The sequence below is a fragment of the Collinsella sp. LCP19S3_D5 genome, assembly GCF_052121415.1.
GTDB lineage: Bacteria > Actinomycetota > Coriobacteriia > Coriobacteriales > Coriobacteriaceae > Collinsella.
On record NZ_JBQKEH010000011.1, the window covers coordinates 1 to 55969 of the forward strand.

The window sequence follows — 55969 nt, forward strand, 5'->3', positions numbered from 1 at the left end:
TCCGATCTCCCGGGGCCGGCCGATCCGGCCCTCAGGGTATCGGGTTCCCACATTCATCCGCACATGTACGGATGAATGTGGGAGGTGTTCGGATAAAGTTGATAATCAAGGGTATTATTGCGATTCCATTTGAGCCCTTGGAGCTTGTTGAAATGGGATCGGGATTCGCATAAGATTGAAGCAGATGGCGCCCGTTGCCGCGGGTTGGCCAACTCCGAAACACGTTTATGGCGTGAGAAGTGGCCGTCTTCGCATTACGCGGGGCGGCTATTTTTTTGAGTACAAGATTAGATAGTTAGACAAATATCTAAATATCGAGTATAGTGTGCGCGTCGAACGAAATACTGAGAGGAGGTCCTATGCCGGGAGAGGGTTTTAAAGCGCTGGCCGATCCTACGCGGCGGCGCATTTTGGAACTACTACGCGAGGGCGACCGCACGGCTGGGGAGCTTGCCGAGCATTTTGACATCAGCAAGCCGTCGTTGAGCCATCATTTGGCGACGCTCAAAAACGCCGGGTTGGTGACCGATGAACGTCATGGCCAAAACATCGTTTACAGCTTAAACACCACCGTCATGCAGGACTTGATCGGTTGGTTTATGGGCTTTACAAACACTGAAGGTGATAAGGATGAATAACGAAAACAAGGGCATTCACGCCACGGGGGTATCGCCACGCGTGTGGATCGCGCTGGTCGCTCTGTGCGTCGCCAATATCGTAGCGCACCTTATGGTGATGCCGAGCTTGCCTGCGCAGATTCCCACGCACTGGGGCGCGAACGGCGTTGACGGTTGGGGTCCCAGCTGGATGGCCTCCGCGCACGGCGTGCTGCCCCTGGTGCTTCTCGCAATGTTCTACGTGGTGCCGCGCATCGATCCCAAAGGTGAGGCATATCGAACCTCGGGCAAGTTCTATCAGGGCTTCGTAATCACCTTCACCTTGTTCATGTGCGCCATAAGCTGGCTGGGAGAGCTTACGGTCTGGGGCGTGGTGCCGGCGGTCGGTTCGGTCAACGTGCTGATTTCCGGTGCTGTCGGTTTGCTGTTCATTGGCGTAGGCAACTACTTGCCGCGTGTGAAGCAGAACTATACGCTCGGTATCAAGACGCCCTGGGCGCTTGCCGATCCCGAGAACTGGCGCCGTACGCAGCGCTTTGGCGGTGCGTGCTTTATGGTGCTGGGTGTTGGTCTGATTGTGATGGGCGTTGCGGGTAGCGTGCTTTCGAGTGAAGTTGTCGCCGCGGTGATTGCGGTGCTGGCGTTTGGTTCGGTCGGAGTCGTCTACGTCTACTCGTATCTGCTGTGGCGCAAATCGCAGCGAGCCGCTCGTTAAGGTTGCGGAAAACTAGCGTACGCAGTTCATAGTATGTTCCGGGGGACTTTTCCCAGGTAGTATTAGGGGGTATGGGCAACCGTGCCCCTTTTTCGTTACGTTTTAGAGCTGGTTTTCTCATCTCGTTTCCACTAAAGCGAAACAAGAATAGGGAAACAGCAGGTAGAAAGGATAAAACAGGCAAATGGCAGAGTTTATCTACCAGATGTATCAGGCTCGCAAAGCTCATGGCGACAAGGTGATCCTTGACGATGTGACCCTGAGCTTCTATCCCGGTGCCAAGATCGGCGTCGTGGGCCCTAACGGTATGGGCAAGTCGACCCTGCTCAAGATCATGGCCGGCATCGAGGAAGTCTCCAACGGCGATGCCAGACTTACCCCCGGCTACACCGTGGGTATCCTGCAGCAGGAGCCGCCGCTCGACGACGACAAGACCGTCATCGAGAACGTGCGCATGGCATTTGGCGACATGATCGCCAAGGTCGATCGCTTCAATAAGATCGGCGAGGAGATGTGCGACCCGGACTGCGACATGGATGCCCTCATGGCCGAGATGGGCAAGCTCCAGGACGAGATCGACGCCGCCGATGGCTGGGATATCGATTCCAAACTCGGCCAGGCTATGGATGCCCTGCAGCTGCCCGATTCCGACATGCCGGTCAACGTGCTTTCCGGCGGCGAGCGCCGTCGCGTGGCCCTGTGCAAGCTGCTGCTCGAAGCTCCCGACCTGCTGCTGCTCGATGAGCCCACCAACCACCTGGACGCCGAGTCGATCCTGTGGCTCGAGCACTTCCTGCACAACTACCAGGGCGCGGTGCTAGCCGTCACACACGATCGCTACTTCCTGGATAACGTTGCCGAGTGGATCTGCGAGGTCGACCGCGGCCACCTTTATCCCTACAAGGGCAACTACTCCACGTATCTGGAGACCAAGGCCGCGCGTATCGAGGCTCAGGGCAACCGCGACGCCAAGCTCGCCAAGCGCATGGAGGCCGAGCTCGAGTGGGTGCGCTCCAGCCCCAAGGCCCGTCAGGCCAAGAACAAGGCCCGTCTGGCTCGTTATGAGGAGATGGAGGCCGAGGCCCGCGCAAGCCAGAAGCTCGACTGGACCGACATCCGCATCCCTGTGGGCCCGCGTTTGGGCAACAAGGTGCTCGAGGCCCATCACCTGCACAAGGAGTTCGACGGTCGCGTGCTCATCGACGACCTATCGTTCACCCTGCCGCGCAACGGCATCGTGGGCGTCATCGGCCCCAACGGTGTGGGCAAGACCACGCTGTTCAAGACCATCGTGGGCCTGGAGCCGCTGACTTCGGGCGAGCTCGAGGTGGGCGAGACCGTCAAGATCTCCTATGTCGATCAGAACCGTTCTGGCATCGACCCCGATAAGAACCTGTGGGAGGTCGTCTCGGATGGCCTGGACCACATGATGGTCGGCGAGACCGAGGTCCCCAGCCGCGCGTACGTGGCGAGCTTTGGCTTTAAGGGCCAGGACCAGCAGAAGCGCGCTGGCGTACTATCCGGTGGCGAGCGCAACCGTCTGAACCTGGCGCTCACGCTCAAGCAGGGCGGCAACCTGCTGCTCCTCGACGAGCCCACGAACGACCTCGACGTCGAGACGCTGTCCTCGCTCGAAGCGGCGCTGCTCGAGTTCCCGGGCTGCTCGGTGGTCATTAGCCACGACCGTATGTTTCTGGACCGCGTCGCCACGCACATTCTGGCGTGGGAGGGCACCGACGAGAATCCGGGCAACTGGTATTGGTTTGAGGGCAACTTTGAGGCCTATCAGGCCAACCGCATCGAGCGCCTGGGCGAGGACGCAGCCCAGCCGCATCGTATTCACCGCAAGCTGACGCGTGACTAATTTGTTACGCGGTTTTACCAAACCGCGTAACTGCTCGACGCTGCGCGGGCCGCAAGCACCCCATCTTGCCGTTCAAACCGTCGCTCGCGTACCGAAGTACGCGTCGCTCCTCTTTCACGGCAACCTGGGGCACTTGCGGCCCGCTCGCTGTTGGTTACGCAACATCAACAAATAAAAACGGCTCAAATCCTGATTTGGATTTGAGCCGTTTGTCGTTACTGCTCGGGTTCTTCGACTTTATCGATGGTCCAGGTGGCTCCGAGGCCGCCGGTGGTGTTGCGGCGGATGCGCACGGTGACTTCGTGGCGCTCGCCGGCCTGCGTGTAGCGCAGGGGGAAGCTTGCGCGGTTTCGCGCGGCCTCGATGGTACCGCGCTCGCGGGCGATCCAGTAGTACTCGCCGACGATGCCGAGCGTGTCGGCGCCGTAGGGGAGATAGGTCGACAGCTGGTGCAGAAGCGGGCCGGGGCAGAAGACCTCGGTTGCGAAATCGACGGGGAAGTCCTTGGGGATGGTGGGTGCTGCAGGTGCGGGGGTTGGGGCCGCTGCGGGTGCCGAAGCCGGTGCAGGTGCGGGAATTTGCTCGCAAGCAGAGGTGGGCACGGACTCGATGACGGGTGCGGGCTCCGGCGTCGCTTCCGGCTCGATCGTGGAATCTGCGGGCTCCACAGTGACGGGCGCGTCTGCAGCTGCGGTTCCAACCTCAACCTGAGTCGCGTTCTCGTTCTCGACGCTCGACTTTGCCTCGATGGGCGTGGATGCCATGGTGGTGATGCCGGCGTTGGCGTTCTCGGGGTCATAGACGACCGTGAGCGAGATGGCGGGCTGCGGCGTCTCGGGCTCTGGCGTCGACTCGGTAGCGTCTTGATCGTCGGGCTCGTCGGACTGATCGTCCTCGGCCTCGTCGCCAAAAACATCGCTGTTTTGGAACGCAGGCGTCTCGGGTTGGTTGGCGGCTTCTTCGGTTGTCGACTTGGGAGCCTCCTCGAGCTCCGCAGTGGCTTCCTGCTCTGATATGACTTCGGGATCGGTCGTGGCGGCGATTTCGGTTTCGGCTTCTGCCGTTACCTCAATAGCGACTTCGATCTCTGTCTCGGGCTCGGGTTCCGGTACGGCTTCAACCATGGCTTCTGGCTCGGGACGCTTAACATGCTTGGGGCGCACGGCCTTGAGGTCCTTCTCGCCGCGCTTTTTCTTCTTGTAGGACTGCTTGGCTCCCTTGGCAGCCTTGGGCTTGTCCTCGCCTTTGGCAAGGGCGGCATCCCATGCCTCGTTGGCGATGACGGTGGCATACAGACGGCCGCCCTTAAAGACGGTCAGCTTAATGCAGTCGTCGAGCTCCTCGAGCAGCTCGCGCGTGGACTCGAAGCCCAGGTCATAAGCGGTCATGTCACCAGCGGCGAGCGCCTCCTCGACCTGCGTCATAAACGTTTGCTTGCCGCACCCAATCGCATCGCGCAGCAGGCGATACAGATAGATGTGGTTGCCCAGCGATAGTGTGGGCTTAACTATTGTCTTGCTCATGGCAAATCTCCTCTATACACACCAAAGCATCTTACCATCGCACGTGGTTTGGCATTGCGGCACCTGAGACAAACGGGCGCGAATCGCTGCCGATTCGCGCCCGTTGTCTAGGTTGCCTATCTGGGGATACAGCTCCTAGTTGCCCGATGCCGTACCCTGGTTTGAGCTGTCAGATGCCGTACCAGATGCGGTGCCGCTCGAGCTGCTATTGTTGCCGCTGTCGGTTGTGTCCGTTCCCGACATGTTGCCGCTCGTCTGGTCGCTCGTGCTCGGTTGAGAGCCGTCGGTCGTTTGGCTTGAGTCAGTCGTGCCGGATTGCGTACCGCTGTTGTTCACAGAGGAATCGGCGCTCTGCGATTGATCGGGGGTGTTCGAGGACGAGTCGGTGGATGCGGAGGTGTCCTGCGAGTCATCCTGCTGGCTTTGCGATTGATCTGAGCTATCCGCATCGTGCTCGGTTGTGCGCGACGAAAGGATTGACTCGGGACGCTCGCCCAGACCCTCACCGGCGGTGGTGATAAGGATGGCGCCAGCGCAGGCGATGACCGCGACGATGGCGATGGCGATCGAGAAGACGATGACCTTCTTTTGCGTCTGGCTGCGCTCTGCCGCCGCCTTGGCACGCAGGCTGTTGGGGGCGACGCGCGCCGTGGTCGCGCGCCCCGCAACCTGGCGCATCTCCTGCGTAGTCGCGGCGCCGCCCAGGTGCTCCTCGGCATTAAGGTCAACGGGCTCATAGGCGCCGGCAGGGTAGTCGACGGCGGCGTGCGTGCCTTTGAGGGCGTTGGCGCTGGCAGAGATAAAGTGGCGGTAGACCTGCGAGGACACAACGGTGATGACCGAGCTCACGGCGGCACCGATCACCGATCCGGCGATGCCGATCTTGGAAGCAAGTGCGACGCTCGTGGCGGCAGCTGCGGCGCCGGCGATGATTTGGGGAATGGAAATGTCGTCGAACAGGCCCTTTTTGGGCGCGATGGCCATGGTCTGTCCGATGGAATGGTTTTCGTGAACGCCGTTGTTGAGCGATGCCGGCGTCATGACGCGCGTGCGCGGCGCGTCGGTGTACTTGGTTGTCATACGGGGCCCTCCCGGTGTAAATCTGCTTCGTTTCGTGTAGCCATCAGGGTACCCACCAGATGTGAATCGTACGTGACATTTAACAGATACCATCAACTCATCAATAGCTCACCAAATTGGTGGGATGCGGTTACACCCGGCGGTTGAACTACAATAGGGCTTGCTAATTGTTGTGAATGGCGTCTACGCACGGGAGCATTCTTATGAATCTTCACCTTTCTCAGTCTGATGGCTTTTTGCGTGTGGCGGCGGCCTCGCCGCGGATTCGCGTGGCCGATGTCGAGGGCAATGCCGAGGTTGCGCTGGCGGCTGTTCGCGAGGCGGTCGAGCGCGGTGTCCGTGCTCTGGTGCTGCCCGAGCTTAATCTGACTGGCTATACCGCGGCTGATCTGTTCCATAACCGCACATTACTGCATACCTGCGAGACTGCACTGGCACATATTCTCGATGAAACCCGCGAGCTGCCGATTGTCTTTACCATCGGTCTTCCCGTTGCGGTGGCCGAGAATATCTACAACTGTGCCGCCGTGTGCTGCGCGGGCGAGCTTTTGGGCCTCACGGCCAAGAAGTATCTGCCCAACTATGGCGAGTTCTATGAGCGCCGTTGGTTTGCTCCGGCGCCCGCCGATCCCGTGTGGGTTGAGTTTGCCGGTCAGGGTCCGGTTCCGCTGGGTTCGGGGCTTGTCTACCGCTGCTGTGATGGGGACGCCGAGGATATGGTGCTGGGCGTTGAGGTCTGCGAGGATCTGTGGGTGCCGGCGCCCCCTTCGACCGAGATGGCGCTTGCCGGTGCGACAGTGATCCTCAATCCGTCGGCCTCGGACGAGATTATCGGTAAGGCAGACTATCGCCGCAGCCTTATCTCTAACCAAAGCGCGCGCCTGTACTGCGCCTATGCCTACGCGGACGCGAGCGAGGGCGAGTCCACGACCGACATGGTCTTTGCAGGGGAGAACCTCGTCTACGAAAACGGTTCGAAGCTCGCCGCCACGAAGCTCCTCACCTGCGATATGGCGGTGGCCGACGTTGACCTCGACCGTCTGGTTGCCGAGCGCCGTCGTTCGACCACGTGGACGCGCGCGGATGATGCGCCGGAGGCCACGATTGTTGAGTTTTCGTTTGAGGGCATGCTGGCCGAAGAACCTGTCCTGCGTGATGCGCTTGACATCGACCGTGTCTTCCCCCGCGCGCCCTTTGTGCCGGCCGACCATGGTGACCTGGCCGGGCGCTGCGAGACGATCCTCAATCTGCAGACTGCCGGCCTCAAGACTCGCCTTGCCCATACGGGTACCAAGGCTGCAGTCATCGGTCTTTCGGGCGGCCTGGATTCCACGCTGGCACTGCTTGTGACCGTGCGTGCCTTCGATGCATTGGGGCTGCCGCGCACGGGTATCACGGCGGTTTCCATGCCCGGCTTTGGCACGACACATCGCACCAAGTCGAATGCCGAGTCGCTCGCTCGCGACCTGGGTGTGAGCTTCCGCGAGGTTTCGATCCACGCGGCTGTGGAGCAGCACTTCAAGGACATTGAGCACGACCCGGCAGTTCAGGACGTGACCTACGAGAATAGTCAGGCCCGCGAGCGTACGCAGATTCTGATGGATCTGGCCAACCAGGCTGGCGGTTTTGTTATCGGCACGGGCGACCTGTCAGAGCTGGCGCTCGGCTGGGCTACCTATAACGGCGACCACATGAGCATGTACGCCGTCAACGCGAGCGTGCCCAAGACGCTTGTGCGCCATCTGGTGCGTTATGCCGCTGATGTCTTTGGTGGGCGTATTGCCGAGGTCTTGCTCGATATCCTCGATACGCCGGTGTCCCCCGAGCTTCTGCCGCCCACGGGCGACGGTGAGATTGCGCAGAAGACCGAGGATTTGGTGGGCCCGTACGAGCTGCACGATTACTTCCTCTATTACCTGCTGCGTTTTGGCTTTGAGCCGGGCAAGATCTACCGTATGGCGCTCAAGAGCTTTGAGGGTGTCTATGACGCCAAGACCGTCCACACGTGGTTGCGTACGTTCTATCGTCGCTTCTTTGCCCAGCAGTTTAAGCGCAGCTGTCTGCCCGATGGTCCCAAGGTGGGCTCGGTGACGCTCAGCCCGCGCGGCGATTGGCGTATGCCGAGTGACGCCAGCTCGCGTCTGTGGCTTGCGCGGATCGACGCGCTCAATCCAATTGACTAAGGTTGGCTAAATTGAACCAATACGGGGGTTGCAAGCGTTACACTTTTGCAATCTGATGGCCCGTATCGCGCGGCGCTCTTGTCGGAGCGCCGTATTTTTTATATCGAAAGGTGGCACCATGCAGGCATCGCAGCGTCTCGACCGCTTTGGCGCGGAGGTCTTCGCCTCGCTCAACAACAAACTTCTTGCGCTGAAGGCTCAGGGCAAGACCATTTACAACATGAGCGTGGGCACGCCCGACTTTAAGCCGTACGACCACGTGGTCGACGCGCTCACGCAGGCCGCCCAAAATCCCGAGATGTGGAAGTATTCCCTGCGCGACCTGCCCGAGCTTAAGCAGGCCGTGTGCGATTACTATGAGCGTCGCTTTGGCGTTTCGGGCATTACGCCGTCCATGGTGCAGTCGTGCAACGGCACGCAGGAGGGCGTGGGTCATTTGGGCCTGGCCCTGCTCGATCCGGGTGACACCATTCTGGTTCCCGATCCGTGCTATCCGGTCTTTGAGGCGGGCGCGAAGATCGCCGATGCCAAGCTCGAGTACTATCCGCTGGTGGCGGAGCACAATTACCTGCCCTATGTGGCGGGCATCGATCCCGAGGTGGCCGATCGTGCCAAGTACATGATCGTGTCGTTGCCCGCCAACCCGGTGGGCTCGGTGGGCACGCCCGAGGTCTACGAGGAGATCATCGCCTTCGCCCGCGAGCACGACCTGCTGATCGTCCATGACAACGCGTACTCCGACATCGTGTTTGACGGCGAGCCCGGCGGCAGTTTCTTGCAGTATCCCGGCGCGCTCGAGGTGGGCGTGGAATTCTTCTCGCTTTCCAAGTCGTTTAACGTCACCGGTGCGCGCATCGGCTTTTTGGTCGGCCGTGAGGATGTGGTCTCTGCCTTTGCCAAGCTGCGCAGCCAGATCGACTTTGGCATGTTCTTCCCGATTCAGAAGGCCGCCATCGCCTGCCTCAATGGTCCGCGCGATGAGGTCGAGGCGCAACGTCTGAAGTACCAGGAGCGCCGCGATGCCCTGTGCGACGGTCTTGAGGACCTGGGCTGGGAGCGTCCCAACGCGCATGGCTCTATGTTTGTGTGGGCCAAGCTTCCCGGTGGCCGCACCGATTCCATGGCGTTTTGCGAGGAGCTTATGGAGAAGGCCGGCGTTGTGGTGACGCCGGGCGCGAGCTTTGGCCCTTCGGGCGAGGGGCACGTGCGCATGGCGCTGGTCCTGCCGCCCGATCAGATCGCTTTGGCTGTCGAGGCCATCCGCGAGGCGGGCCTGTATTAGAAGACTATTTGGGCTCGTCAATAGCTCGAAACCGATTTCGTGCAGTTATTTTACGAATCCTGCAAACAATTTCGGTAAACGGTCGATTTTTGGCTGCGTATAGGAGCATAATCAAAGTCCCGATTGGATGCATTGGGATTACGTCAAGCCGCTCGGGTCGTTCCCGGGCGGCTTGTTTGTGGAGAGAGATGGGAGTTTCTAATGGTTAACGAGAAGAAGGTCGCTATTGTCGGCTGCGGTTTCGTCGGTTCGTCTTCGGCGTTCGCGCTGATGCAGAGTGGTCTGTTCTCCGAGATGGTTCTCATCGACGTGGACAAGAACCGCGCCGAGGGCGAGGCCCTGGATATTGCGCACGGCATGACGTTTGCCGAGCCGATGAAGATCTACGCCGGCGATTATTCTGATGTCGCCGACGCCGCCATGATCGTCGTCACCGCTGGCGCTGCTCAGAAGCCCGGTGAGACCCGCCTGGACCTGGTCAACAAGAACGTCAGCATCTTTAAGTCCATTATTCCCGAGATTAAGAAGTCTGGCTTCGACGGCATTCTGCTCATCGTCTCCAACCCGGTCGACGTTCTGACCTACGCCGCCATCAAGATGTCCGGTCTGCCCGAGGGCCATGTCATCGGCTCCGGCACCGTGCTCGACACCGGCCGTCTACAGCAGATGCTCGGCGCTCACGTCGAGGTTGACCCGCGCGACGTTCAGGCCTACGTCATGGGCGAGCATGGTGACTCCGAGTTTGTCGCCTGGTCCAGCGCTCAGGTTGCCGGCGTGCCGCTGAACACCTTCTGCGAGCTTCACGGCCATCTGGAGCATGAGTCTGCCGAGAAGCGCATTGCCGAGGACGTCAAGAACTCTGCCTACACCATCATCGAGAAGAAGCACGCCACCTACTACGGTGTCGCTATGGCAGTAAAGCGCATCTGCACTGCCGTCATGCGTGACGAGCAGACTGTTCTGCCCGTCTCCTCGCTTATGGTGGGCGAGTACGGCCTGTCCGATCTGGCCATCTCCATGCCGACGGTCGTTGGTCGCGACGGCGTTGTCTGCCGCGTTCCCGTGCCGCTGAACGATGACGAGCAGCATGAGCTCACCGCCTCCGCAAAGGCCCTCAAGGACATCATCGACAGCGTCGACTTTTCCTGCTAAATCAAGCTCGCTAGAGCGAAAAGCTACAATGAAGGCGTCCGGGCCCACACGGCCCGGGCGCCTTTTTGATGCAAAGGGGACAGGTTTGTTTGCACCAATCTTCGATGCGCCTGGGGTGGACTCGACCGCTATACTGGTTCGTGCCAAAAGCGATCTAGAACGGAATGCCGTATATGAAAATCAATCACGCGATTCTGCATATCCTGGACTTTGACTCTGCCGTCAATGTCATGAGCCAGCGCGAGCTGGATATCGAAAGCCGTACCGTGCGCAGCTTTGTGACCACGCATCTGCGCCGCGCACGTACCTCGGCCGACAATAAGCGCGCCACGTTTGCGGAGAACTCTGCGTTTGGCGGCGAGCTCAAGGGCTATTTCTTTGGTGAGCGTGAGTTCGTGGACTTGTCTCAGCAGATTGCGGAGTTCATCTCTTCCGAACTCACCAAGGCCGAGAAAGCCGAGTCCACTGACGTGCTTGTGGCGGACTTTGACGATGATGAAGATGCCCGCTGGTTTGCCGTGATGCTGCTGGGCTCCAAGCAGGCATACATGCACGAAGTGGGTCGCGAAGAGGGCGAGGTTCGTAACGACATCGCGCGCCACTACGCCATTTTGCCAAACCCCTCGCAAAAGGTGCCGAGCTATGCCATCGTGCGTGCAAGCACCATGGAGATCGGCTACGTGGATAAGAAGCGCAAGATTGCCGGCGAGGACCGCATGCTCATTCCCGACGGCCTGCTGCAGTGCGACACGGGGGTTTCGGGTAAGGAGGTCATCGACACGGTGACGCGCGTGGTCGAGGAGGTCGCCGAGGAGCACGGCGCCAACACGGCCGTAGCGCTCGCCAAGGTTAAAGCCGCCGTTGCCGAGAAGGTTGAAGACGACGAGGAGCTGCCGCCTTGGGATATCGTCGATGAGGTCTTTGAGGACGAGCCGGTCATCAAGGAGAGCGTGCGTGCGGCGCTGACCGAGGAGAAGGTGCCCGAGCGCGTGCCCGTGGAGCGCAAGCAAGTCGAGCGCGCGGCCGTACGCAATCACAAGATTCGTACCGACACGGGCATCGAGATCAGCTTCCCGGCCGAGATGGGTTCGAACTCCGAGTACATCGAGTTTGTCAACGAGCCCAACGGCCTCATCTCCATCGAGCTCAAAAACATCGGCAGCATCGAGAACCGATAAGTTGCGTTGCGCCTACAGCGGGAAAGCAAAGGCCGAAGCCCTGGATGGGGTTTCGGCCTTTTTACTTGGGGCTTAATCACGTTGCAGGTTGAGCATAAGTCAGCGAAAACGACCCAGAGCGAGCAAGGTGACGTGAAAGAGGAGGGCATTGACCTTCTGGTCATGCCCGACGATTGAACGTCAGATTGCCGCTCTGGGTCGTTTGGAGCGTCGAGCCGTTACGCGGTTTGGTAAAACCGCGTAACTATTAGAGCTGGCGCAGGCCTTCCTCGAGACCGGTCTTGCTGTCGGTCTTCTCGTCGCGCATCTTGATAACGCGGGCAGGGACACCGGCGACCACGGCGCCGGCGGGGACGTCCTCGACGCACACGGCGCCGGCGGCAACGACAGCACCCTTGCCCACGCGCACGCCTTCCAGGACCACAGCATTGGCGCCGATCATAACGTCGTCCTCGATGATGACGGGGGTGGCGCTGGCAGGCTCCACGACGCCTGCCAGCACGGTGCCGGCGCCGATGTGGCAGTTCTTGCCCACGGTGGCGCGACCGCCCAGCACGGCGCCCATATCGATCATGGAGCCTTCGCCAATGACGGAGCCGATGTTGATGATGGCGCCCATCATGATGACGGCACGGTCGCCGATCTCGACGCGGTCGCGGATGATTGCGCCCGGCTCGATGCGGGCGTTGATGCCCTTGAGGTCGAGCATGGGCACGGCGGAGTTGCGGCAGTCGTTCTCCACGTCGTAGTAATCGATGGAATCGACGTTGGCGTCGAGGATTGCCTTGAGCTCATCCCAGTCACCAAAGACGGTCTTGCCACGGCGGCCGCCGTAGACATGCGCATTGCCCCACTGGACCTTCTTGCCCGGCTTTTCGCGCACGTACAGCTTGACGGGCGTCTTCTTGGGCGCGGTGGCGATATAGTTGATAATCTCCTGTGCATCCATTTCGGCTGCGTTGCTCATTTGCGGTCTCTCCTTTGGGTGGATCCGGTTGATACCTGGTTAGGCAAACATGACCTGGTCGAACGTATAGAAGCCGGGCTCGCGGGTGACGAGCTTCTGCGCGGCTGCCAAGGCGCCGTTGACAAAGATCTGACGACTCGTGGCGCGATGCGTGAGCGTGACCTCCTCGTCCTGGCCAAAGAAACTCACTTCGTGCACGCCGGCGACAGTGCCACCGCGCAGCGAGTGCACGCCGATCTCCTTGGGGTCGCGCGCTCCGCACATGCCCTCGCGGCCATAGACGGGGTGGTAGCCTGCCTCGGGCTCGGCTTCGACGACGGCGTCGAGCAGCAACTTGGCAGTGCCGCTGGGGGCGTCGACCTTTTGGTTGTGGTGCGTCTCGACGATTTCGCAGTCAAAGACGGGCAGCTCTCGCGTGGCCTGTGCCACCAGATGACGCAGGGCTGCGATACCGATGGAGTAATTGCCGGAGTGCATGACGCAGGCGCTCTGACCCAGCTCGCGCAGGCGATCCATCTGCTCGGGCGTATAGCCTGTGGTGCCCGAGACCAACGCCGCGCCCGTGCGCTCGACATAGGCGACGACGGCGTCGAAGGTCGCAACGTTCGAGAAGTCGATGATGACGTCGGCTGCCGGAGCGTTCTCGAGCTCGGACAAGTCGAAGCCGATCTGGGCGACGATGTCAAAAACGGGCTCTCCGTCAGCGTCGACAATACCCTCGGCGGTAGTGCGGATGAGCGAGCCCATGCGGCCCGTTCCCATAATGACGGTCTTAATCAAGTAGACCAGCTCCCTTCAGAGCATCGGTAAGTGCGGAGCGCGTATCGTCTGCCATGGGGCACAGCGGCATGCGGTAGTTTGCCTCGATCATACCCATCTGGGCGAGCGCTTCCTTGACGGGGATGGGGTTGACCTCGCTAAAGAGGGCATTGATGAGCGGCTGGCCGGCAATCTGGATATCGCGGGCACGTGCCACGTCACCGTCCAGATAGGCGCGGCACATGTCATGTACGAGCTGCGGCTGCACGTCGGCCCACACGCTGATGGTGCCCGAAGCACCCAGACTCATGAGCGGCACGGTGAGCGCGTCCTCGCCCGAGTACATGCGGAAGTCGTCGGACAGCAGGTGGGCGATCTTGGCAGCGTAGGCGACGTTGCCCGAGGCTTCCTTAATACCCATGATGTTGGGGTGCGCGGCCAAGCGCTCCACGTTGCGCTCGCTGATGCCGCAGCCACAACGGCCGGGGATGTTGTACAGGATGCAGGGGATGTCTACGGCATCGGCGACGGTCTTAAAGTGCTGGTAGATACCCTCTTCGTTGGATTTGTTGTAGTAGGGGGTAATGAGCAGTAGACCGTCGGCTCCCAAGCCCTGGTAAGTGAGCGACTTGGTGAGCATGGTCTGCGTGGAGTTGGAGCCCGAGCCGGCGATGACGGGGACGCGTCCTGCAACTTGCTTGACCACCGCGGCGACAACGGAGTTGTCCTCGTCGTCGGTCATCGTGGCACTCTCGCCGGTGGTGCCCAGGGCGAGGATGGCATCGGTGCCATTTTGCAGGTGGAAATCGATAAGGCGCTCGAGCGCATCAAAGTCGACACTGCCGTCCTTTTTAAACGGCGTAACCAGGGCGACGATTGAGCCCTCGAGATTGCGGATGTCCATGTTCTTCTCCTTCGCTTCGGCGATCTGGATGCGCTTGTTCCATTGGGCGGCGACTGCCAGGCGCTCGTCTTGGGCGCGGCGGCGGGCACTTTCGGCGCGCGACTTGGCCAACAGTTCTCGGCCGCACGGCAGCACGTCGAGCGTGGCAAAGTAATCGCCCGGGCGCTCGGCGCGGCGGATGAGGTCGGCCGCGCCATCGGGGCGCAGCAGGACCTCGGCGGAGCGCAGCCGTCCGTTGTAGTTGTAGCCCATGGAGTAGCCATGCGCACCGGTATCGTGGATTACAAGCAGGTCGCCCATGTCGATATGCGGTAGCTCGCGATCGATGGCGAACTTGTCGTTGTTCTCGCACAGATTGCCCGTGATGTCATAGGTGTTCGTGACGGGCGCTGTGCCCTTGTCGGCGCCGCCCGGCTGACCCATCACCGTAATGTGGTGGTAGGCACCATACATGGCGGGGCGGATCAAATCGACGGCGCTTGCATCGACACCGATATAGTCCTTGTAGATCTGCTTCTCGTGGATGGCCTTGGTGACCAGGCAGCCGTAGGGGCCCATCATAAAGCGGCCCATCTCGGTGTAGATTGCCACATCGCCCATGCCTGCGGGGACCAGGATCTCGTCGTATGCCGCGTGCACTCCCTCGCCGATGGCGTGAATGTCGTTGGCCTGCTGCTCGGGCAGGTAGGGGATGCCGACGCCGCCGGATAGATTGATGAAGGCGACGTGTGCGCCGGTCTCGCGCTCCAGGCGCACGGCAAGCTCAAAGAGGATGCGCGCGAGCTTGGGGTAGTAGTCGTTGGTGACGGTGTTGCTGGCAAGGAAGGCGTGGATACCAAAGTCCTCGGCACCCTTGGTCTTGAGCATACGGAAGGCCTCGAAGAGTTGCTCGGTGGTCATGCCGTATTTGGAGTCGCCGGGGTTGTCCATGATGCCGTTGGAGAGCTGGAACAGGCCGCCCGGATTAAAGCGGCAGCTGACCGTCTTGGGGATGGGCCCCGCAACACGCTCAAAGAACTCGATGTGGCTGATGTCGTCAAAGTTGACGATGGCACCCAGCTTGTCGGCGAGCTCAAAGTCCGCAGCCGGCGTGTCGTTGGACGAGAACATGATGTCGTGTCCCGTGATACCCAGCGAGCGGGCGATCATGAGCTCGGTATAGCTCGAGCAATCGCAGCCGCAGCCGTATTCGTTGAGAATGGAGATGAGTGCCGGGTTGGGGTTGGCCTTGACGGCAAAGTATTCCTTAAAGCCCGGGTTCCACGCAAAGGCGTCGCGCACCTCTTGCATGTTGCGGCGGATGCCCGCCTCGTCGTATAGATGAAACGGCGTGGGGAACTGCTCGACGATATGCTCGAGCGTCTCCTTGTCCACAAACGGCTGCTTGGCCGCATATGCCTCGTTGGGGGTCAATGCCATGTCCCGTAAACCTCGCTATCCAGACGGCGCCATCTGCGCATCGAATCCGCATAGCGTGGACCCAATGTCCGGATAGCGCTCCCGCATTGCTGCAGACAGTCCTGTGGGTGTTTCCCACAGGCCCACCAGGTTGTTCGTGCCCGAAAAACCCAGTTCGGCGGGTTTCGCCTCCCCGCGGGGTCAAAGCCTGCCGGCTCACCCGCGGCTCTTCGTGCCCGCGCCTCTATCAAGTGGTAAAGACCCTATCACGTTGCACTTTACCAAACAAGAGTATTCGTATATAACGTTTAAAAAATGCAGGGATATGCTGGAAACATGTGCGCCACAATCCTGTATCACAATAAGTTGCAACAAATGTGCCTCACGAAGGGATCCTCTATGACCGAGCTCCAAGAACTCCGTCGCTATCGGCGCGATCTCCATCGCATTCCGGAGCTCGATTTCGATCTTCCGCTAACCATTGCCTATATCGAGGGCGTGCTGGCACCGCTCACCTGCGAAGTGACCCATCCGTGCCCCAGCTGCGTCTGCGCTTTCTTCGACGCCGGCGTTGATGCCGCGCATGCCACGGCGATTCGCGCCGATATGGATGCGCTGCCCATTGAAGAGGCGACAGGGGCGGCCTTTGCCTCGACCCATCCCGGCAAGATGCACGCTTGCGGACATGACGGTCACATGGCCATGGCACTTGCCGCCGCGACGTATGTCGACCGTACGATTCGCGAGCAGCCGGGCGCCATGAGGCGCAACGTGCTCTTTGTGTTCCAGCCGGCCGAGGAAACGACCGGTGGTGCCAAGACGGTATGCGAGAGCGGCGTGTTCGAGTGCTATGGGGTCGACCGCATTTTTGGCTTCCATGTGTGGCCCGATCTGCCTGCCGGCACGTTGGCGAGCTGTTCCGGTCCGCTGTTGGCGCGTTCGAGCGAGACGCATATCTATATTCACGGCACGAGCATCCATATTGCTAAGACCTATGGCGTGCCGGTCGAGGAGTCGCACGATGCCGCGTTGGCGGCAGCGAAGTTTTTGGTTGCCGAGCGCGAGCTGATGGACGAGCTGGGCACCGACGAGCCCTGTATCGGCAAGTTTGGTCTGCTGCAGGCCGGTACGGTTTGCAACGCGGTGGCGGGGGAGGCCCATGTGGCCGGAAGCCTGCGTGTGTTTACGGACGGCATGTTCGACCGGGCGCGCGAAGGCGTGCGCCGCGTGCTGGACGATGCCTGTGTCGCAACGGGCTGCACGTACGATCTCGACTTTGCCGAGGGCTATCCGCCGGTCGACAACGACCCCGAGTTGTTTGCCAGCGTCGCGCCTGCCTTGCCCGGCCTGCAGCTTGTGGAGGAGCCGCTGTTAATTGCCGAGGACTTTGCGTTCTATCAGCGCCATCTGCCGGGCGTGTTCTTCTTGCTGGGCACGGGCGTGCCGGAGGGTCAAGAAAACCCGAGCGATTCGGATGGCTGTCCCGCCTATGCCACGAGCGCCCTTCACACCGATACCATGCTCTTTGACGAGGAAATTTTGCTCAAGGGCCTCGATGTCTACAAACGATTGCTTTTGCTTGGTTAATCGGCGCGGGCGCATGTTCTAGAAAATACGAACAAATGTACGGTATAATAGAGATGTATGTCTGTAGAAACGTTTGACGTTATTAACGTAAGGCGATACTATGATTGCATCGTACAAAGATGAGGATACCGAACGTTTTGCAATGGGTGTGCGGGTCAGGAGGTTCGTGCCCTTTGAGCGGGTCGCATTGAGGAAGATTCGTCAACTGCAGGTTTGTGCTTCACTTGATGACCTTCGCGTTCCTCCGGGCAATCGTCTTGAAGCGTTGAAGGGCGATCGCGCCGGCCAATATAGTATCCGTGTTAATGAGCGCTATCGGGTCTGCTTTGAGTGGAGACAGGGGATGGCTTGGAATGTCGAAATCGTCGATTATCACAAGTGATGAGACCGCGCCCGATTTGCTGTCACCGGTGACTCCTGGTGAACTTCTCAAAGAGGAATTTCTTGTTCCTATGGGCATTTCTCAATATCGTCTTGCTAAGGAGACCGGGATTCCGGCACAGCGTATTGGGCAGATTATTTTGGGGAGGCGTCGTGTTACGGCTGACACCGATCTTCGCCTTTGCCGCTACTTTGGCCTAACGGATGGTTATTGGCTGCGCGCCCAGATAGCGGTTGACCTCGAGGCGGAAAAGAGGCGCATCGAGCCGGAACTGGATAAGATCGTTCCTGTTCAGCAGGCTATCGCATTGTAGTGTTCAAAGATGTTGAGGTTGGAGTGACGATGGGGCGACGCCGACAGTCTGCCGTTTATAGTCCCGGTGGGTGTGGATGCGGCTTGTTGTTGCTTCCGGTTATTGCTGTGAGCATTGGCCGTTTACCGCAACCTTAGCTGCGAGCTAATATAGGAGACGCACCCCAGTTCGGAACAGCGGGTAACAGAATGCAACATTCTCGCAGGTAGTTATAGGTGTCGTATTGAAGTCCGAATAACACTTCGCAACGGCGTGAAACGCTCCGAGCGGGTTTATTCGTACCGCAATTCGTACCACCCCAGATAAGGGGAAAACTCACTACATGAGAGAAATGGAGCACAGACATGACCGACTGGAAGGCACTCGAGGACGCCGAGGACCACGCCTACTTCATGGCAGAGCTCATGGACATCTCGCCCGAGAGCTTCACCATCGAGGAGAAGAAGCAGATCCTACACGACATGATCGCGAGCTCCTCCGCCATCGAGAACGCGATGCGCGACGAGTTCGCGGAACTCGACGAGGTCACCCAGACCCGCCTGATCGACGACCTCGCGGCGGACGGGCCGCGAAGCCGCGAGTGGTGGTACGAGGTGCTCGTGGACGGCCCCAGGCACCGCGACTTCCCGACGCTCAGCGACGGCTCGCGCCGGAGGCGCTAGCGACGGAGGCCCTCGTCCCATCCCAGGGACGAGGGCCTCTCCTTGTGTAGACCTTCGTGAAGCGACGGAACGCTACGGATCTAGCCTGCCCACGAGCCAGGGCAGCGGCACGAGGGCAGCGCGCCCAGGCACAGCAGAACGGCGAGCGCCGTGGCCGCGCCCCAGCGGGCGTCCTCGCGCGTCACGACAGGATCTCGTTCACGCGCGCCTGGACCTCCGCGTAGCGGTCGCCCAGCGCCGCCTTGCGCGCCGCCCCGTTTCCGAACTCCCCGGCGATGACGCGCCGCGCGAGCTCCGCGACCGTGCCGCTGGGCGCGGCCGGGGTCGTGCCTTCAGAAACAACGCCGCCCGTGATCGCCGCCTTCAGCGCCGCCCACTTGGACGCCGCCACGTAGGGCGCGGGGCAGAGCTTGCCCGTCACGTCGTAGTGGCGGATGACCCCGGAAGCGCCGATGCCGTACTTGGCCATGAGCTTCCTCACGAGCCAGCCCAGCTTCTCGACCTCGGTCGCGCTGAAGTCCTCGCCTGCCGAGACGACCTCGATGCCGACCGCGCGGCAGTTCATCTGCCAGTCTCCGGCGTGCCAGGCGGTGTCGCCCTCGGCCACGCTCTGATAGATCTCCGGCGTGATGTCGTCGACGAAGTAGTACGCGCTCGCGCCCTGGCCCTCGTTCCTCGCGAAGTACGTCGCGTTGTTGCGCGCGGAGGCGAGCGTCGCCGTGAAGTGCGCCACGATGCGGTCGATCGCGCGCGAGCGCCCGCGCGTCATGTGGTCGCTCCCGCACTGCTTGAAGAGGATGCTATACGCCATCGGCGACCTCCTCGAAGCCGCCGTCCTCACCCTCGTCGGGCTCCCAGCCGTCCGGCGCGGCAGCCTCGACGCCCTCACCGCGCAGCGCCTCCCAGCGCTCCTCCTCGCTCGCGTATTCGCGCCCGTCATTCATCGGAACCACCGCCCGACGGCAGCGCCGCGCCGAGCTCCGCCATCACCGGCGACAGCACGGCCATCACGAGCGCCACCACGACCGCGCGCCACTCCGGCGCCAGCACGGCGCAGCCCACGAGCATGTCCACGTTGGCCACGACCACGCCGAGCACGCCCTGCACGATGGTCCGCGCCAGGCGCCACGGCCACTCGTTGGATGTCAGGAAAGCCTCCATCATTGCCCCTTCCGCATGTTCTCGATCTCCGCCTTCACGACGGCGACGTCCTGCTCCAGGGCGTAGGTGCGCTCGACGAGGCAGTTGTGCCTCTCGACCTGCCGCGTCAGGTTGTCGATCTTGACCTCCATGACCGCGCGGCTGCGTGAGTTGGACACGAGCACCCCGGCGAGGGTGAGCACCCCCGTCACGAGCGCCGCGACGACCGACTCCATGCGCGCCTCCTCCCTCGAGCGGGAACGCCCCGCCCTCTGGGAGAAGTGTCCGACGCGGTCACAAACGAGCATGTCTATCTGCGGATATGTTGCGAAGCGTAGCCTTCCGTCGCTTCACAAAGGAGTTCACAAAGATATATTTGGACGATTTCGAAAAAGTCGCTTGACTGCGACACTACGTCGCAGTTTATGCTCAAGATGGAGGTGAAGGAGATGATAAAAACTGGAGAGGTCAGCAAGCTGACCGGGATAAAAAAGAGGACTCTGCAGCGTTATGTGGAGTGGGGCCTGATCTCGCCGGAAAGGAGCGAGGCTGGATACATGCTCTTCTCAGAGGATGACCTCACTACCCTCTTTCTCATCAAGCTGTTTAAGGACCTTGGATACACAACAAAGGAGGTCAGGGAAGCGCTTGCTGGGCCAGGGTTCGATGTGCGGGAGTCTCTCGATTGCAGAATCTCAGAGCTCGAGACGCAGCTGCGCAAGGGCAGGGAGCGCCTGTTCCTCGCCAAGGAAGTGAGGAAGCTCATCGGGAATGGGTCCGGCCCGAATACGGGAGAGGCCATGCACGCCCTGCTTCGTCATCCCGAGTACGCCTGGATCTTGGCGGATGAAGGGGACGAGGGGGAGAGGGAGCTTGTCAACTACTTCAAGTGGGTGGAGAGCGCGAACAGCCGCATGGCTGATGCCGGCGTGACCGAGCTGGACGAGAGAATGGCCCAGATAATCGAGGAATCGAAGGAGTTCGGGCCGTTCGCTTACATCGTAAATCAAATGCTCATTGCGCTATTAGACCTAGAGGCGCGGGGAATCCCCGCAAGGTCAGAAGAGGCGAACGCCGCCGTGGCCGCTGCGTACTCCGCGGCTGAGAACGCAAACGAGGACGACCCCTATGTCACGTTCTACATACTCGGCAAGTTCTACAAAGAAGGTGGGATGACGCCGCCGAGCATGCTGGCACGGATGGATGAGCGGTCGCTCGAACGGCTCCATGTTGCTGAGACTTACATAGCAGAGGCAATGAGCGGTTTCATTGAAACTCTTGAGCTGACTGAAGAGCGCCGCAAAGAGATTGAGGAGCTTGAGAACTGAGAAAGGAGCATGCATGTCTTGGGATTACGCAGATCTTTCGCACATGGCCAAGGAGGCGGGTGGGCCCGACCTCCTGCTAAGCACGCTTGAGAAGAACGCGCGCGGACAAGGAAGGATTGAGGGGGCGGGAATAGGCGCCCTTGTGGCCGGGTCCCTCTTCGCAGGAGCAGCCTTAATCTACGGGCAGTACAGCAAGAAGAAGGCCCTGGCAAATGAGGCGAAAGCGGAACTCGTAAACGGGATACACGCCTACGAAATGCAGGCAGAGAGAACGACTGTCGAGGAGCCGGCGGTTGAGCAAGAAGAGGATGCACCCGAGCCAGAAGAAGGAGAAGAGGATACAGGAGGGGAGAGCGAGGAAGCATGATAGTGATGATGGTCAACAAAGCCTGCGAATGGTGTCGGATCGCAGCAGGAACAGGAACATACACTTGCCCGATCAAAAGAATAGACGGCGAGTTGTTCTTCAAGTTCAAAAGAGAGTGGCACTCCGTAGCAAAATATATCTCGGAGAGTGCTCATGAACTTGCGTATGTGGGCGGCAAGCTGGTAAACAGGAGCTATACGGGATAAGTGCTGTCGTTTTTCAGAGTAAGTCTCGGCACATAATCGCGGCAATGTCCCGTCTCTCGCGCCGCCCGCATGGCGGGTTCGTCCCGAGGGCTATCCGGCGGCGCGTCCACCCCTCCGGCACATGCGGCGCAGGCACCGCCCACGCCGTCGATCCTCATGTACTGGTAGCCCGCGCGCGAGCTCGCGTAGGTCGTGCCCGCCCCTCCCACGAGCGAGGCGCACTGGTAGAACGTCTGGAAGCCGGAGACGCCGGAGGACGGCAGCGCCCAGTCGGCGTCCGTCCAGATCGTCACGAGCGACCCGCACCCGCCGAAGGTGTAGGCGAGGTCCTCGAGCGAGGACGGGTCGAGCCCGGACAGGTCGATCTCGGTGAGCCCCACGCAGCTGTTGAAGGTGTGCTGCATCTCGCGCACGCCGCTGAGGTTCCCCATCCCCGTCACGCTGGCGATCTCCCCGTGCCCGTAAAACCAGTAGTTCGGGTTCACGTGGTCGTAGGAGCCATGTCGGCTGCGATCTCCACCGCCTCCACGTCGTGCCGGTGGTCGTACCAGGGCTGGTAGCCCACCGAGTTGTACCGGGCGTTCGCGCACAGGCGTCCCGACGACACGAGCTCCCGTCCCGCCTCTGGCTCGGTTGCCGCCGTCAGCACGAGCTCTCCGTCGGCGTAGAGGAAGCAGCGGAACCACGTGCGCCGGTCGCTCGCGGGGTCGGTCAGCACGCCGTCCTCGCCGTAGTTGAGCTCCGCGTGGTTGTCCATCTGCCCCGGCACGTAGCCCCGGCCCCCGACGAGCCTGCTGCACCCGCTGAACATGAGCGACCCGCTCGTGGCGGACGAGGTGAACCCGTCCGCCCAGATCGTCTCGAGCGAGGGGCAGCTCACGAACATCTGGTTCATGCTGGTCGCGCCGGAGAGCTCCTCGAAGCCCTCCACCTCCACGAGGTTCTCGAACCCGTGGAAGAGGTAGCTCGCGTTCGCGAGCCCGCCTTCGGAGAAGTCGCCGTCGAACACGGCGCGCGTCACGGAGAGCTTGGCGTCGTCCCAGGGGCGGGCGCCGGCCGACGAGTAGCCCGCGGGGTCCACCTCCCAGGCGTCCAGGATCACCGCGCCGGGGACGTCGGAGGAGCGCCCGTCGCGGTAGTTGAACTCGAGCGTGCCGTCCGAAAGCAGGATCGCGCGCATCTTCAAGCCCACGTCCCAAGCGAGCGCCAGGATCGCCGGCGCCATCTCGCCCGGCGTGTACGTCTCGGCGAGCCCGTTCTGCGCGCGGATCGCGTCGGCGATGCCGTCGAAGACGGCATCCGAGATCACCCCCGTGCCCGTCCCGGCGACCGCCTGGAACGGCGTCCCCGCCCTGGTGCCGTCGAGCGCGAGCACCGCCGCCGCCATCTCGGAGGGCAGGTAGGTGCCCGTCCCGCCGTTCTGGACGCGAATCGCGTTGGCGATGTCGGCGAGCACGCTCCTCTGGATCGTCCCCACGCCCATCAGAACTCCACCCCGCTCAGGTCGTCCAGGGCGGCAATCGCCTGGTCGACGTACTGCTTCGTCGCGTAGGCCGAGAGATCGGGCGTCGCGCCCGGTGCGCCGTCCTCGCCGTCCTGCCCGGGCGCGCCCTGCGGCCCCTGCTCGCCGGTCTCTCCCTTGAGGCCGGAGAAGGCGAACGCGAACGTGCGCGCCCCCGGCGTGCCGTCGAGCGTCACGGTCACCGACGGCGTGCCCGTGGACGAGTCCACCGTGGCGGTCGCGCCGGTGGTCTCGGCGTCCGCGCCGTCCTGGCCGTCGGCACCGGGTGCGCCGTCCTGCCCATCGATGCCATCCTCGCCACCGATGCCGGGCAAACCTTGGATGCCCTGGGGGCCGCGCAGCGCCTCCAGCTGCTCAGCGGAGAAGTCGGCGTAGGTGAACGGGTCGCCCTTGTCACCCTTCTCGCCGTCGTCCCCCTTGTCGCCCTTGGGGCCGTGCGTGAGGGTCGCCGTGGTGGTGCCCGTGGCGTCGGTCACGGTGACGACCGCGCCCGCCTCGGTCTGCTCCACCTTGGCGGTCGGGCTCACGCCGTCGGCGCCGTCCTGCCCGTCCGCGCCCGGCGCTCTGCCCTCGCCGTCGACACCCGGCGCGCCCGGGGCGCCTGGGGCGCCCGGCACTCCGTCGAAGTCCCCGCGCGCGGCGGCTGTCAGGAGATCTTCTTTTGCCTGGGTCGCCGCGCTCGCGGCTGCGTTCGCAGCGGTGATCGCCCCGGAGGCTCCTTGCGCGTCCTCCAGCGCCTCGGCGGCAACGCTCGCCGCCTGCTGCGCTTTCGCCACCGCATCGGAGATGAGGGCGTTCGCGCCCTCGAACTTCTCGATCGCCTCCAGGAACAGCGAGTACCCGTCGCCCCCTTCGCCCGCGCCCGCGAGCGCCTGCGTCACGCGCACGACGAAGGGGAGCGTGGATATCGCCTCCCCGTCGCTCGTCACCATCACCTGTGCGTCCACCGCGCCCTCGGTGAACGCCATCGCGGCGGGCCAGAACACGCGGAAGGATCCCGCCGAGGCGTCCACCGCCTCGAAGGGCTCGCATCCGCGCACGCGCCGCTCCCGGTGCCGCCACAGCAGGTACACCGTGGCGTCGCTCAGATCCACCGCCTCGCCGCCGCGCGTGACCGTGAGCGCGAGCCCGCGCCCCTCCGCATCGACCGGCGAGGCAGTGAAGCACCCGCCCAGCGGCGCGTCGCACTCGTCCCACGTCACCGCGCTCAGGCTGTCGCCCGCGAGCGCGAACGTGCTCGTCTCAGCCATGTCAGAACTCCTCGCTGCCAAGATCCTCGTAAGAGGCGACCGTGTCGGACGCCGTCGCCGCCGTCTCCTCGACCGCTGTCATGCGCGCCGCCACGTCGGCGGAGGCCGCCCACGTCGTGCGCTCGACCGTGCCCAGCGTGAGCCGCACGGAGGGCGCGCCCACGCCGAGCTCGCGCACGCGCCGCACGCAGCGTGCGCGCAGATGCCACTCCGGCGAGCGCGACGAGTCGATCACCGCCACGTTGTCGCCCAGCCGCACGCCCCCGCCCCCGTCAACGGCCGCGACGTCCACCTCGTAGCAGACCTTCGGCACGCACGCAGCCGCGAGCGCCGCCTCGGTCAGCGCCTTCAGCTCGGAGGCGTCCTCGCAGTCGGGGAACACCACGCGCCCGAACCGGTGCACCTTGGCCTCGCACGCCGCGTCCCAGCGCCCCCACACGAGCCGCGCGTCCTCGTCGCCCCTCCGGCGCAGCTCGTCCATCTCCTTGCGGAGCGCCTCCGCGCTTTCGGCGGTCTTGGCCGCCTCCGCGATCTCACCCTCGAGCGCTGCGATTCTTTCGTCGCGCTCCTTGAGCGCCGCCTCCTAGTCCGCGCGCGCCCGGGAGAGCGCGTCGCCGCCCTCGCCGCCGGAGCCGCCCCGGTCTACCCGAGCCGCCATCGCCTGCGCCTGCGCCGCCTGGTCGCTCGCCGCTGCCTGCTGACCCTCGACCCGCGCCTGCGTGACCGTGTCATTATTTTCGCCGTCCATGAAAGGCCCGCCTTTCTTCTTGAGCGGACAAAAAACGGCTCGCATGAATTACTTGATAAGAAGTTTGGGAGGTCGTCACAAATCGGAGGCCACGTAGCAGAAGCAGAATTAAATTGTGGCTGTTCGAATTAAAGGACGATGCCTTCAAGTGTTCAACAAATGGCAACCTAGTTATTCAAAGCAAGATTGACGCTTAATTAGTGGCAAAATGTGCACTAACTGGAGAAGTCTGCCAATAATGATGCGTTTGATGCTTAAGGATTAAGACTGCCATTAATTTGGCTGATTACAAAGGAAGGCAAAACGTGGATAAGCTGTATGAATACTGGTATTGCGTATCTCCCCAGTACAATCTTCCAATTTATGAAGGAAAGGGCGCAAAGGGCGCGTTGAGCTCTCAATACCTCATCGGATTTGGAGAGAGATATTCTTCTCAGCCGGCTGAAAAGCGAGAAGACTATGTAAAGGGTGAAATCGAATCCAATCCGGCTATCATCGGGGAACTTAGGAAACTTGTCGGAGTATCCGACAAGCGTTTTTATCTCGATATGACCTACGAGGCCAATATGCTGGGAAGCAAGTCATCACTTGCCGAAAGACGTGGTTTTCTCAAAAAACACGATACTAAGTATTTCATTCGTCTTATTCAAAACGATAGAACTAGGGAAGCGGCGGTTGCTCTGGTTCTCTCCTATTTTAAGGCGAGAGGTCTCTTTGAAACGTTGGATGCATTTTCCACTTTGACGTCGGGACAATATCGTCAAATCATATCGAACCTGATTGATACGAAAGAATCACAGCAGGCAGACGCAAAGTATAGAGGCCACGGCGCAGAGATGGCTTTTGCAAGGGTGTTCCACCTTTGCGGAGTAAAGATGTTGCCAGAGAATAAATATGTAGATCCCATGGCCAGCTACGATCCAAATATCGATATCGAAACTATGAAACTAACACAGCATGAAAATGGGCTATCGGACTCCCATAGCTTTGATCTTGTTGTCCTTGATGAGGCTTCGCAGCCAGCGATACTTGTTCAATCCCTAATTCATTCTTCAGATCCAGGTCAATACGGAGTAAATAAGTCCAATGAAACCGTAGAGATTAAGAAGAAGCTGGATGATAGAAACCGGCGTTACGGCTCCAACGTCAAGTTGCTGGGCTCGGTTGATGGGGTAGGATTTTGTGAGAACCAGAACGGTACCATTGCGAAGATGCTCGAAGCTTTTGACGGCTTCTTTCAAATCAACACCCTTTTCAAAATTCCAATCTATTTAGCGAAGTACAATTTAGTCTCTGATTTTGTCGGAGTTTCTTTAGATGAAGACTACTTCGATGAGGACTTCGTTGATCAGTTCTTCTCTGAGTATTTGGAGCCGAGCGGTCTTAAACTTCTTCGTGAAGACGAGTTGAGCGAACTTACATGCTATCGTGCTGGAAGAGGATACATAGCTTTCCAACGATAGGAACAAGATGGTAGACATCGATTTGAATAGGTTGATGGAGATGTGTCTACGAGGCGATGTGGCCAACCACCACATCTCCTCTATGTACTCTACGCTCAGCAAAGAAGGGCTAGATAGCGAGCTGATATCAGGCTGGCTCTTTGGATTTAGGTATATTTACGGTGACAGCACATCAAATTTGTCCAGTAACGGGAAACTTGACGCATCCTCCATTTTGAGCAGATATAGCATTGATAACAGTGAGGAGCCCTGTCTTGAATTGCTGTTTCTTTCAATTCAGACATACTACTCTTTGTTTCTAACAACCGTTACAGCTGCCTCTTTGTATGAGGCGAATGAGCACGATCTTCAGAAGGTGTTCGATGGATCCTTTTTCAAAGGCAAGGGGCTAGACAATTACGGTAATCACGAGTGGTATAAGTGGATTTCTAAATTCACTGGCCTTGCGGCAGAAGTGCAGGGGTCAATTTACGGAGCAATACAGGAATGCCGCACTGCAGATCGCAAGCTACCCTATTCTCCCAGTGAGATTAGCTCATTTTTAGTTTCAATTTACGAAGCGATTGTTCCGCATGAACTGCGACACGCATTGGGAGAATTCAATACGCCATATTGGCTAGCGCAAAAAATAACGGATGAGGTGTTGGAAGTATCCGATAAAGGCATTGCGTCAAGAGTGCTTGATCCCACATGCGGAGCTGGCACGTTCCTTCTCGCAGCAATTCAGGCAAAGCGAGACACCGGCATTCCGGGAGATGATATCCTTGATCAAATTTGCGGAATTGATATCAACCCTATTTCCGTACTGACTGCAAAGACGTCTATCCTATTTACATTTTCAGAGAATGTTGAATTGGTTAGCCATATTCCAATCTACTGTACTGATGTAATCAGCTTCGGGATTTGTGAAGCCGAGTCAGAGTACAAGGATGACAACAAATTGCTAGCAAGCTATATGTCTTGTTTGCCAGATTACTTTACAGCGAAGAATGAAATTAACAAAGTGGACTGCGTTATAGGCAATCCTCCTTGGGTTAATTGGGAGTATCTATCTGAAGACTACCGCAACGCCTCGGCTCACATTTGGAAAGAGTATGGGCTGTTTGATTCCAAGGGCCGAGATAAAAGTTTCTCGAAAGAAGATATTTCTTCGCTTATCACATATGTTTCTATTGATGCGTTTCTTGAGAACGGGGGGATTCTTGGATTTGTCCTGAGGCAGGCAACGTTTAAGTCAGAGAAAAACAGCGTTCATTTTAGAAGCTTTAGATCGAACCGAGGATTCTGCTTTTGTCCGATTGTTGTAGATGACTACTCTTCGTTCAGGGCATTTCCGAACGCGAACACATGTGCGGTAACGCTTATTGCCCGCAAAGGTCAACAAGCCGAATACCCCGTTAAGTACAATGTCTGGACAAGAGCAAAACGTGGAGTCGGTGCATCCCCGTCCTTAAAGAAGGAACTCTATGCTCGCCCCGTAACAGAAGACCCTAGATCAATTTGGATAATCGGAAAGCCCGAACGCCTCGGTCTATACAGCAAGATTTTAGGTAAAAATGATTATGTCGCCAGAACGGGAGTGTTTACTGGTGGCGCAAATGCGGTGTATTGGCTGAACATTATTCAATCAGATGAAGAATCGGTAACCATTCGTAACCAGACCGAGCGAGCAAAACGCTCTGTTCCACGGGTGGAGTCTACGATTGAGAAGGGCTGCGTGTATCCTCTATTAAAAGGATCTGGTCTTGGAAAATGGGCGTATCAGTATGACTCGTACATCCTTTGCCCTCATAATAACGTTACTAAAATGAAGCCATTGCCCTATGAGGTGATGAGCAGTATGTATCCGAAGACGCTTGACTACTTAACGGGTTTTCGCTCTGCCCTCGACGCCAGGAGGGGTTTTGCTGGATGGGAAAAGGAGGTTCAGAAGAACACCTTCTATGCCATTCTCAGAATCGGAGATTATTCTTTTGCGCCATATAAAGTCTGCTGGCGATATATCGCAACAGAATTTATCTGCTCCGTAGTTGAAGATGCATTGGATCCACACCTTGGCAACACGACAATTCTTCCTAACGAGAAGATTATGTACGTAGGATTGAATGACGAAATGGAAGCATACTATCTATGTGGGGTGCTTACTTCATCAATTATCTCGGAATGCATAAATAGCTATATGAATCCAACAAGTATTTCTGCGCATGTATTAGGAAAATTGAGTATCGAATCTTTCGATAAAAACAATCCATTACACATTGCTATTGCAGAAAACTGCAAACACGGTCATAAGAGCAAAGATAAAGAGATGTATGCAGAGGAAAACAACCGACTAGTAGAGGAACTGGTTATGTATAGCTCCGCATCAAGTAAAGGTCAACTACGCCTACTCTGAGTAATGCCGAATTTGTCTGCACTCATGCTATATCCGGGTTCTATCGTTGCCTTGCATTAGAACTACAGTCTGACCTATTCCGCCGATGGCCGAATTTCATCAGTTCATCGGCATGTTTTCCATGCCTAAAAACCTCGGGGTTTGAAGGTAGTTTTTCGTAATGGGCGAGAAGTTCACATTTTGTTGTAGCAAAAATGCCACACTGTGGCGAGTGCCCGGTCATAGCTCCTCGGTTGTTTCTTGCGCTCCAGTCTTTCGACCTGCACTCGTGCCGGGTGCGTTGCCGCTGTTCCGCTCACGATGCAGCATCCTTGCGGCAGCACGGGAATCATGCTCATGGACGCGCCATCGATGAACGATACCGACTTCGTAATAGCCTTTAGATCCTCGTCGTTCACGAGCCTGTGGATGAAGTAGTTATGCATCTGCGAGAGAATCGTTGGCGAAATGTCAGCGGGTCGCTGGCTGCACACCGTGAGGTACATGCCGAACTTGCGGCCCTCCTTGACAATCTCCTCGAAGGTCTCCAGCCGATAGTCCCTCCAGCTCTCGCTCTCGCGTTGTGAGGAGTAGGACAGGATGTTGTGGGCCTCGTCGATGACGAGGTGAACGCTCGAATCGAGGTTGTTCTGACCTCGCTTTTTCTGTTCCTCGTAAAGGTATTTCGCAATGACGAGCGGGATTACTCGCTTCTGATCCTGATTGACCTTGAGCAGTGAGAAGACAACGATCGGGCTTTTAATTTCTTCGATCATGCCGTTCCTACGAACTTCGAAAAGTCTTCTAGATTCTTGGAGCTCTGATGAGTAACGACCAATCCAAGAGGAGATGTGCTCTCGGGTGATGCTTCCCCGACGCCACTGTTCCAGATAACGATAGTAAGCAAGGAAGGCGAGTAACCTTGGTACATCGTTCGCCAGCGTTGCAAAATCTAGTCGCAATGCGAGACAGTCTTCAAAGACTACAGGAACGTCTGTAGGGCTATTCAGATAGCCGTCACCATCACCTTTATTTGTGTTGTGAATAACCGTGCCCCGGTCGCGCGTCTCCAAGCAGTCGAGTGCGGCGGTGATGTCTTCGAGCGCATCTTGATATGTAGATGAAGGGATCGCAAATGCAACCAGTCGTGCGAGGTCTGACCTCTGCTCTCCGAACGAAGAGGCGTTCCCACAGTAACCAGCGAGAAGATTTTCGAGCATCTTCTTAAGGTATGCGCCTGGAAGCTTCTTCGCTCTGACTCGTTTTGCGGTGCTTATGCAGCGCGAGAGAAAGGGCTTCTGCGTTTTGTCCGTTGCGCGAGTGAGGATCGACCAGATGTCCACGTCAGAGTAGAAATCCTCTGGGACGGGAACCTTATCCCCTGCTGTCCGCGTGTTAAGCTCAAACACGCTCTTCGAATCAGTCAGGATTCCGTCGGCAATATACTCACCATTGAAGTCGATGAATACGAACTTGCTCTTAACGTTGTCTAGCCCGACTCCGTGATCGATTCTCTCGAAGCAGTCGCTGTAAATCTTGCATAGCGTGTTCGACTTGCCCGAACCGGTGTTACCGAAGACCCCGATGTGGCTGGCGAAGAGCGCGTTTGCGGGGAGATATACAGAGGTGCCGTCGTGTCCTGCGAGGGCACCAACGCGGAAGATTGGTTCGTCAGGCAATATCGGCGAGTTAATCGATCCAAGTTCCTCAGCTGTGAGGAGATATGCCTTCGACTTGACGAGCGGAAGCGTTGAGATTCCCCTGTCGAATCCACCTTTGGACATGACGCCGAAGACGGATACATCGACGAATCGCTCTATCGTTTGCCCGGGAGCGACCCTGGAGTCAGCAGTCTCACGAACGACATGGCTCTCCTGCTGATAGTCGCCCTCGATGATGCCGATGACGCTGTCGTATCCACAGGGAATCTTTAGGTAGCCACCGACAGAAACACCTCTTACCACCTCACCATGGAAGAAGGTATGGGCCTCATTGGCATCAGCGTAGACACGCACCTTCAGGCGTGCGCCGTGAACCTCGGAGACCTCGCCGACGAGGAGACAGTCATCTGCTAATCCGAAAGACACGAAAGCCCCCTCGTAAAGACATCCAATCCGAGCCTCAATCCTTCCTTGGGAACGAAGAGGATAACGTTGTCGCAATCCGTGAAAAGGTTCTCGTAGCTACCAGCATCATCGGCTTTGTAGCACGAGACGAAGATGAGCAGCTTCGGGTTCGACCTTGCGGCTCTCACAGTGAGATCACGTATATGCTCGTCGGCAAAAGAGAAGCCGAAAACGAGAAGGAGAGCGTTGTTGCGATCGAGCTCGTTGGCGTAGATTCGGAGCAGGTCGTAGTAGTAGTGCTCGAGCACCGTCTCCCTGAACTTCTTCTTTGTCGGGTTAACGATGCACAGCGTCGAGTCATACTGCTCTTCGAAGCGGGTCAGGAGTGTCTTCTCCTCTTTGCTCAGCCGTAAAGCTTGACCCTCAAGATCGCCGAGCGAACTGTCATCGCAATCGTTCATGACGAGGCCTCTGATGTCATCGAGGACGGACAAGGTTCTTATGTCCTCACACCCGGAGAGGCACGCTTGGAGCGTGTCGCTGGGGTTCGAGTACATTACGCTCTCGCCGTCTCTCCTCCATGTCAGAGAGCCGTGCGGCTTTATGACGTTCGTGGTAACGACCTGGGCCTTGTACTCCATGAAGAGCGACTGCTCGTATTGGAGCCTGCTGTAAGCGGAGGAGTCGAACTTGGGGTGTTCCCTGCCAACGAAACCGTCGTTGTAGGATGCTGAGTACCTATCAAGAGCCCTCTCGATGAGCGGGTCATAGTTGGTCGTAAACAGGTTGATGCGTTTGGGAATCGTTGTGGTTCCGCGGCCTCGAATAAGACCGAGCAAAGAGCGAAGTGCGTTGGCTTGGTCAGTGGTGGGGGCTTTCGTTTCGAGCGGGAGCATGACCGAGCGGAAGTACTCCGCCTTCAGGAGGCGCAAGGCGAATTCCCAAACATTATTGGAGGAACTCTCGAGCTTCTTCTCTTCCACTGTGCGAAACCAAGATTCACGGCCCTCGAGAGTTGGGACAACGCCGGCTGAGAATCCCGACCCAAGCAAGACGTTGATGTGACCACAGGACAGAGCGTTTCGAAGAAACCTCGAATTGTCGTCAGACGGCAATCCATCGGAGTCGAGAAGCTGCCCGTTTCGTCCGAGAGTGAATCGCCTCAGGTTGAAGGGCTCCATACCCATTTACCGCGACCTTTCGAGAGGGTATAAGAAACAAGCGGTGTACCGAGCGAACGAATGTCGCATCAAATTCATGCAATACAATGTAACATTTTACCACCTGAGTCTGCGGACAAAATGACTTGGCAGAACTTGATAGGCGTAATGCCGACCAGAAAAGAGGGCAAGGTCATGAGACTCGCGATTGACGGCTGCGAGGTCGAGTCCCTATCCGTCGCGCTCACGGATGCAGAGTGGAAGACGTCAGAGTACGCAATCTCAGCTAGTGCGATCGTCCGCGCGCTCGCCGGCGAACTCGGCATATCCATGCGAGAGGTGTCGCTTTCGACGGCGCGGGTACAGACGAGAGGAACTAGAAAGGTGGTGAGCGCCGACGCGATCGAAGGCTACGGCGACTTTCTCAAGACCGCCGAGGTCGCCTAGGTCCTCGGCGTATCGAGTCGTATGGTGACGAGACTGGCGGAAAAGGACGAGATTCCCGCAATCAGGATTGGGAGCGTCTGACGCTTCCCAAGGGAGAGGCTCCGCGAGCACCTGGAGCGTTAGTGCAACACACTACAGCCATCCCTTGCCGTCTGTCTCTCAAACAGACGAGAAGAACAGGTAGAACGAGAAGAACGACACATCTTCAAAGGACGATTCTGAATACCACACCCCACTACCACCCGCTGCCCGTCGAGGGTCGCCCGCAGCCCACCCGCCTCCGCCCCGTTGCGCGCACGGCTCGGAAACCGCCCCGCCCTGCGCGGAAGGCTCCGCTCACGGCCATGCCCGCCGCTTCGGCTGTGTATCGCTCCGCGGCTCGGGCCAGCCGGCTCCGCCTGCGTGTCGCTCCCGGCTCAGGTCAGCCGGCTGCGCCGTCTGCCCTTCGCGGCGGTCGCACACTCCGGCTGCGCCGTCTGTCCCTCGCGGCGCTGCGCATACACAGCCTCCGCTCTGGGTATGGCCTGCCGGGAGGTTGACGTGCGCAGGTCGGGTCGGTTCCTCGCGGCGGCGCGCACTCCGCTACGGCAGATGGGCTGCTGCTCTTTCGTCCTCGTTCGCGGGTGGTGGTGGGATGTGGGCTTCGCTCGCAGCCCAATGGGGCTGCCCTTAGCCGAGGAGCCCCTGCAAAAGCTGGACGCCGTAGCGGGCGCATAGGTAGCCGACCGCGGCGGCGAGGACCACCATGCCGACGGAGCGCACAGCGCGCATCCAGCCCGGAATCGCCCGTTCGAGGCGACCGCGCTCGGTGTCGCGGTTTGGCTCGACGCCGTTTCAGAAGTCCAGCACCTCGCGATAGGTCGCGAGGTCGTGGTCGCGCTTGATCTTTTCCGCCCAGTGCGAGCAGAACATCAGGCACGCCCAGAGCACGAGCGTGAGCAGGAGGGTGGGCACCACCTGGACGCCCTTCCACCCCCAGATCTCGACCTGCGCCACCGCCCAAATCGCGGCGGCGACCGTGCATGCCGCGAGGGCGATCATCGCCGTGCCCAGCCTCCTGATGATGACGACGTCCCTCTCGATAGTCTCGTTCATGGTCTCCACGTCTCCTTTGATGAGAGAGTCCACGGACGCGCCGAAGATCTCGGAGAGCAGGAGCAGGCTCTGGCCGTCGGGGTAGGTCTTGCCGTTCTCCCACGAGCTGACCGTCTGTCGGCTCACGTACACGCGCGCCGCGAGGTGGATTGGCTACACTGATGTGGACAGTTCCGGGAGGGGCGCAGGAGACGGGAGGGCCGTATATGAGGGACCCCAGGCACCCGGGGCATTTCACCGACGATTTCAAGAGGCAGATAGTCGACCTCCACAACGCCGGCAAGCCCAAGCGCGAGGCCATGGACGAGTACGACCTCGGCAAGAGCACCGTGGAGAGGCGGGTCAAGTCGATAAACGCGACCGGCTCGCCGCGCGCCGCGGACAACCGCACGCCCGAGCAGAACCGGATCCTGGAGCTCGAGCGCGAGAACCGCAGGCTCCGGATGGAGGTCGACGTCTTAAAACAAGCGGCGCCGATATACGCTCGAGAGTGAGGGCCATAGCGGCCAACGAGGGCCGCCACCCCATATCAGCGCAGCGCGGGCTCCTCGGCGTCGCGAGGTCGACGTACCGCTCCATGCGCTCGCGGGCCGACCGGCCCGCCGCGCCGGACCCCGCCGCGCCGGCCGTGGTCGCGGCCCACGCCGCCAGCAAGGGCCGGTACGGCCCGCGCAAGATAAAGGCGTCGCCCGGGAGGTCGGGCGTCACCGTCAGCCGGCGCCGGGCCTGCCGCATCATGAGGGAGAACGGCCCGGTCGGCGCATACGGCGGGAAGAGGTCCAGGGTGCGCCCCGGGGCGGTCAACGGGGCCGACGTGCCCAACGCCGTCGCGCGCGGCCTCGGCGGCAGGGCGCCGCGCGCCCATATATGCAGCGACCCGACCTACGTGCGCGCCGGGGCCTCGTGGGACTACGCCTGCCTGCTCGTCGACCCCTGCAACAGGGAGACCGTCGGCCACTCCGCCGGGCCCGGGAAGGACGCCCGTCCGGTCGAGTCGGCGTTCGCGACGCCCTCCTTCCCCATCTCGGACATCGAGGTATTCCACACGGACCGCGGCAGCGAGCTCGACAACGCCGAGATCGACCCGATGCCCGAGGCCTTCGGCATAGAGAGGTCGCTGTCGGCCAGGGGCTCCCCTGCGACAACGCCGTCGACGAGTCGACCAACAGGATACTGAAGGCCGAGCTCGTCCACCGCGAGACGTTCGGCACGACGCGCGAGCTCCGGGCCAAGCTCTCGGACTACGTGCACCGGTACGACAACTTCAGGATCCACTCGACGCTGGGCTACATGTCGCCGGTCGAGTTCAGGGAGGCGGGGCTGTCCCTCCCGGAATCGTCCAAATAGGTGTTGCCAATCCAGTCGTGGTCGTACATCTTCACCACGCGCCCGCCGGGCTGGCCCTTGCGCGAGCGCTGGGCCCAGTCGGGCTTCGCGCCCCGGAAGATCAGGTGCAGGCCGTCGCCCGAGGGCGAGACCTCCGTGTAGGTGCCCGCCTCCTCGACCACCCAGCAGTACGCGGGGTCGAGGACTCCACCCTCGATCACGTGGTCGAGGTCGAGCCCCGTGAAGGCGCGGTCAGGCCCGAAGACGAACCCCACGCCGTCGCAGCGCCAGCGGCCGACGGCCGCCACGGCCTCCTCTAAGGTCGCCCAGGTCGCCGGGTCCGTGCTCTTGGCCATGCGCCCGTTCGCAGCGCACGCCGGGAGCTTCGTTGTCTTGCCGTTGAGCCCCTCGCGCCGCCAGCACACCCAGCGTGCCTCGGCCTTGAGCTCCGCAGGGACGCGTGCCAGCGCGTCGGCGAGGGAGCCCGTCCCGCGTGGGCTACTCGCGGCCTTCTCCGTCATCCGAGGCCCCCTTCTTTGCGTTCTTGAAGATCACGTCGCGGCAGATGCGCTAGCGTCCGTTCACCTTGTCGGCGGGGATTCGTTCCTCGCGTATGCCGCGCGTGATGGATCCCTCGTGCTCGCCCGTCACGTCGGCGAGCTGCTTGGGGGTCATGAAGTACGGCAGCTCCTCGAAACTCATCTCTCGCTCCTTCTCCTCTGGTTTGCCTCTAGACCGCACGCACGGCTCCGTCTCGTCTGTCACGAAGCGGCACCTTTCGTCGCCGTGCAGCGGTAGAATATCATAGGAATTGTCACATAGTAGGATTCTTTGCAAGATTTGAGGTAAGATAGCCCTAGAGCGTTGAATTACTTATCAATTAGTGATAGAATCTGTTGCGAAGCGTAATAAGGAAACGGAGGGCGCAGAAAGTCTCCCTCCACAGTCCGAACACATCTCGAGAAAGGCGGACGCCATGGCGAGCAACCTCTTAGAGCTCCGCAAGGCGGCGGGCTACAAGAACGCCAACGACTTCGCCGAGGCGCACGGGATACCCGCCTCCACCTACGCGCGCTACGAGTCCAACCCCGACAAGATCCCCATGGACCGCGCCTGGCAGCTCGCGGACATCCTCGGCACCACCATCGACGCCATCGTCGGTCGCAAGGCCCCGGCGCCGGGCACCGCGCGCGGCGAGGTTCAGCTAGAGTACGACGGACTCACGCCCGAGGCGCGGCAGCTCGCCGACGAGCTCCGCGAGTTCGTGCTCATGAAGGACGCCAAGATCCGTGAGCGGAAGCGCAGGGAGGAAGAGCGCCCCTGGGACGCGCTCTGCTACCAGTACGAGCGCCAGATGCTCGCCGAGATGGGCGAGGGCGCCGCCTTCGGCGAGCTCGTCGCGTTCGAGAGCGCTGAGGAGGCCCGCTCGGCCTTCGAGTCCTTCCTCCAGAAGCAGGCCGCCAAGAAGCGCGGCAAGTTCCCCATCAAGGCTCAGGAGCTCATCGACAACCAGACCATCGACAAGATTATGGAGGCGTACGACCGCACCCACGGCGAGTTCGACCACGAGGGCACGCGCGTGCTGTGGAGTACCGTCGACGCCCGTGTGGCGGTCGAGTTCGACTCCGGCATGGGACAGAGGGGAGGTGGCGCCAAGGCGTAGAAGGAAAACAGGTGGGCCCGTGGGAGCTGGCACTCCCACGGGCCCGGCGTCCGGTCCAGAGGCAAATCCAGAAGGGACGGTGACAAGTATATGTCATCCATCAATCCCGCCCAAACCCCCTACAGGCCCATAAGCGGCAAAAGAACACTCCAGAGGCTCCGCCGCCAGGCGGGCTTCCGCTCTGCGAAGGAGTTCGCCGAGGCGCTCGGCATCCCCGGCTCAACCTACGCGCGCTACGAGCGCGCTGGAGACGGCGCCGACTGCGGCATCCCGCTGCCGGCGGCATGGCAGATAGCCGACAAGCTGGGCTGCTCCATCGACCTCGTCATCGGCCGCGAGGACATCGACGCGCCCGAGCCCGAGGGCATCCAGCCCCGCTACGACGCCCTCAGCCCCGAGGGCCGCGCCCTCGTGGACAGCTACCTCTCCTACGTGGAGCTCGGCGAGCGCGCCGCGCGCTCCCAGGGAAGGCGGTGAGCACCCAGGACCAAGGAAGAGAAGAGCCTGCGCGTCGTGTCCTGTTTCGCCACGGACGCCGCCGGCAACGAGCTCCCCGTCATCGTGCTCGCCGCAGCGGAGCCCGGTGCCCCTCTGCGCCTCGACGAGCCTTGGCAGCGCGAGCTCGCCCGCGACCTCGAGAGGCACTACCGCCCGCCCTACGTCGTTGCCGGGGACGGTGAGTAGCCATGGCAAAGGTCACCGGCGAGGGCACCATCGTCCAGCTCGAGAAAGACAAGCCCAAGAGCAAGTGCCGCAAGTGGCAGCTCCGCGTCCCCGTGGGCCTCGACCCCCGCACGGGAAAGTACAAGACTCGCACAAGGCGCTTCAACGGTACCTACACCGAGGCGAAGAAGGCCCTTCGCGAGTTCATCAAGGAGATCGAGAACGACGAGGTGCACAAGAGGTCGGGCACGACCATCAAGGAGTGCACAGAGGACTTCATGACGAGGCGCCGTGCGTCCGGCGAGTTCACCGAGAACACCAACGTGACCTACGAGCGATTCTTCAAGGCAATCAACCGTCACATCGGCTACGCCGACGCCTCGAAGGTCACGCGAGAGACGCTCGAGAAGATGTACGCCGCCATGCGCTCCGGCGACACCCTCTCCGGCAAGCCCGCCAGCGGCACCTATCTCAACCAGATCCACAAGACGCTCAAGCTGCTGTTCGACGACCTCGTGAAGGACGGTGTCGTCGCCAAGAACCCCTGCACCGAGATGGACACGCCGCGCAGGGACACCCAGCCCCGCCGCGCCCTCAAGCCGGAGGCCATCCGGGAGTTCATAGCGCAGCTCGACTTCACCCGGGAGGCCGACATCGCGTACTTCCTCGCGGTCAGCACCGGGATGCGTCGCGGGGAGGTCTGCGGCCTCTCGTGGCGCGACGTCGACCTCGAGAGCCAGGTCATATCGATCCGCAAGTCCTACGACTGCTTCGGGAACCTCAAGGACCCCAAGACGAAGGCCGGCGTGCGGCGCCTCCCCATGCCCGACTCCGTCCGAGACGCCCTCGTCATGCACAAGGAGGCGCAGAAGGCCCGCATTGACGAGTGCGCGGCGGAGCAGGAGAGGCTGGCGAAGAAGAACGGCGAGAAGCCCGGAAAACGCCTGGAGCAGAGCGAGAGCACCCCGGTCGTTATCAGCACGACCATGGGCAGGCTCAGCCCAAACGTGCTCGAGGCATGGTGGCTGCGCGACCGCGAGACGCTCGGCCTCAATGGCTGGGCGTTCCACGAGCTTCGCCACTCCTACCTCTCCACTCTCGCCCTGAGGGGCGTGCACCCCAAGGTGATGCAGGAGCTGGCCGGCCACGCCTCGAGCGAGATCACGATGGGGATCTACACCCACGTGAACATGGAGGCCAAGCGTGCGGCGGCAGACGTCGTGAGCGACCTCTTCTCCGAACCCGTCGAGGCCGCCCCCCGTCACTCCGATCGTCCAAGTCGAGCCCCGCGTCATCAACGGCGGGCGCCGACTCACCCTCGTAAGCTCACCTCGTGAGCGCGTGGAAAACGCCCCTGAAAGTACCTCAGAGCAACCCCAAGAACGATTCGTGCCGGATTCGTACCAGGCGGCAATCCGCTGAAAGGAGGTCAAAAGAAACGATACCTTCTACCTGCGCATTTATTCGCCCTTTCGGACCAACCGGCCTCCTACGTCATTAGCTCTCAGCTAATGAATTCAAGTTTAATCCTTCCTACGATGTGCTGTGTACCGGCGCGGTAGCCGGATCGTAGGAAGGATGCATAATGAAAAAGCTCGAAAACGAAGTGCTGCTGAGCCGTCGCGCTGCACTTGGCGCATTCGCCACCGTCGCCTTGGGGACTGCCGGTCTTCTTGCCGGTTGTGGTAGCGATAAGGCGACCGTCACCGAGGACGCTGGCGATGGCGACAAGAAGGAAGAGGCGAAGAAGGAAGAGCAGCCTACGACTGACCTGGCGGTTGGCACGACGGTGACCACAGCTGCCGGTCTTTCCGTCGTTGTCGATTCCGTCCAGCCCGGCCTTACAAATTATGACGGTTCGACCATGACGGGCATTCACGTCACGTACGTCAACAATGGCGATGAGGGCGCAGATTACAATATCTACGACTGGAAGGGCGAGGACGCCAACGGCGCCCAACAGAATCAGGGTTACTACAGCGAGGGCTCCGATGAGCTGCAGTCTGGCACCCTTTCCGCCGGTGGCTCCGTGGCGGGCAATATCTACTTTGATGGCGATATCAAGAAGGCACTGTATTTTGCCAACATGTTTGATAAGTCTGCCACTGCAAGCTGGGTGCTGGCCTAACATGTCGCTACCGTTGCGCCGGATGGGAGGTGAAGTCGTATGCCCGATAAAAAGCTGACCGAGGAGTTGCTCAATGAGCTTCTCGATGCGCCGAACATCGATGGCTATATCAGGGAGCACGACTTTGCCGCCCCGTCGCTTTCGGATTACCTGAAGCAGCTACTGCAGGAAAAGGGCTTGGAGCGCTCGCGCGTGGTTCGTATGGCCGATCTCAATGAGACCTTTGGCTATCAGATCTTTACCGGAGCGCGTCATCCGAGTCGCAATAAGGTGCTGCAGATTGCCTTTGCGATGGCGCTGACGCTCAAAGAGACCAACCGTGCACTGACGGCTGCCGGGGTAAGCGTCCTTAACTGCAAGGACCGCCGCGATGCGATTATCATCTTTTGCATCGATCGCGGGTGCAGCCTCCAAAAGGTCAACGAGGAGCTGTATCGCTTTGGCGAGGAGACGGTGAATTAGCCGCTGATATCTGAGCCGGCGGAGCTGTCGAACAACGATGCAAACGAACGGGGCGCGGATGCCATGGGGTGTCTGCGCCCTGCGCTATGATGGAGGCTATGGATACTCAGACCCCAACATATTCCAATGACGAGCTGACCGCAGCGCTTGCCGAGCACCTGGCGTCGCTCGATCGCGACGACAGCTATCGCGTGGAGCGTGTACTTAAGCGCTCGTCCGTTGAAACAACCGAGCTCGTGTACTTTGAAGGAACCGGCGGTGGTTCGCTCGGTCCCTTTGTCCGTAAACGCATCGATGCTTCGGCTCAAATCGGCGGGGCATACGAGCGTCTGTTTGCCGCTCAGCGGGCAGGCAGGCGTTTTGAGCACCTGCCCAGAATCGTCGATTGTCGTCGTTCGGGCGACGAGCTCAACGTGGTTATGGAATACATAGAAGGGGAGACACTCGGGGCACTGGTGGACCGTCTGGGATCCGCTCCCGATTATGCGCGTGAATTGTATCCTGTCCTTTGCGAAGCCGTTGGCGAGCTCCATGCCGGTTTTGCAATGGCGGGGGAGGCTTCGGCGCCGGTGATCCATCGCGACCTCAAGCCGTCGAATATCATCGTGACAGGTGCCAACTATACGCCTGATGACGGCCTGACGTTTTCATCGCTGGTGATTATCGACTTGGGGATCGCGCGCGTGTGGCGCGATGGCGCCGATGCCGATACTGTCAAGTTTGGGACACGGCCCTATGCGCCGCCCGAGCAGTATGGGTTTGGACAGACGAGCGTGCGAAGCGACGTCTACGCACTTGGCGCCCTGTTGTTCTTCTGTTTGACGGGGACCGACCCCAAGCCGGGTCGGGACATGCGCGAACAATGCGAGGCATGCGGCGTTCCCGGCCCATTGGCCGATGTCGTTTGCATGGCGATGGCGCTCGACCCGGCCAAGCGTTTTGCGAGTGCGGAAGCATTGGGACGGGCGACGCGCGCGGCATACGATCTGAGTCGCCCCGTGCGGCCTCCTGCGCCTGCGCCTGTCCGTACCCCGGCCTCGGAGACGTTGTTGACGCCCCAAGGGCTCCAGAACCCCGCAAGGCTTCCTAGGCCTGCCACCTCCGCTGCATGCGGTCTGCTCTCTCGCGTTCCGGAGTCCCTGGGGCGCATTTGGAATACGCTCGTCTGCTTCTCGCTGCTTGTGTTCTTTGCCGGAAGTCATTTTGCCGTCTTTCAACCCACGGGAGCAAACCAAAGCTACCCGACGTGGCTTCTCATAATCGAGTATTTTTTCTTTGTCGATGGCCTTATGGCGCTTACGCATTTTGCGCTGCTCGATAAGCGCCGTCTTCGTCGGCGATTCGCACTGCTCGACAGCTATCGCGGCAAGAAACTCGCGAAACTCTGGCTCAAGGCATTGGGTGTGCTGCTCCTATGCATGATCGTCATAGTCGCGGTTGCCAATGCGACCGGCGTCGTCGATACCTCCGCTACCTAAAAGAAAAGGGCCCCATTGGGGCCCTTTGCAGTTGCACTTAGATGCGGTTCATCTGAGCGGCGACTTTGTTGTACCAGTCCTGCCACGTGGGTGGGCAGTACTTTTTGGCCGCGGCCGGGGTAAGGGTGGAGCCGTAGTTGGCGCCCAGATAGGCAACGTGAGCGAAGATGCCCTCGCTCCAGCTGCCAAAGCTGCGCCAACCGCCGCCACGTGCACTCCAGCCCCAGGCGTTGTAAGAATTGGCGCAATAAGCACCCTTGGTGCTCTCGATGCAGGCGATGGCGGGGGACCAACGGGGGTCGACACCGGTATTCCAAGCGGCGACGGCAAAGTTATAGCCCTGGCCTGCCATAGGGGAGCCGGCGAGGTAATTGTCGATGCGGCTCGTCCACTCATTAATGAACGAATCGTAATCGGAACTACCGGTGTTGGCGTTGTTCACCGTGGTGTCGATGGTGGTGTTGGCGTTGGTGGCCTGGCTGCTGGAATTGCTGCCGCTCACGCCCTCGCCCGAGAGCTTCTCGGCGGCAGCGGCCTTATCGGCCTCAAGCTTGGCAAGCTCGGCGGCATTTTCCTGCTCGGCTTTTGCCTGTGCCTCGCTGCGGAGCTGCTGGGCCTGCGCCAGCGCATCCTCGGCGTTTTTCTGCTCTGCCTCAAGCTGAGACTTGGCCTGCTGGAGCTCGGCCTTGTTCTGCTCGAGTTCGGTTTGCATGTTATTGAGCTCTTCGATCTCGTCGACGCTCGAGCTTGTGATCTGGTTGGTGTATTTGCAGGTCGTGATGAACTCACCCAGGCTCTGTGTGTTGACCAGGAAGCTCACGATGGGGCTGGTGCCCTTCTGGTACTTATACAGATCGCGCATGGCGGAGCTTGCCTTGGCCTGCTGCTCGGGTAACTCGGCCTCAATCTTATCGATGTTCGCCTCGTTGGCGTCAATCTGCTTCTGCAGATCGCCGAGCTTGGTGCGGGCATCGTTGTAGGCGCCCGTGGCGGCTTCGATCTTCTGCTGGGCGGCGGCAAGCTGATCCTGCGTTACCTGCGAGGCGGCATACGCCGCGACGGGGGAGAGCATCGGCGTGGCCGTCAACGCAACGGCGAGCGCGGCGCTCGTGATGATACGAGCCGGCTTCGACGCGATGAGCGCTGCGGTGCGATGATTCGAATGCTGCATCCAGTCCCTCTGCAATCAATCGTAGGTTATTGTTCCTCAGGTATTCTACTACTGCTTTCGACCTCAACTTGAACCTTAAAGGTTTTAAAGGGTCAAGTTGAACTTGAGACTTTGGCTTTGACCTGCAGTTATATCGAATTGTTGAGAAACCATAGAGTTCAACTTTAACGTTACGGGGCCTGTTTGGGACGGGCTTTGGACTGTGAAAGCTATCTCAACGTTGGGGTTTGTGGCTATAAGGTCCCATCGCGGCGAGCTTGCCCTACTTCGTTGAGCGCCTGGGCGGGGGTGAACGAACAGGTGCCGTCGCCGAGTTTGATTACCCTGATGTTGTCCCCGGCGTGGGCATCGGAGACGAGGCCAAACTGCTCGATGGCGGTATCGTGTCCGCCGGCGACGGGCGTCTTGCGCGTGCCTTTGTGCGCCGATGTATCGATGGAGGTGATGTAGGCGGCACCGTCGTAAGCGTCGTTTGCGGTGCGCAGAGGAGCAGTCGCTTGCGCGCGCGGCGCCAACTCGCGTTTTGCGGCATCGAGGATGGGGTTATCGGTTGGAAGGTCCTGGAGCACGCGTGCGCCTTTCACTCGGGGGTATCAATATGCTGAACCCTACAACAACGGTGGGTTCATTGCCGTTTGTCATTCGGCGGTGAGCGCGGCCTTCATGCTGGATAATTGCGTTGATTGTCATAGATACAGTGGAGCTTTAGGAGGAAACGGTCCGGCACGCTAAAATAAACAGGTTGCATAAAGACCGCCCGTCGTGGGCAGTTCTAGATAGGAAGTTTCCATGGCATTGCAGTTTACAGAGCGCGAGTTTATCCCCGTGCTGCTCGGCGGCGACATCAACGCCTATTCGGTGGCGCGCGCCTTTTACGAGGAGTATCAGGTCAAGAGCCTGGTCTTTGGCAAGTACCAGACCGGTCCTGCGTACCGCAGCCAGATTATCGACTACACGCCCAATGTTGATATCGACACCATGCCGGTCATGATCGAGACCATTAACGGTGTCGCGCAGGCCAATCCCGATAAGAAGATTATTCTCATGGGCTGCGGCGACAACTATGTCGCGCTTGCCGCACAGGCTCAGGATGCCGGCGAGCTTGCCTCAAACGTCATCGCGCCCTATGCGCCCTACAGCATGCTCGAACAGTGCCAGAAGAAGGAAATCTTCTACGAGCTGTGCGAGAAGCACGGTGTTCCCTATCCGCATACGTTTACCTTTACCATGGCCATGCTCAACGCCCGGGGCGAGGCTCCTGCCGAGGTGCTCGACCAGATCGATTTTCCCTTCCCGATGATCCTGAAGCCTTCCGACGGCATCATGTGGTGGGAGCACGAGTTCGAGGGCCAGAAGAAGGCCTACGAGATCGCCGATCGCGCCGAGCTGGAGCAGGTCATTCGCGATGTGTACGCGAGTGGCTACACCGATGATCTGATCCTGCAGGATCGCGTGCCCGGCAACGACGAGTACATGCGCGTGCTTACCAGCTATTCCGACCGCAACGGCAAGGTGCGCATGATGTGCCTGGGCCACGTGCTGCTCGAGGAGCACCAGCCTCACGGCGTTGGCAACCACGCCTGCATCATCACCGAGCCCAATGACGAGCTCATGGGCGGCGTGCGCAAGTTGCTCGAGGACCTCAAGTTTACGGGCTTCTCCAACTTTGACGTCAAATACGACGAGCGCGACGGTTCGTTTAAGTTCTTCGACTTCAACACTCGCCAGGGCCGCAGTAACTACTACGTCACCAACAGTGGCTTTAACGTTGCCAAGTACGTAGTGGACGAGTATGTGTACAACCGCCCGTTTGAGCCCGAGTTTGTGACGGTGCAGAACGAGGCGCTGTGGATGGTTGTCCCCATGGGCGTGGTCGATAAATACGTCAAGGATCCCGAGCTGCGCGCTAAGGCGCATCGCCTGGTCAAGGAGGGTAAGGCCGCCGACCCCTCGTTTATGAAGGGCGACTTTGTCTTTAACCGCTGGCTGCGCATGTGGCACACCAAGCTGCGTCACTTTAAGCTGTTTAAGACGTATTACAAATAGGATGAACGTCGCGCCCGCCCGGTTTGTATCGGACGGGCGCGGGTATGATACGCGCAATGGTGCGAGCGTCACCAAGGAGGCGGCGATGGAAAAGCTGGGAGTTATCGGCGGTATGGGCGCCGAGGCCACGTCGTATTACTACGACCAGGTGGTGCGTCACACGGCGGCCGCCCGCGATCAGGAACATATCGACATGGTGGTGCTCTCTAAGTCGACCATGCCCGACCGCACGCTGGCCATTAAGACCGGCGACCACACCGAGTTGCTGGCGACCATGAAGGAATGTGCGCAGGCGCTCGAGACGCTGGGCTGCGCGCACATTGCCATTCCCTGCAACACGTCGCACTACTTCTACGATCAGATTCAGTCGTTTACCTCGGTCCCCATCATCCATATGCCGCGCGAGTCGGTGCGCTATGCGCTTGCCGGCGTGGTGATGGGGGAGTGTGAGTTCGACCCCAACTTGAGCATGCCGGCCGAGCCGGTGCGCAAGATCGGCATCATGGGTACCGATGGCACCGTGGGTGCCGGCGTCTACGGTCGCGAGTGCGAGGCGGCGGGCGTCGAAGTCGTCTATCCCAGCGAGAAGCGCCAGGCCGATGTGATGTCGCTTATTTACGACGACGTGAAGGCGGGACGCGAGCCCGATATGGATAAGTTTGATCGTGTGATGTGGGAGTTTGCCCGCAGCGGCTGCGACCGCGTCATTCTGGCCTGCACGGAGCTTTCGGTGCTGCAAAAGTATCGCGAGATGCCCGAGATCACCCTCGACGCCATGGACGTTTTGGTACGCGAGTCCATCATCCGAAGCGGCGCCCCCTACCGCCTGTAGCCCTCGACCTGCCAAAAAGGGACAGGTTTATTTTGGTAGGTTTTATCTGGGAAAACAGTAAAGGCCTCGGCTCGTTTGTGCGAGCCGAGGCCTTTTGCATTTGTCGGTTGCTGCCAGCGATTGCTAGAACAGGAAACCGATGGCGATAAGGGCGATGCTGACGATAAGTACGGCAATGTCCAAGCCTTTGATGGGGTAGCGCTTGTACGAGCTCGCACGCGTGCGCAGATAGAAGCCGCGCTGCTCGGCGGCAAGCGCGGTGGCATCGGTCTTGCCCACGCTTGAGATCAATAGCGGCACGCACAGCGGCAGCATGAGCTTGAGTTTCTTGATGGGATTCTTGGTATCGTACTCGACGCCGCGTGCGGTCTGTGCCTCCATGATGGCATTCATCTCTTGGCCAAACACCGGCACAAAGCGCAGCGCCGTGGTAAAGGTAAAGGCGTAGCGATACGGCACGTGCAGCACCTCCACGCAGGCATTGGCAAGGTCGTTGAGCTTGGTCACCATGAGCATCAGGATGAGTGGCAGCGCTACGCCCAACAGGCGCAGACAGGCCTTCGAGCCGGTGATGAGGCCTTCGTCGGTGACGAAGCCCCACACCACGTTGCCATCGCGCATAAAGGCCAGCTGCAGCGCTAACATGATGAGTGCGAGCGGAATCAGCAGCTTGAGCAGCGAGAACAGGCGGTCGACGACGCCGGCGTAGGCTCCCAGCGCGAGCGTAAGCGCCAGAAATCCCAACAGCGCCACGTAGGTGTCGGACAAAAAGATGCCAATGATGATGCCAGCGGCGAGGCCCAGTTTGATGACGGGATTCAGACGATGCAGCAGCGTGTCGCCCGGCATATAGTCGATGACATTAACCACGGCGGACCATCTCCTCGGTAATGCGAACGATATCGGTGACCTCGCTCACCTGTGCAAAGGCGGGCGAGACGGAAGATGCCAGACGGCGTGAGAGTTCAATAACCTGGGGCGGTTCAACATAGGCACGCTGCATGAGCTCGATGTTCGAGAACAGCTCGTGCGTGCGGCCGTGATCGAGGATGCGGCCGTCGGCCATCACCACGATGCGCTCGGCAAAGTCGGAGACGACTTCCATGTCGTGGCAGACCATGATTACAGCGCAGCCGCGCTCGGCCATGGTGCGCACCGTTTCCATCACGGTCATGCACTCGCGGTAGTCCAGGCCACTCGTGGGCTCGTCGAGCACCACGATCTTGGGCTCGACCACCACGACGGAGGCGAGCGCCACCATTTGGCGTTGGCCGCGCGAAAGGGAGAAGGGCGCCTCGTCGGCGGGCAGACCAAAGCGGTCGATGACGAGCTGGGCGCGACGTAGGGCCTCGGCTCGGTCGATGCCGGCAAGCTCCAGGCCAAAGGCGACCTCGTCGAGCACGGTGTCCTTGCAAATCTGGCGGTCGGGGTTTTGGAATAGGGTTGCGACTTCGCGTGCGATGCGGCTCGTGGGAACCGATACCGTGTCCAAGCCCGTAACGCGCACGCTGCCCGATGCAGGCCTAAGCAGACCCGTGAGCAGCTTGGTGAGCGTGGTCTTGCCGGCTCCGTTTTGGCCGACAATGCCCACGAGCTCGCCGGGATAGAGCGTCAGGTTGAGGTCGTGGACGGCGGCGCCACCATGGGGGTAGGAAAACTCAACGTGGTCAAACGTGAGCACCGGCTCGGCGTCTCTCGCATGCGGGCGCAGCGACGGTGCGTGCGGGGAGCCTGCGGGCGCCTGAATGTCGCTGCTTGCATGAGCGGGGTCGACGATGCCCGTAATCAGGCGCTCGGCCTCATCAACATCTAAACAGGGAGTGCCACTGGCCAGGCCATCGGCCTCGAGGCTGTTGAAAATGCGCGTGACGCGCGGGCAATCGACACCGATGGCGCGGAGCTTGTCGGTGTGCGCAAAGACCTCATGTGGCTCGCCTTGCAGCGCGATCTGGCCGTGATTGAGCACGAGCACGCGGTTGCAATACTCCGAAAGCAGGGCGACCTTTTGCTCAACGACGACGATGGTGATGCCGAGGTTACGGTTTGCCTCGCGCAGCGTTTCGAAAACCAGTGTGGAGCTGACGGGATCGAGTGCCGCGGTTGGCTCATCGAGCACCAGCACGCGCGGGCGCATGGCGAGGATGGCAGCGATGGCCACCTTTTGCTTTTGGCCGCCCGAGAGGGTGGCTATCTCGCGGTCGCGCAGGTCGCTAATGCCGACGGCCTTAAGCGTCTCGCTCACGCGCTGCTCGATCTGGTCATGCGGAACGCCAAAGTTCTCCAGGCCAAAAAGCATCTCGTCCTCAACGACCGAGGCGACCATCTGCGTGTCGATGTCTTGCAGCACGCTGCCGACGATCTGCGATATGTCGGTGAGCGAGACCTCGCAGGTGTCGTGCCCGTCAACGAACACGGAGCCAAAGAAGGTTCCGCTGTAGTGGTGGGGCACGGCGCCCGACAGGCAGGCGGTAAGTGTTGATTTGCCGGCACCCGAAGGCCCGATGATGCCGATGAAATCTCCCTTGTTCACGCTGAGCGAAACGTGGCTAAGCGCCTGCTCGGCCTGCGTGCCATAGGCGAACGAGACATCGTCGACGTTGATGATCGTTTCCATGGATACCTTTCATAGTCATTGGGGATGTTCTTACATGACTAGTCGTTTAAGGACGTCCCCAATAGCTCGTTGTTTGGGACAGTCTTTGCTGGTGAAGCACGTAGACGGCTTTACGAGGTGCCCCAGGTTGGCGCGAAAGAGGAGCGAAGCGTACTTGGGTACGCGAGCGACGAATGAACGCCAATATGGGGTGGCTCGTAAAGCCGAGCGGGTTAGTTAAGCCTAAGGGCCTTCTGGATGGGCAGATAGAGCGCGCCGACCAGAATGGCGTTGAACACAGCGGTCATGGCGACGACGGGCAGCATAGCTGCGGCGAGTTCGCCCACTACGCCGAGCATGGCCATCTTGATGACCATGAAGATGACGCCCGAGACAAAGGTGGTCACGAACGTAGCGACGATGGCGACGGCAGGCTTAACTTGGCCATCCTTGGCGGCAGTGTTGACAATGACGGCCATAAGCATGGCGGCGATGCCCTCGGCGGCAAAATCGACAAACGGCGAGGTAGTGGTGATCTGGATTACGGCCGCCGAGATGAGACCGATGACGAGTGCCTGACCAATGTTAGGACGAACGACCAGGATGGTGAGGCAGAAGGCCGAGATGATGAACTCGGGGCTAATCATGCCGCCCGAGATACCCGAGATTGCCTTGCCGACGGTAAAGTTGAGGATGAAGCCGGCGGCAAGCAGGATGGCGAGCAGGACAAGGGCGCGAACATCGAGTTTGCCGCGGTCGGCGGTCTGGACGGTGCGGGGCTGGGCGCCGGCGGTGGTGTTCTGAGACATGGTGAAGGTCCTTTCAGAAAGGGGAGTATAAGAGAAAAGCGGAGGCGCGTGATGCGAATGCGATCGGGCTCGAGATAGAAAAAGGCCCCCGGTCGAAACCGGAGGCCTTCCAATCACCTAGAGCGCAAAAACAGGCATGAGGGACTCACCGTCGACCGATCGTATTCGCATCACGCCACCACCAGTTGTTGAGAGACGTCATCGTGTTCTTCATGTTGGTGGCTCCTTTCGTGATGCCATGGCGCGGTCGCGCCCAGTTGCTGTTGCGCTGCACTATAGCACAGCGAAGTGTGTGCGGGGGAATCTTTTTTGAAAAGAATTTCGCGGCGTTTCCTCCTGTTAAGAAGAGCGGGCGGGGCAGCTTGTGCTGTCCCGCCCGCGCCCTGGGAAGTGTTACTTCCTGCGAGGAGTGTTACTCCTTGTTGCGGCGATAGAGGGCATAGCCGCCAGCGGAGATGACGACGACGCCAGCAGCGGCGAACGCGGCAACCACGCGGCCATCAAAACGGTCACCGGTGGTGGGCAGGTTGCCCTTGGTGTTCTTCTTGTTGGTGGTCACCGTGGTAGAGGTGCTCGGCTTGGTCGGCTCCTCGGGGGTAGAAGGCTGCTCGGGGGTAGAAGGCTGCTCGGGCTGCTCGGGGGTGCCGGGCTGCTCGGGCTTCTCGGGGGCCTCGGTGGCGAGGGCATCCTTGGCGTAGGTGATGGACTGCTTAAGGCCACGGGTCTCGGTGTTCAGGTCGCTCGGGGTAAAGGGCTTGCTAAAGTCGCTAGCCTTCAGATAAGCGCGCATCTCCTGGAGCAGGGCCTTGCACTTGACGTAGGTGTTCTCGGCGGCAGCGTTGCCGGCCTTGTTTGCCAGGGCGGTGCGGCCCTCATGGGTAGTCTCGGCCAGCATGGCGGCGTCGACTTCCTTGTTCTGCTCGATGAGCTCGTTCTGGAGTGCGTCGAGGTAGGCGCGGACGCCGGTGCCAAGAGTGTCAGGGTTCTCAAAGCAGAGCGAGCTGATGTCCATGAGGACGTAGTTGATGGAGTTCTCGGGCTCCTCGTTGTTCACGATGTCCGTCTCTTCGCAGTGATCGTAGGAGACATCCTGATTGCTGAAGTAGGGGCTGACCTCGGTGAGCAGTGCAGAGTACAGAGGAATAGCGACGGAGTAGGCGGCACGAGAGAGCATCTCCCACTGGATGGTTGCGATCTCGGGATCGAGGCCACGACGAATCTGGAAGAGATTGGTCTCACTGTTGTTTTCGCTGCCGATGGCGTAGACACCGTCGGTGGTGGCGTTGAGGCCGGGGACATTTTCGCCGCGGTTGCCAAAGGCACGAATCAGCTCAAAGGTGCTCCAGCCAGACTTGCCAGGTTTGAAGAACAAGGGCTGGATCTCGCTGACGGATGCGCCGGTACCGTTCTTGTCTTTAACGATGGTGTAGTCCTTGTCCTTGATTAGCGGGTTCATGAAGTAGTCTCGGCCCTGGACATAGCGAGTCCACTGATGAATGCCGGAATCGGCGAGGCTTTCGCCATAGGTCTTGGCAACGTCAAACTTGCCGTCGGTGTACTCGGCGAAGCCATTTTTCTCGGGCATGGTCTGGATGCCCTCGGAGTGGAGGCAGTTCTCGGCGTCATTAAGGTCGACATCGTAGTTGAGGCTCCCGATATTAGGGTTGAGCGACGCGACGTCATCAGCGAGCTTCATGGCAATCCACTGATGCCCGGAAAGTGCGGCAAACAGCCAAGTCTCGTTGCTGTCGGCGATGATAATCTGATCGTTGCCGTTGGCGCCCTGCTCGTCGATGATCTTGCCGAGGAGCTCGACACCCTCACGTGCTTTGGCACTTTCGCCTAAGATAACGCTGCCGTAGCTATACTCGCCAATGCCAGTGTCGGTCAGGGGGTCTGCCTTGGCGGCTTTATCGTTCATGTTGGTGGTCAGCGTTGCGGAGCAGGACACGCCCTTCTCGTTGATGCCTGCCTCAGAGTAGGCATCATAGCGCCCGTGCCACTGCGAAGGATGATCGCGCACGTAGCTATAACGATATGTAGTCTTGGTCGACCTGTATGAGAAGTCGGACTCGTCTGAGCCGTAGGTATACCCGGGGGCATGCGACGGCTCAATGCCAAAGTGCTTGAGGTAACGCGGGGCAAAGTCCTCGGCGCGACCATAATATGTGTTGCCGTCGGCCGTAAGGTTTTTGCCCATGTACATCTGCGTGCAGGCGAGCGCAGATGTCGGCATGGACATGATGGTTGCAGCTCCAAAGGCGAGGCCTATGCCTAGCTTCTTGAGCGCGTTGACGGGGTGAGCTTTCCTCATTTTCCCTCCCAGCGTGCGAAAGCCCTCTGTCGCCAGAGGGCTTCAGTCAATAAAAACATCTTCCATAGCATAACGAAATGGAAATATTAATCATGTGTGAAATAAACTTATTCGATAAGCGTGGTGAAATATGCGATGAGCGGTAAATCGTATTCATTATGTAGCTTTACTTAAATAAAGGCACCCTGTAATTACTGTACCTGAATAAAGCGCCTTGCACAGGGCGCGAAGACAATCCCCCACTGTTTGGCAAATGCATAAACAACGGGGGAGACGATGATTGGATGAATATCATACCAATGTGGAATTACTTCTTCCGGCGGTGGATTACGTTAATCGCGTAGCCCACGAGCATGGCCAGAACGATGACGATAAAGCCAATGATAGGGTTGTCGTTCACGGGGTTCTCCTATTTTCCGAGTGGAGAGAATTCGTCGACGATGAGGTCGAGGCATTGCGGAAGCGCGCGGGCGCCAAAGACACCGGAGTTGCTGGAGATGATCTCGCCATCGAACTGCATGCCCAGCGACGGCGTGCAGGTAATCTTGGCTTCCTTGGTCTGGATAATCTTAAACTGCGGGCGGCCGAGCACCTTGCCGGCGGGGTCGAGCGCGGCGGTGATCACCGTGGGGAGCAGCTGCACCGTGCGCACGGGTTCAATAACGACGATGTCGACCATGCCGTCGTTCATGCGGCAGTTGGGGAACAGGTTGATGTCGTTTTGGATGACTGAGGTATTGCCCGCCATGCAGCAGATGCCGTCGAGCTCCTCGACCATGCCGTCGTGTTCAATGGTAAAGTGCGCCACCGTGGGGTTGGGCGTGGCGAGCGCGGAGAGGAAGTAGGCGATCTCGCCAATGTCGTTTTTGGTGGGGGCGGCCTTCATCATGATCTCGGCGTCGAAGCCCGAGCCGGCGATGATGATAAAGCCGTGGCGCTTCTCGTTACCGTTCTCGTCGATCCAAAAGAGCTCACCCATGTCCACCTTGACCGTGCGGCCGGCGCGGCAAGCCTTGGCAAGCGCCGCCGCCTCGGGGGCATTACCGATGTTGTTAAAGAACAGGCAGGCTGTGCCGGAGGGGAAGATGAGCGTAGGGACACCGCACCCGCGCATCTGGTCGAGCACGTTGGAGACGGTGCCGTCGCCGCCCGAAACGACTACGCGGTCGAACTCACGAACGTCTGCTACCGCGTCCTCGGGCTCCATGCCATCGCCGATAAAGCGCATTACGACCTCGTCGCCGCCCTGTGCAAGAGCGTGCGTGAATGCGTAGATTTCATCGGAGCTGGGACCCGATGCCGGGTTGTGGATGATAAGGCAGCGCATACTTACGTTCCCGTTCTGTGACTAACCGAGTATAGTTGTAGGGCAATGCCGATATCCTACCCGTGTTTTTCGGGCCTAACCTTATTCGATGGGTTGATATGTACATTTCCACACATCAGGCTCTACTCGACTTTTGTCAGCGCGCTCGTGAGTTCGACGCGATTGCCGTCGATACCGAGTTTTTGCGCGAGCGCACGTTTCATCCGCGCCTGTGCCTGGTTCAGATTGCCACCCCTGCCGAGAGCGTCGCGGTCGATCCTTTGGTGATCGACGACCTGTCGCCGCTGGCCGAGCTTATGGCCGACGAGAGCGTGGTCAAGGTCTTCCACGCCTGCTCGCAGGATATGGAGGTCATGCTCCATACTGTGGGTGCGCTGCCGCGTCCGATTTTTGACACGCAGGTCGCCGCCGCCTTTTTGGGCGAGCGCCAGCAGATTTCCTACGGCGCGCTCGTTCAGACGTTCTGCGGCGTATCGCTGCCCAAGACCGAGTCGCTGACCGATTGGTCGCGCCGCCCGCTGAGCGATAAGCAGATTGAGTACGCGATCGATGACGTCAAGTATCTGATCGTCGCCTATACCGAGATGATGAGCCGTTTGCGCGAGCTTGGCCGCGTGGACTGGGTGCTCGACGAGTTGCGCCCGCTGGCCGACGAGTCGCACTACCGCGCCGACCGCCATGAGGCATTCCGCAAGGTCAAGCGCATCAACTCGTGTAGCCGCCATCAGCTGGGCATTGCGCGCGAGCTTGCCGCCTGGCGCGAGGACCGCGCCGAGCGCCGCAACATCCCGCGCAAGTGGGTCATGTCCGACGATACGCTGCTGGCGCTCGTCAAGCGCAATCCTGTGCGCGTTGAGGAGTTCCGCAGCATCCGCGGCACCGATCAACTGGGGGAGCGCGATGTGGATGGCGCGCTCATGGCCATTAAGCGCGGCGCGAGCTGCCCGCACGATCGCCTGCCGCTCATGGTGCGCGGACATCGCCAGATCTCTCCGGAGCTGGAGAGCGTGACGGATCTCATGTACGCGCTCATTCGCCTGGTTGCCGAGCGTTCGGGCGTGGCGACCTCGGTCATTGCCTCGCGCGATGACCTGGCCGACTATATTGAGCATCCCGAGCAGAGCCCTTTGCGCGAAGGTTGGCGCTTTGAGCTTGTGGGCTCGCGCCTGGACGATCTGCTCTCGGGCAACATGGGGTTGACGGTGAAGGACGGCAAAATCGAGCTCCTGTAGGTATATGGTTACGCGGTTTTACCAAACCGCGTAACAGCTCGACGCTGCAAACGGCCGAGAGCGGCAATCTGACGTTCAATCGTCGCTCGCGTACCAAAGTACGCGTCGCTTCTCTTTCACGTCACCTTGCTCGCTCTCGGCCGTTTTCGCTGACATTGCCAAAACATCGATGTTGATTTGCTGGTCAGTCGAATGGGTAGAATGCCTCCAACGTGTAACTCGATTCGGAGGAATTCGCATGCCCTATTACTATGGTTATGGCTTTGGCATCGACCCGCTGTACCTGCTGGTCGTCCTTGTTTGTACGGTGCTCGGTCTTGCCGCGCAGAGCTATATCAACTCGACGTATAAAACCTGGTCCAAGGTTCGCTCGGACGGCGACACGGGCGCTGCGGTCGCGCGCCGCATGCTCGACGCCAGCGGTTGCAATGCCGTGGGTATCAAGGGCGTCGCCGGTGAGCTCACCGACCATTACAACCCGCAGGATAACAACCTGTATCTCTCGGATGCCAACCGTTCGGGCGGATCGGTCGCAAGCGTTGCCGTCGCCTGCCACGAGGCGGGCCACGCCGCCCAGCGCCAAAGCGGCTATGCCATGATGAAGGTGCGCACTGCCCTGGTCCCGGTCGTCAACTTTACCCAGAACACCTGGACCATCGTGCTACTCATGGGCCTGTTTATGAACATCGCGGGACTCACGACCCTCGCGCTGATCTTCTTCTCGTTTAGTGTGTTGTTCCAGCTGGTTACGCTGCCGGTCGAGATTGATGCCAGCCGCCGCGCCGTGGCGTACATCGAGCAGTCGGGGATGAGCTCCAAGCAGGTCAACGGTGCCAAGAAGGTCCTGACGGCAGCCGCGCTTACCTATGTTGCCGCAGCGCTCACCTCGATCATTCAGCTGCTCTACCTGATGGCTCGCTACAACAGAAACTCCAACCGATAACAAATTGGCTTGACAGGCGCCGCGGGGATTTGTGTCCCCGCGGCGCTGTACTATGTGTTGGACTTGAATTTGCGCAGGGCTGGAGCCTTTGTGCACGATAACGAAAGGAGGCTGCGTGGCAGGCTGGAATCTAACCGGCAATGCTGTTTCCGCCGAGTTTGACGGCTCGGACGATCAGGAGCGCAAGGAACTCAGCGTGAGCCAGGCGGTGGAGATCGCCGCCGGTGCACTCGATGCTATTCCGCAGCTGAGTGTCTTGGGTGAGGTCACGGGCTTCCGTGGCCCCAATGCCCGAAGCGGCCACTGCTACTTCCAGATTAAGGACGATTCGGCCGCCGTTGACTGCATCATTTGGAAGGGTGCCTATCTCAAGCGCACGTTCGATCTGCGCGACGGCATGCAGGTGAGCTTTAAGGGTAGCTTCAATCTCTATAAGCCCACGGGCCGCATGAGTTTTGTCGCCCGCTCGTTTTTGCTGGCGGGGGAGGGTCTGCTGCGTCAACAAGTGGCGCAACTGGCCGAAAAGCTGAGCCGCGAGGGCCTGATGGACGAAGCGCGCAAGCGCCGCATCCCGGTGTTCTGCTCGCGTGTGGCGGTCGTCACCTCGCTTTCGGGTGCCGTAATCGATGACGTCAAGCGCACATTGCGTCGTCGCAACCCACTCGTCGAGCTCGTTTGCGTGGGTGCCAAGGTTCAAGGCGAGGGTGCGCCGGCAGAGCTCATTGAGGGTTTGCGTCGCGCCGCTTCCATTACGCCGGCGCCCGATTGCATTTTGCTGGTGCGTGGCGGCGGTTCCTTCGAGGACCTCATGACCTTTAACGACGAGGAGCTTGCCCGCGCGGTGGCGGCTTGTCCTGTGCCCGTGGTGACCGGCATTGGGCATGAGCCCGATACCTCGATTTGCGACATGGTGAGCGACCGCCGCGCCTCCACGCCAACGGCGGCTGCAGAATCGGTGGCACCGGCTATGACGGAGTTGGCCGACGTGCTTGAGACGCGCCATCAGCGTCTGGGCGCCGCGATGGCTTCGATGATCGGGTCGGATCAGGTCGATCTGGAAATGCTCGACCAGCGCGGTCGTCGTGCCTGGGACACCTATACAGCTCGTCTGGGCGACGCGCTCGATGCGGCCGCGTGCCGCCCGTGCCTCAACGATCCAACGTTTATGGTCGAGCGTCGCGAGTCTGAGCTTGCCCTGACGGCCGATCGCCTGTCCGGCGCCATAACGCGTTCGGTTGGGGCCTTCCGCT

Annotated in this window: 57 protein-coding genes, 2 pseudogenes and 1 riboswitch (1 of these 60 cut by a window edge); of the genes and pseudogenes, 32 read left to right on the forward strand and 27 right to left on the reverse strand. The window is 59.9% G+C overall.

The window, feature by feature from the left end; all coding sequences use genetic code 11:
- Window positions 1–359 precede the first annotated feature (359 nt).
- From ACTQXO_RS05820 to ettA, 3 genes are all read left to right on the forward strand, one after another.
- Entirely contained in the window at window positions 360–638 is a 279-nt protein-coding gene (locus ACTQXO_RS05820; RefSeq protein ID WP_154517353.1) for an autorepressor SdpR family transcription factor, read from the forward strand.
- Window positions 631–1332, forward strand: coding sequence for an SdpI family protein (locus tag ACTQXO_RS05825; protein ID WP_441031605.1), 702 nt, complete (start codon window positions 631–633; stop codon window positions 1330–1332). Before ACTQXO_RS05820 ends, ACTQXO_RS05825 begins: the two co-directional genes overlap by 8 nt.
- 184 nt (window positions 1333–1516) lie before the next feature.
- Window positions 1517–3196 (forward strand): energy-dependent translational throttle protein EttA, encoded by a 1680-nt coding sequence (ettA, locus tag ACTQXO_RS05830; RefSeq protein ID WP_055251458.1) that lies wholly within the window; start codon window positions 1517–1519, stop codon window positions 3194–3196.
- A 215-nt stretch (window positions 3197–3411) separates the two neighbouring features.
- On the opposite strand, the gene ACTQXO_RS05835 is transcribed toward ettA, so the two are convergent.
- Window positions 3412–4719 carry a hypothetical protein gene (locus tag ACTQXO_RS05835; protein WP_441031603.1) on the reverse strand — a complete coding sequence of 436 codons (1308 nt, stop codon included), beginning with the start codon at window positions 4717–4719 and terminating at the stop codon, window positions 3412–3414.
- Window positions 4720–4854: 135 nt separating this feature from the next.
- Entirely contained in the window at window positions 4855–5799 is a 945-nt protein-coding gene (locus ACTQXO_RS05840; RefSeq protein ID WP_441031601.1) for a hypothetical protein, read from the reverse strand.
- Between the two features lie 203 nt (window positions 5800–6002).
- On the opposite strand from ACTQXO_RS05840, the gene ACTQXO_RS05845 reads away from it, so the two are divergent.
- The 4 genes from ACTQXO_RS05845 to ACTQXO_RS05860 all read left to right on the forward strand — a co-directional run bounded on the left by ACTQXO_RS05845 (window position 6003) and on the right by ACTQXO_RS05860 (window position 11594).
- Window positions 6003–7982, forward strand: coding sequence for an NAD(+) synthase (locus ACTQXO_RS05845; RefSeq protein WP_441031599.1), 1980 nt, complete (start codon window positions 6003–6005; stop codon window positions 7980–7982).
- A gap of 118 nt (window positions 7983–8100) precedes the next feature.
- Window positions 8101–9264, forward strand: a complete 1164-nt coding sequence (locus ACTQXO_RS05850; protein ID WP_427718501.1) for a pyridoxal phosphate-dependent aminotransferase — start codon at window positions 8101–8103, stop codon at window positions 9262–9264.
- A gap of 201 nt (window positions 9265–9465) precedes the next feature.
- Window positions 9466–10416 (forward strand): L-lactate dehydrogenase, encoded by a 951-nt coding sequence (locus ACTQXO_RS05855; protein ID WP_441031596.1) that lies wholly within the window; start codon window positions 9466–9468, stop codon window positions 10414–10416.
- Window positions 10417–10589: 173 nt separating this feature from the next.
- Window positions 10590–11594, forward strand: a complete 1005-nt coding sequence (locus ACTQXO_RS05860; RefSeq protein WP_441031594.1) for a nucleoid-associated protein — start codon at window positions 10590–10592, stop codon at window positions 11592–11594.
- A 247-nt stretch (window positions 11595–11841) separates the two neighbouring features.
- Here ACTQXO_RS05860 and dapD read toward each other — a convergent pair whose 3' ends face one another.
- Genes dapD through dapA form a run of 3 tightly spaced genes read right to left on the reverse strand, consistent with a single transcriptional unit; the run spans window position 11842 to window position 15643 of the window.
- Window positions 11842–12561: a 2,3,4,5-tetrahydropyridine-2,6-dicarboxylate N-acetyltransferase gene (gene dapD / locus ACTQXO_RS05865; RefSeq protein WP_441038709.1), complete on the reverse strand. Its 720-nt coding sequence runs from the start codon at window positions 12559–12561 to the stop codon at window positions 11842–11844.
- A gap of 39 nt (window positions 12562–12600) precedes the next feature.
- Window positions 12601–13341, reverse strand: a complete 741-nt coding sequence (gene dapB, locus ACTQXO_RS05870; RefSeq protein ID WP_441031590.1) for a 4-hydroxy-tetrahydrodipicolinate reductase — start codon at window positions 13339–13341, stop codon at window positions 12601–12603.
- Complete coding sequence (gene dapA / locus ACTQXO_RS05875) at window positions 13334–15643, reverse strand: 4-hydroxy-tetrahydrodipicolinate synthase (protein WP_427718484.1); 2310 nt, start codon at window positions 15641–15643, stop codon at window positions 13334–13336. Before dapA ends, dapB begins: the two co-directional genes overlap by 8 nt.
- A 65-nt stretch (window positions 15644–15708) precedes the next feature.
- A riboswitch (Lysine riboswitch) is annotated at window positions 15709–15877 on the reverse strand.
- A gap of 144 nt (window positions 15878–16021) precedes the next feature.
- Here dapA and ACTQXO_RS05880 point away from each other — a divergent pair.
- The 4 genes from ACTQXO_RS05880 to ACTQXO_RS05895 all read left to right on the forward strand — a co-directional run bounded on the left by ACTQXO_RS05880 (window position 16022) and on the right by ACTQXO_RS05895 (window position 18566).
- Window positions 16022–17209 (forward strand): amidohydrolase, encoded by a 1188-nt coding sequence (locus tag ACTQXO_RS05880; protein WP_441545533.1) that lies wholly within the window; start codon window positions 16022–16024, stop codon window positions 17207–17209.
- A gap of 100 nt (window positions 17210–17309) precedes the next feature.
- Entirely contained in the window at window positions 17310–17591 is a 282-nt protein-coding gene (locus ACTQXO_RS05885) for a type II toxin-antitoxin system RelE/ParE family toxin (RefSeq protein WP_427747940.1), read from the forward strand.
- Entirely contained in the window at window positions 17563–17904 is a 342-nt protein-coding gene (locus ACTQXO_RS05890) for a HigA family addiction module antitoxin (protein ID WP_441545534.1), read from the forward strand. The genes ACTQXO_RS05885 and ACTQXO_RS05890 overlap by 29 nt, the downstream gene beginning before the upstream one ends.
- A 344-nt stretch (window positions 17905–18248) precedes the next feature.
- On the forward strand, window positions 18249–18566 hold the full coding sequence (locus ACTQXO_RS05895) for a hypothetical protein (RefSeq protein ID WP_441545535.1): 318 nt from the start codon (window positions 18249–18251) through the stop codon (window positions 18564–18566).
- 181 nt (window positions 18567–18747) lie between these two features.
- Here the strand turns inward: ACTQXO_RS05895 and ACTQXO_RS05900 are convergent, their stop codons facing one another.
- The 4 genes from ACTQXO_RS05900 to ACTQXO_RS05915 are packed head-to-tail and all read right to left on the reverse strand — an operon-like array spanning window position 18748 to window position 19942.
- On the reverse strand, window positions 18748–19377 hold the full coding sequence (locus ACTQXO_RS05900; protein ID WP_441545536.1) for an N-acetylmuramoyl-L-alanine amidase: 630 nt from the start codon (window positions 19375–19377) through the stop codon (window positions 18748–18750).
- Window positions 19367–19510, reverse strand: a complete 144-nt coding sequence (locus ACTQXO_RS05905; RefSeq protein ID WP_441545537.1) for a hypothetical protein — start codon at window positions 19508–19510, stop codon at window positions 19367–19369. The genes ACTQXO_RS05900 and ACTQXO_RS05905 overlap by 11 nt, the downstream gene beginning before the upstream one ends.
- On the reverse strand, window positions 19503–19727 hold the full coding sequence (locus tag ACTQXO_RS05910) for an alanine racemase (protein ID WP_086414275.1): 225 nt from the start codon (window positions 19725–19727) through the stop codon (window positions 19503–19505). The genes ACTQXO_RS05905 and ACTQXO_RS05910 overlap by 8 nt, the downstream gene beginning before the upstream one ends.
- Complete coding sequence (locus ACTQXO_RS05915) at window positions 19727–19942, reverse strand: hypothetical protein (RefSeq protein WP_087227534.1); 216 nt, start codon at window positions 19940–19942, stop codon at window positions 19727–19729. Before ACTQXO_RS05915 ends, ACTQXO_RS05910 begins: the two co-directional genes overlap by 1 nt.
- Window positions 19943–20131: 189 nt before the next feature.
- Between ACTQXO_RS05915 and ACTQXO_RS05920 the strand changes: the two genes are divergently transcribed.
- Both ACTQXO_RS05920 and ACTQXO_RS05925 read left to right on the forward strand, forming a co-directional pair.
- Complete coding sequence (locus tag ACTQXO_RS05920) at window positions 20132–21034, forward strand: MerR family transcriptional regulator (RefSeq protein ID WP_441545538.1); 903 nt, start codon at window positions 20132–20134, stop codon at window positions 21032–21034.
- A 13-nt stretch (window positions 21035–21047) separates the two neighbouring features.
- A complete protein-coding gene (locus ACTQXO_RS05925) occupies window positions 21048–21401 on the forward strand; it encodes a hypothetical protein (protein WP_087227532.1) in 354 nt (117 codons plus the stop codon).
- 193 nt (window positions 21402–21594) lie between these two features.
- Here the strand turns inward: ACTQXO_RS05925 and ACTQXO_RS05930 are convergent, their stop codons facing one another.
- The 5 genes from ACTQXO_RS05930 to ACTQXO_RS05950 form a co-directional block, all read right to left on the reverse strand.
- Entirely contained in the window at window positions 21595–22092 is a 498-nt protein-coding gene (locus ACTQXO_RS05930; protein ID WP_441545539.1) for a hypothetical protein, read from the reverse strand.
- Window positions 22089–23063 (reverse strand): hypothetical protein, encoded by a 975-nt coding sequence (locus tag ACTQXO_RS05935; protein WP_441545540.1) that lies wholly within the window; start codon window positions 23061–23063, stop codon window positions 22089–22091. The genes ACTQXO_RS05930 and ACTQXO_RS05935 overlap by 4 nt, the downstream gene beginning before the upstream one ends.
- Window positions 23064–23089: 26 nt before the next feature.
- Entirely contained in the window at window positions 23090–24379 is a 1290-nt protein-coding gene (locus ACTQXO_RS05940) for a collagen-like protein (protein WP_441545541.1), read from the reverse strand.
- Between the two features lies 1 nt (window position 24380).
- Window positions 24381–24860 carry a hypothetical protein gene (locus ACTQXO_RS05945; protein ID WP_441545542.1) on the reverse strand — a complete coding sequence of 160 codons (480 nt, stop codon included), beginning with the start codon at window positions 24858–24860 and terminating at the stop codon, window positions 24381–24383.
- Window positions 24861–24962: 102 nt separating this feature from the next.
- Complete coding sequence (locus tag ACTQXO_RS05950) at window positions 24963–25127, reverse strand: hypothetical protein (RefSeq protein ID WP_441069335.1); 165 nt, start codon at window positions 25125–25127, stop codon at window positions 24963–24965.
- 305 nt (window positions 25128–25432) lie between these two features.
- Between ACTQXO_RS05950 and ACTQXO_RS05955 the strand changes: the two genes are divergently transcribed.
- Together ACTQXO_RS05955 and ACTQXO_RS05960 are read left to right on the forward strand one after the other, a co-directional pair.
- Window positions 25433–26590: a hypothetical protein gene (locus ACTQXO_RS05955; RefSeq protein ID WP_441545543.1), complete on the forward strand. Its 1158-nt coding sequence runs from the start codon at window positions 25433–25435 to the stop codon at window positions 26588–26590.
- Between the two features lie 7 nt (window positions 26591–26597).
- Window positions 26598–28985 (forward strand): Eco57I restriction-modification methylase domain-containing protein, encoded by a 2388-nt coding sequence (locus ACTQXO_RS05960; protein WP_441069339.1) that lies wholly within the window; start codon window positions 26598–26600, stop codon window positions 28983–28985.
- A 173-nt stretch (window positions 28986–29158) separates the two neighbouring features.
- Here the strand turns inward: ACTQXO_RS05960 and ACTQXO_RS05965 are convergent, their stop codons facing one another.
- Both ACTQXO_RS05965 and ACTQXO_RS05970 read right to left on the reverse strand, forming a co-directional pair.
- Window positions 29159–31051, reverse strand: coding sequence for an ATP-binding protein (locus ACTQXO_RS05965; RefSeq protein ID WP_441545544.1), 1893 nt, complete (start codon window positions 31049–31051; stop codon window positions 29159–29161).
- A complete protein-coding gene (locus ACTQXO_RS05970) occupies window positions 31036–32013 on the reverse strand; it encodes an SIR2 family protein (RefSeq protein ID WP_441545545.1) in 978 nt (325 codons plus the stop codon). Before ACTQXO_RS05970 ends, ACTQXO_RS05965 begins: the two co-directional genes overlap by 16 nt.
- A gap of 345 nt (window positions 32014–32358) precedes the next feature.
- Between ACTQXO_RS05970 and ACTQXO_RS05975 the strand changes: the two genes are divergently transcribed.
- Window positions 32359–32637, forward strand: a complete 279-nt coding sequence (locus tag ACTQXO_RS05975; protein ID WP_441545546.1) for a hypothetical protein — start codon at window positions 32359–32361, stop codon at window positions 32635–32637.
- Between the two features lie 834 nt (window positions 32638–33471).
- Here ACTQXO_RS05975 and ACTQXO_RS05980 read toward each other — a convergent pair.
- Window positions 33472–33732, reverse strand: a complete 261-nt coding sequence (locus ACTQXO_RS05980) for a hypothetical protein (protein ID WP_441545562.1) — start codon at window positions 33730–33732, stop codon at window positions 33472–33474.
- Window positions 33733–33771: 39 nt separating this feature from the next.
- Window positions 33772–33864: pseudogene (locus tag ACTQXO_RS05985) on the reverse strand (helix-turn-helix transcriptional regulator); the annotation flags it as partial.
- A gap of 74 nt (window positions 33865–33938) precedes the next feature.
- Between ACTQXO_RS05985 and ACTQXO_RS05990 the strand changes: the two are divergent.
- The 4 genes and pseudogenes from ACTQXO_RS05990 (at window position 33939) to ACTQXO_RS06005 (ending at window position 35079) form a co-directional block, all read left to right on the forward strand.
- The gene (locus ACTQXO_RS05990; protein WP_441545547.1) at window positions 33939–34226 is read left to right on the forward strand and encodes a transposase; all 288 of its coding nucleotides are present in this window, start codon (window positions 33939–33941) and stop codon (window positions 34224–34226) included.
- Between the two features lie 83 nt (window positions 34227–34309).
- Window positions 34310–34447 (forward strand): annotated as a pseudogene (locus ACTQXO_RS05995) (IS3 family transposase); the annotation flags it as partial.
- 21 nt (window positions 34448–34468) lie between these two features.
- On the forward strand, window positions 34469–34909 hold the full coding sequence (locus ACTQXO_RS06000) for a DDE-type integrase/transposase/recombinase (RefSeq protein WP_441545563.1): 441 nt from the start codon (window positions 34469–34471) through the stop codon (window positions 34907–34909).
- The gene (locus tag ACTQXO_RS06005) at window positions 34906–35079 is read left to right on the forward strand and encodes an IS3 family transposase (RefSeq protein WP_441545561.1); all 174 of its coding nucleotides are present in this window, start codon (window positions 34906–34908) and stop codon (window positions 35077–35079) included. Before ACTQXO_RS06000 ends, ACTQXO_RS06005 begins: the two co-directional genes overlap by 4 nt.
- On the opposite strand, the gene ACTQXO_RS06010 is transcribed toward ACTQXO_RS06005, so the two are convergent.
- Together ACTQXO_RS06010 and ACTQXO_RS06015 are read right to left on the reverse strand one after the other, a co-directional pair.
- On the reverse strand, window positions 35019–35579 hold the full coding sequence (locus ACTQXO_RS06010) for a hypothetical protein (protein ID WP_441545548.1): 561 nt from the start codon (window positions 35577–35579) through the stop codon (window positions 35019–35021). The two genes, ACTQXO_RS06005 and ACTQXO_RS06010, sit on opposite strands and share 61 nt — an antisense overlap.
- Window positions 35580–35628: 49 nt before the next feature.
- Window positions 35629–35760, reverse strand: a complete 132-nt coding sequence (locus ACTQXO_RS06015) for a hypothetical protein (protein WP_441545549.1) — start codon at window positions 35758–35760, stop codon at window positions 35629–35631.
- A 274-nt stretch (window positions 35761–36034) separates the two neighbouring features.
- Between ACTQXO_RS06015 and ACTQXO_RS06020 the strand changes: the two genes are divergently transcribed.
- The 7 genes from ACTQXO_RS06020 (at window position 36035) to ACTQXO_RS06050 (ending at window position 41452) form a co-directional block, all read left to right on the forward strand.
- Window positions 36035–36721, forward strand: a complete 687-nt coding sequence (locus tag ACTQXO_RS06020; RefSeq protein WP_441545550.1) for a helix-turn-helix domain-containing protein — start codon at window positions 36035–36037, stop codon at window positions 36719–36721.
- A 90-nt stretch (window positions 36722–36811) separates the two neighbouring features.
- Window positions 36812–37198 (forward strand): helix-turn-helix domain-containing protein, encoded by a 387-nt coding sequence (locus tag ACTQXO_RS06025; protein ID WP_441069035.1) that lies wholly within the window; start codon window positions 36812–36814, stop codon window positions 37196–37198.
- Between the two features lie 36 nt (window positions 37199–37234).
- A complete protein-coding gene (locus ACTQXO_RS06030) occupies window positions 37235–37405 on the forward strand; it encodes a hypothetical protein (RefSeq protein WP_441545551.1) in 171 nt (56 codons plus the stop codon).
- A gap of 2 nt (window positions 37406–37407) precedes the next feature.
- On the forward strand, window positions 37408–38721 hold the full coding sequence (locus ACTQXO_RS06035; protein WP_441545552.1) for a tyrosine-type recombinase/integrase: 1314 nt from the start codon (window positions 37408–37410) through the stop codon (window positions 38719–38721).
- A gap of 248 nt (window positions 38722–38969) precedes the next feature.
- Window positions 38970–39512 (forward strand): DUF4352 domain-containing protein, encoded by a 543-nt coding sequence (locus ACTQXO_RS06040; protein WP_154517316.1) that lies wholly within the window; start codon window positions 38970–38972, stop codon window positions 39510–39512.
- Window positions 39513–39551: 39 nt separating this feature from the next.
- A complete protein-coding gene (locus tag ACTQXO_RS06045; RefSeq protein ID WP_154517313.1) occupies window positions 39552–39974 on the forward strand; it encodes an XRE family transcriptional regulator in 423 nt (140 codons plus the stop codon).
- Window positions 39975–40072: 98 nt separating this feature from the next.
- Complete coding sequence (locus ACTQXO_RS06050) at window positions 40073–41452, forward strand: serine/threonine protein kinase (protein WP_441545553.1); 1380 nt, start codon at window positions 40073–40075, stop codon at window positions 41450–41452.
- Window positions 41453–41489: 37 nt separating this feature from the next.
- On the opposite strand, the gene ACTQXO_RS06055 is transcribed toward ACTQXO_RS06050, so the two are convergent.
- Window positions 41490–42623, reverse strand: coding sequence for a coiled-coil domain-containing protein (locus ACTQXO_RS06055; protein ID WP_441545554.1), 1134 nt, complete (start codon window positions 42621–42623; stop codon window positions 41490–41492).
- Between the two features lie 233 nt (window positions 42624–42856).
- A complete protein-coding gene (locus tag ACTQXO_RS06060) occupies window positions 42857–43192 on the reverse strand; it encodes a hypothetical protein (RefSeq protein ID WP_441545555.1) in 336 nt (111 codons plus the stop codon).
- A 220-nt stretch (window positions 43193–43412) separates the two neighbouring features.
- Here ACTQXO_RS06060 and ACTQXO_RS06065 point away from each other — a divergent pair, with 220 nt between their 5' ends.
- Both ACTQXO_RS06065 and ACTQXO_RS06070 read left to right on the forward strand, forming a co-directional pair.
- Window positions 43413–44669, forward strand: coding sequence for a carboxylate--amine ligase (locus ACTQXO_RS06065; protein WP_441545556.1), 1257 nt, complete (start codon window positions 43413–43415; stop codon window positions 44667–44669).
- An 85-nt stretch (window positions 44670–44754) separates the two neighbouring features.
- Window positions 44755–45501, forward strand: coding sequence for an aspartate/glutamate racemase family protein (locus ACTQXO_RS06070; RefSeq protein WP_229770678.1), 747 nt, complete (start codon window positions 44755–44757; stop codon window positions 45499–45501).
- A gap of 123 nt (window positions 45502–45624) precedes the next feature.
- Here the strand turns inward: ACTQXO_RS06070 and ACTQXO_RS06075 are convergent, their stop codons facing one another.
- The 5 genes from ACTQXO_RS06075 to ACTQXO_RS06095 all read right to left on the reverse strand — a co-directional run bounded on the left by ACTQXO_RS06075 (window position 45625) and on the right by ACTQXO_RS06095 (window position 52544).
- Window positions 45625–46371, reverse strand: a complete 747-nt coding sequence (locus ACTQXO_RS06075; RefSeq protein WP_441545557.1) for an energy-coupling factor transporter transmembrane component T family protein — start codon at window positions 46369–46371, stop codon at window positions 45625–45627.
- Window positions 46364–48115 (reverse strand): ABC transporter ATP-binding protein, encoded by a 1752-nt coding sequence (locus tag ACTQXO_RS06080; RefSeq protein WP_427795822.1) that lies wholly within the window; start codon window positions 48113–48115, stop codon window positions 46364–46366. Before ACTQXO_RS06080 ends, ACTQXO_RS06075 begins: the two co-directional genes overlap by 8 nt.
- 212 nt (window positions 48116–48327) lie before the next feature.
- Entirely contained in the window at window positions 48328–48903 is a 576-nt protein-coding gene (locus tag ACTQXO_RS06085) for a hypothetical protein (RefSeq protein WP_441545558.1), read from the reverse strand.
- 412 nt (window positions 48904–49315) lie between these two features.
- Entirely contained in the window at window positions 49316–51217 is a 1902-nt protein-coding gene (locus tag ACTQXO_RS06090; protein WP_441545559.1) for a C69 family dipeptidase, read from the reverse strand.
- A gap of 409 nt (window positions 51218–51626) precedes the next feature.
- A complete protein-coding gene (locus ACTQXO_RS06095; protein WP_427727874.1) occupies window positions 51627–52544 on the reverse strand; it encodes a diacylglycerol/lipid kinase family protein in 918 nt (305 codons plus the stop codon).
- A gap of 98 nt (window positions 52545–52642) precedes the next feature.
- Between ACTQXO_RS06095 and rnd the strand changes: the two genes are divergently transcribed.
- The 3 genes from rnd to xseA all read left to right on the forward strand — a co-directional run.
- On the forward strand, window positions 52643–53776 hold the full coding sequence (gene rnd, locus ACTQXO_RS06100) for a ribonuclease D (protein ID WP_154517283.1): 1134 nt from the start codon (window positions 52643–52645) through the stop codon (window positions 53774–53776).
- A gap of 238 nt (window positions 53777–54014) precedes the next feature.
- Complete coding sequence (locus ACTQXO_RS06105) at window positions 54015–54719, forward strand: zinc metallopeptidase (RefSeq protein WP_427727878.1); 705 nt, start codon at window positions 54015–54017, stop codon at window positions 54717–54719.
- Between the two features lie 115 nt (window positions 54720–54834).
- Window positions 54835–55969: the 5' portion of an exodeoxyribonuclease VII large subunit gene (xseA, locus tag ACTQXO_RS06110; protein WP_441545560.1), read on the forward strand. The gene runs 317 nt beyond the window's last position; the window shows 1135 of its 1452 coding nt (coding positions 1–1135); its start codon is at window positions 54835–54837; the stop codon falls past the right edge of the window.

Coding starts and splice junctions, on each gene's coding strand:
- ACTQXO_RS05820 (WP_154517353.1), top strand. CDS start 360: ATGCCGGGAGAGGGTTTTAAAGCGCTGGCCGATCCTACGCGGCGGCGC.
- ACTQXO_RS05825 (WP_441031605.1), top strand. CDS start 631: ATGAATAACGAAAACAAGGGCATTCACGCCACGGGGGTATCGCCACGC.
- ettA (WP_055251458.1), top strand. CDS start 1,517: ATGGCAGAGTTTATCTACCAGATGTATCAGGCTCGCAAAGCTCATGGC.
- ACTQXO_RS05835 (WP_441031603.1), bottom strand. CDS start 4,719: ATGAGCAAGACAATAGTTAAGCCCACACTATCGCTGGGCAACCACATC.
- ACTQXO_RS05840 (WP_441031601.1), bottom strand. CDS start 5,799: ATGACAACCAAGTACACCGACGCGCCGCGCACGCGCGTCATGACGCCG.
- ACTQXO_RS05845 (WP_441031599.1), top strand. CDS start 6,003: ATGAATCTTCACCTTTCTCAGTCTGATGGCTTTTTGCGTGTGGCGGCG.
- ACTQXO_RS05850 (WP_427718501.1), top strand. CDS start 8,101: ATGCAGGCATCGCAGCGTCTCGACCGCTTTGGCGCGGAGGTCTTCGCC.
- ACTQXO_RS05855 (WP_441031596.1), top strand. CDS start 9,466: ATGGTTAACGAGAAGAAGGTCGCTATTGTCGGCTGCGGTTTCGTCGGT.
- ACTQXO_RS05860 (WP_441031594.1), top strand. CDS start 10,590: ATGAAAATCAATCACGCGATTCTGCATATCCTGGACTTTGACTCTGCC.
- dapD (WP_441038709.1), bottom strand. CDS start 12,561: ATGAGCAACGCAGCCGAAATGGATGCACAGGAGATTATCAACTATATC.
- dapA (WP_427718484.1), bottom strand. CDS start 15,643: ATGGCATTGACCCCCAACGAGGCATATGCGGCCAAGCAGCCGTTTGTG.
- ACTQXO_RS05880 (WP_441545533.1), top strand. CDS start 16,022: ATGACCGAGCTCCAAGAACTCCGTCGCTATCGGCGCGATCTCCATCGC.
- ACTQXO_RS05885 (WP_427747940.1), top strand. CDS start 17,310: ATGATTGCATCGTACAAAGATGAGGATACCGAACGTTTTGCAATGGGT.
- ACTQXO_RS05890 (WP_441545534.1), top strand. CDS start 17,563: ATGTCGAAATCGTCGATTATCACAAGTGATGAGACCGCGCCCGATTTG.
- ACTQXO_RS05895 (WP_441545535.1), top strand. CDS start 18,249: ATGACCGACTGGAAGGCACTCGAGGACGCCGAGGACCACGCCTACTTC.
- ACTQXO_RS05900 (WP_441545536.1), bottom strand. CDS start 19,377: ATGGCGTATAGCATCCTCTTCAAGCAGTGCGGGAGCGACCACATGACG.
- ACTQXO_RS05905 (WP_441545537.1), bottom strand. CDS start 19,510: ATGAATGACGGGCGCGAATACGCGAGCGAGGAGGAGCGCTGGGAGGCG.
- ACTQXO_RS05910 (WP_086414275.1), bottom strand. CDS start 19,727: ATGGAGGCTTTCCTGACATCCAACGAGTGGCCGTGGCGCCTGGCGCGG.
- ACTQXO_RS05915 (WP_087227534.1), bottom strand. CDS start 19,942: ATGGAGTCGGTCGTCGCGGCGCTCGTGACGGGGGTGCTCACCCTCGCC.
- ACTQXO_RS05920 (WP_441545538.1), top strand. CDS start 20,132: ATGCTCAAGATGGAGGTGAAGGAGATGATAAAAACTGGAGAGGTCAGC.
- ACTQXO_RS05925 (WP_087227532.1), top strand. CDS start 21,048: ATGTCTTGGGATTACGCAGATCTTTCGCACATGGCCAAGGAGGCGGGT.
- ACTQXO_RS05940 (WP_441545541.1), bottom strand. CDS start 24,379: ATGGCTGAGACGAGCACGTTCGCGCTCGCGGGCGACAGCCTGAGCGCG.
- ACTQXO_RS05945 (WP_441545542.1), bottom strand. CDS start 24,860: ATGGACGAGCTGCGCCGGAGGGGCGACGAGGACGCGCGGCTCGTGTGG.
- ACTQXO_RS05950 (WP_441069335.1), bottom strand. CDS start 25,127: ATGGACGGCGAAAATAATGACACGGTCACGCAGGCGCGGGTCGAGGGT.
- ACTQXO_RS05960 (WP_441069339.1), top strand. CDS start 26,598: ATGGTAGACATCGATTTGAATAGGTTGATGGAGATGTGTCTACGAGGC.
- ACTQXO_RS05975 (WP_441545546.1), top strand. CDS start 32,359: ATGCCGACCAGAAAAGAGGGCAAGGTCATGAGACTCGCGATTGACGGC.
- ACTQXO_RS05980 (WP_441545562.1), bottom strand. CDS start 33,732: ATGAACGAGACTATCGAGAGGGACGTCGTCATCATCAGGAGGCTGGGC.
- ACTQXO_RS05990 (WP_441545547.1), top strand. CDS start 33,939: ATGAGGGACCCCAGGCACCCGGGGCATTTCACCGACGATTTCAAGAGG.
- ACTQXO_RS06000 (WP_441545563.1), top strand. CDS start 34,469: ATGAGGGAGAACGGCCCGGTCGGCGCATACGGCGGGAAGAGGTCCAGG.
- ACTQXO_RS06010 (WP_441545548.1), bottom strand. CDS start 35,579: ATGACGGAGAAGGCCGCGAGTAGCCCACGCGGGACGGGCTCCCTCGCC.
- ACTQXO_RS06015 (WP_441545549.1), bottom strand. CDS start 35,760: ATGAGTTTCGAGGAGCTGCCGTACTTCATGACCCCCAAGCAGCTCGCC.
- ACTQXO_RS06020 (WP_441545550.1), top strand. CDS start 36,035: ATGGCGAGCAACCTCTTAGAGCTCCGCAAGGCGGCGGGCTACAAGAAC.
- ACTQXO_RS06025 (WP_441069035.1), top strand. CDS start 36,812: ATGTCATCCATCAATCCCGCCCAAACCCCCTACAGGCCCATAAGCGGC.
- ACTQXO_RS06035 (WP_441545552.1), top strand. CDS start 37,408: ATGGCAAAGGTCACCGGCGAGGGCACCATCGTCCAGCTCGAGAAAGAC.
- ACTQXO_RS06040 (WP_154517316.1), top strand. CDS start 38,970: ATGAAAAAGCTCGAAAACGAAGTGCTGCTGAGCCGTCGCGCTGCACTT.
- ACTQXO_RS06045 (WP_154517313.1), top strand. CDS start 39,552: ATGCCCGATAAAAAGCTGACCGAGGAGTTGCTCAATGAGCTTCTCGAT.
- ACTQXO_RS06050 (WP_441545553.1), top strand. CDS start 40,073: ATGGATACTCAGACCCCAACATATTCCAATGACGAGCTGACCGCAGCG.
- ACTQXO_RS06055 (WP_441545554.1), bottom strand. CDS start 42,623: ATGCAGCATTCGAATCATCGCACCGCAGCGCTCATCGCGTCGAAGCCG.
- ACTQXO_RS06065 (WP_441545556.1), top strand. CDS start 43,413: ATGGCATTGCAGTTTACAGAGCGCGAGTTTATCCCCGTGCTGCTCGGC.
- ACTQXO_RS06070 (WP_229770678.1), top strand. CDS start 44,755: ATGGAAAAGCTGGGAGTTATCGGCGGTATGGGCGCCGAGGCCACGTCG.
- ACTQXO_RS06080 (WP_427795822.1), bottom strand. CDS start 48,115: ATGGAAACGATCATCAACGTCGACGATGTCTCGTTCGCCTATGGCACG.
- ACTQXO_RS06085 (WP_441545558.1), bottom strand. CDS start 48,903: ATGTCTCAGAACACCACCGCCGGCGCCCAGCCCCGCACCGTCCAGACC.
- ACTQXO_RS06090 (WP_441545559.1), bottom strand. CDS start 51,217: ATGAGGAAAGCTCACCCCGTCAACGCGCTCAAGAAGCTAGGCATAGGC.
- ACTQXO_RS06095 (WP_427727874.1), bottom strand. CDS start 52,544: ATGCGCTGCCTTATCATCCACAACCCGGCATCGGGTCCCAGCTCCGAT.
- rnd (WP_154517283.1), top strand. CDS start 52,643: ATGTACATTTCCACACATCAGGCTCTACTCGACTTTTGTCAGCGCGCT.
- ACTQXO_RS06105 (WP_427727878.1), top strand. CDS start 54,015: ATGCCCTATTACTATGGTTATGGCTTTGGCATCGACCCGCTGTACCTG.